This is a genomic window from Streptomyces sp. NPDC127108 (genome assembly GCF_042677545.1).
GTDB lineage: Bacteria > Actinomycetota > Actinomycetes > Streptomycetales > Streptomycetaceae > Streptomyces.
In genome coordinates this window covers 1-56,324 of the sequence record NZ_JBHXTE010000007.1, presented here as the reverse complement: position 1 = coordinate 56,324, position 56,324 = coordinate 1, and the positions used below count along the sequence as shown (strand labels likewise).

At 71.8% G+C, this 56,324-nt stretch carries 51 protein-coding genes (1 of these 51 running past the window's edge); 30 read left to right on the top strand and 21 right to left on the bottom strand.

Translation table 11 applies throughout. The annotated features are described in order from the left end of the window. Together ACFVHO_RS07820 and ACFVHO_RS07815 are read left to right on the top strand one after the other, a co-directional pair. A protein-coding gene (locus tag ACFVHO_RS07820) for a helix-turn-helix domain-containing protein (protein ID WP_385711303.1) crosses the window boundary here: on the top strand, positions 1-769 show its 3' portion. The gene continues 230 nt to the left of window position 1, outside the view; only the last 769 of its 999 coding nucleotides appear in the window; its start codon lies beyond the left edge, outside the window; it ends in the stop codon at positions 767-769. A 232-nt stretch (positions 770-1,001) separates the two neighbouring features. Further along, the gene (locus ACFVHO_RS07815) at positions 1,002-1,499 is read left to right on the top strand and encodes a hypothetical protein (RefSeq protein ID WP_385711301.1); all 498 of its coding nucleotides are present in this window, start codon (positions 1,002-1,004) and stop codon (positions 1,497-1,499) included. Between the two features lie 43 nt (positions 1,500-1,542). On the opposite strand, the gene ACFVHO_RS07810 is transcribed toward ACFVHO_RS07815, so the two are convergent. The 7 genes from ACFVHO_RS07810 to ACFVHO_RS07780 all read right to left on the bottom strand — a co-directional run bounded on the left by ACFVHO_RS07810 (position 1,543) and on the right by ACFVHO_RS07780 (position 11,139). Then, positions 1,543-3,765 carry a discoidin domain-containing protein gene (locus ACFVHO_RS07810; protein ID WP_385711300.1) on the bottom strand — a complete coding sequence of 741 codons (2,223 nt, stop codon included), beginning with the start codon at positions 3,763-3,765 and terminating at the stop codon, positions 1,543-1,545. 47 nt (positions 3,766-3,812) lie between these two features. Continuing rightward, on the bottom strand, positions 3,813-5,426 hold the full coding sequence (locus ACFVHO_RS07805) for a glycoside hydrolase family 13 protein (RefSeq protein ID WP_385711298.1): 1,614 nt from the start codon (positions 5,424-5,426) through the stop codon (positions 3,813-3,815). Positions 5,427-5,549: 123 nt separating this feature from the next. After that, positions 5,550-6,425, bottom strand: coding sequence for a carbohydrate ABC transporter permease (locus tag ACFVHO_RS07800; protein WP_385711296.1), 876 nt, complete (start codon positions 6,423-6,425; stop codon positions 5,550-5,552). Between the two features lie 11 nt (positions 6,426-6,436). Next, positions 6,437-7,393, bottom strand: coding sequence for a carbohydrate ABC transporter permease (locus ACFVHO_RS07795; RefSeq protein WP_385711294.1), 957 nt, complete (start codon positions 7,391-7,393; stop codon positions 6,437-6,439). 9 nt (positions 7,394-7,402) lie between these two features. Continuing rightward, positions 7,403-8,839, bottom strand: coding sequence for an extracellular solute-binding protein (locus tag ACFVHO_RS07790; RefSeq protein WP_385711292.1), 1,437 nt, complete (start codon positions 8,837-8,839; stop codon positions 7,403-7,405). Positions 8,840-9,033: 194 nt separating this feature from the next. Beyond that, complete coding sequence (locus ACFVHO_RS07785) at positions 9,034-10,068, bottom strand: LacI family DNA-binding transcriptional regulator (protein WP_385711290.1); 1,035 nt, start codon at positions 10,066-10,068, stop codon at positions 9,034-9,036. Positions 10,069-10,122: 54 nt separating this feature from the next. Beyond that, entirely contained in the window at positions 10,123-11,139 is a 1,017-nt protein-coding gene (locus ACFVHO_RS07780) for a peptidyl-alpha-hydroxyglycine alpha-amidating lyase family protein (protein ID WP_385711288.1), read from the bottom strand. Positions 11,140-11,322: 183 nt separating this feature from the next. On the opposite strand from ACFVHO_RS07780, the gene ACFVHO_RS07775 reads away from it, so the two are divergent. The 4 genes from ACFVHO_RS07775 (at position 11,323) to ACFVHO_RS07760 (ending at position 14,162) form a co-directional block, all read left to right on the top strand. After that, positions 11,323-11,688 (top strand): cupin domain-containing protein, encoded by a 366-nt coding sequence (locus tag ACFVHO_RS07775; RefSeq protein WP_385711286.1) that lies wholly within the window; start codon positions 11,323-11,325, stop codon positions 11,686-11,688. A gap of 145 nt (positions 11,689-11,833) precedes the next feature. After that, positions 11,834-12,514 carry an ABC transporter permease gene (locus ACFVHO_RS07770; protein WP_385711285.1) on the top strand — a complete coding sequence of 227 codons (681 nt, stop codon included), beginning with the start codon at positions 11,834-11,836 and terminating at the stop codon, positions 12,512-12,514. Next, a complete protein-coding gene (locus ACFVHO_RS07765) occupies positions 12,511-13,188 on the top strand; it encodes an ABC transporter permease (protein WP_385711283.1) in 678 nt (225 codons plus the stop codon). Before ACFVHO_RS07770 ends, ACFVHO_RS07765 begins: the two co-directional genes overlap by 4 nt. Positions 13,189-13,241: 53 nt before the next feature. Then, positions 13,242-14,162, top strand: coding sequence for an ABC transporter substrate-binding protein (locus ACFVHO_RS07760; protein ID WP_385711542.1), 921 nt, complete (start codon positions 13,242-13,244; stop codon positions 14,160-14,162). A gap of 6 nt (positions 14,163-14,168) precedes the next feature. On the opposite strand, the gene ACFVHO_RS07755 is transcribed toward ACFVHO_RS07760, so the two are convergent. The 4 genes from ACFVHO_RS07755 to ACFVHO_RS07740 are packed head-to-tail and all read right to left on the bottom strand — an operon-like array spanning position 14,169 to position 18,317. After that, complete coding sequence (locus ACFVHO_RS07755; RefSeq protein ID WP_385711281.1) at positions 14,169-15,332, bottom strand: ABC transporter ATP-binding protein; 1,164 nt, start codon at positions 15,330-15,332, stop codon at positions 14,169-14,171. 50 nt (positions 15,333-15,382) lie between these two features. Then, a complete protein-coding gene (locus tag ACFVHO_RS07750) occupies positions 15,383-16,039 on the bottom strand; it encodes a lactate utilization protein C (RefSeq protein ID WP_385711279.1) in 657 nt (218 codons plus the stop codon). Continuing rightward, complete coding sequence (locus ACFVHO_RS07745; protein ID WP_385711278.1) at positions 16,036-17,565, bottom strand: lactate utilization protein B; 1,530 nt, start codon at positions 17,563-17,565, stop codon at positions 16,036-16,038. Before ACFVHO_RS07745 ends, ACFVHO_RS07750 begins: the two co-directional genes overlap by 4 nt. Further along, positions 17,562-18,317: a (Fe-S)-binding protein gene (locus ACFVHO_RS07740; RefSeq protein ID WP_385711541.1), complete on the bottom strand. Its 756-nt coding sequence runs from the start codon at positions 18,315-18,317 to the stop codon at positions 17,562-17,564. The genes ACFVHO_RS07745 and ACFVHO_RS07740 overlap by 4 nt, the downstream gene beginning before the upstream one ends. Positions 18,318-18,522: 205 nt before the next feature. On the opposite strand from ACFVHO_RS07740, the gene ACFVHO_RS07735 reads away from it, so the two are divergent. The 3 genes from ACFVHO_RS07735 to ACFVHO_RS07725 all read left to right on the top strand — a co-directional run bounded on the left by ACFVHO_RS07735 (position 18,523) and on the right by ACFVHO_RS07725 (position 21,578). Continuing rightward, positions 18,523-19,824 (top strand): alpha/beta fold hydrolase, encoded by a 1,302-nt coding sequence (locus tag ACFVHO_RS07735; protein WP_385711276.1) that lies wholly within the window; start codon positions 18,523-18,525, stop codon positions 19,822-19,824. Positions 19,825-19,917: 93 nt separating this feature from the next. Next, complete coding sequence (locus ACFVHO_RS07730; protein ID WP_385711274.1) at positions 19,918-20,676, top strand: PIG-L deacetylase family protein; 759 nt, start codon at positions 19,918-19,920, stop codon at positions 20,674-20,676. 65 nt (positions 20,677-20,741) lie between these two features. Next, positions 20,742-21,578, top strand: coding sequence for an enoyl-CoA hydratase/isomerase family protein (locus ACFVHO_RS07725; RefSeq protein ID WP_385711272.1), 837 nt, complete (start codon positions 20,742-20,744; stop codon positions 21,576-21,578). Here the strand turns inward: ACFVHO_RS07725 and ACFVHO_RS07720 are convergent. The 4 genes from ACFVHO_RS07720 to ACFVHO_RS07705 all read right to left on the bottom strand — a co-directional run bounded on the left by ACFVHO_RS07720 (position 21,499) and on the right by ACFVHO_RS07705 (position 26,316). Beyond that, the gene (locus tag ACFVHO_RS07720; RefSeq protein WP_385711270.1) at positions 21,499-22,941 is read right to left on the bottom strand and encodes a cytochrome P450; all 1,443 of its coding nucleotides are present in this window, start codon (positions 22,939-22,941) and stop codon (positions 21,499-21,501) included. The genes ACFVHO_RS07725 and ACFVHO_RS07720 overlap by 80 nt on opposite strands. Then, positions 22,938-23,984, bottom strand: a complete 1,047-nt coding sequence (locus ACFVHO_RS07715; protein WP_385711268.1) for a terpene synthase family protein — start codon at positions 23,982-23,984, stop codon at positions 22,938-22,940. The genes ACFVHO_RS07720 and ACFVHO_RS07715 overlap by 4 nt, the downstream gene beginning before the upstream one ends. Before the next feature lie 55 nt (positions 23,985-24,039). Further along, the gene (gene uppS / locus ACFVHO_RS07710; RefSeq protein WP_385711266.1) at positions 24,040-24,813 is read right to left on the bottom strand and encodes a polyprenyl diphosphate synthase; all 774 of its coding nucleotides are present in this window, start codon (positions 24,811-24,813) and stop codon (positions 24,040-24,042) included. Positions 24,814-25,350: 537 nt separating this feature from the next. Beyond that, complete coding sequence (locus tag ACFVHO_RS07705; RefSeq protein ID WP_385711264.1) at positions 25,351-26,316, bottom strand: SDR family oxidoreductase; 966 nt, start codon at positions 26,314-26,316, stop codon at positions 25,351-25,353. 144 nt (positions 26,317-26,460) lie between these two features. Here ACFVHO_RS07705 and ACFVHO_RS07700 point away from each other — a divergent pair, with 144 nt between their 5' ends. From ACFVHO_RS07700 to ACFVHO_RS07660, 9 genes are all read left to right on the top strand, one after another. Beyond that, positions 26,461-27,177: a helix-turn-helix domain-containing protein gene (locus ACFVHO_RS07700; RefSeq protein ID WP_385711263.1), complete on the top strand. Its 717-nt coding sequence runs from the start codon at positions 26,461-26,463 to the stop codon at positions 27,175-27,177. Positions 27,178-27,270: 93 nt separating this feature from the next. Continuing rightward, positions 27,271-28,248, top strand: coding sequence for an NADPH:quinone oxidoreductase family protein (locus ACFVHO_RS07695; RefSeq protein ID WP_385711261.1), 978 nt, complete (start codon positions 27,271-27,273; stop codon positions 28,246-28,248). Then, positions 28,245-29,426 carry an acyl-CoA dehydrogenase family protein gene (locus ACFVHO_RS07690; RefSeq protein WP_385711259.1) on the top strand — a complete coding sequence of 394 codons (1,182 nt, stop codon included), beginning with the start codon at positions 28,245-28,247 and terminating at the stop codon, positions 29,424-29,426. The genes ACFVHO_RS07695 and ACFVHO_RS07690 overlap by 4 nt, the downstream gene beginning before the upstream one ends. Next, positions 29,423-30,529, top strand: a complete 1,107-nt coding sequence (locus tag ACFVHO_RS07685) for an acyl-CoA dehydrogenase family protein (protein ID WP_385711257.1) — start codon at positions 29,423-29,425, stop codon at positions 30,527-30,529. Before ACFVHO_RS07690 ends, ACFVHO_RS07685 begins: the two co-directional genes overlap by 4 nt. 111 nt (positions 30,530-30,640) lie before the next feature. Then, complete coding sequence (locus ACFVHO_RS07680; protein ID WP_385711255.1) at positions 30,641-32,245, top strand: ABC transporter substrate-binding protein; 1,605 nt, start codon at positions 30,641-30,643, stop codon at positions 32,243-32,245. A 101-nt stretch (positions 32,246-32,346) separates the two neighbouring features. Then, positions 32,347-33,312 carry an ABC transporter permease gene (locus tag ACFVHO_RS07675; protein ID WP_385711539.1) on the top strand — a complete coding sequence of 322 codons (966 nt, stop codon included), beginning with the start codon at positions 32,347-32,349 and terminating at the stop codon, positions 33,310-33,312. Continuing rightward, complete coding sequence (locus tag ACFVHO_RS07670; protein WP_385711253.1) at positions 33,305-34,243, top strand: ABC transporter permease; 939 nt, start codon at positions 33,305-33,307, stop codon at positions 34,241-34,243. The genes ACFVHO_RS07675 and ACFVHO_RS07670 overlap by 8 nt, the downstream gene beginning before the upstream one ends. A gap of 266 nt (positions 34,244-34,509) precedes the next feature. Next, complete coding sequence (locus ACFVHO_RS07665; protein WP_385711537.1) at positions 34,510-35,433, top strand: ABC transporter ATP-binding protein; 924 nt, start codon at positions 34,510-34,512, stop codon at positions 35,431-35,433. After that, positions 35,426-36,085, top strand: coding sequence for an ABC transporter ATP-binding protein (locus ACFVHO_RS07660; RefSeq protein ID WP_385711251.1), 660 nt, complete (start codon positions 35,426-35,428; stop codon positions 36,083-36,085). The genes ACFVHO_RS07665 and ACFVHO_RS07660 overlap by 8 nt, the downstream gene beginning before the upstream one ends. 63 nt (positions 36,086-36,148) lie before the next feature. Here the strand turns inward: ACFVHO_RS07660 and ACFVHO_RS07655 are convergent, their stop codons facing one another. Then, the gene (locus ACFVHO_RS07655; protein ID WP_385711249.1) at positions 36,149-36,691 is read right to left on the bottom strand and encodes a GNAT family N-acetyltransferase; all 543 of its coding nucleotides are present in this window, start codon (positions 36,689-36,691) and stop codon (positions 36,149-36,151) included. A 44-nt stretch (positions 36,692-36,735) separates the two neighbouring features. Beyond that, positions 36,736-37,629 (bottom strand): hypothetical protein, encoded by an 894-nt coding sequence (locus ACFVHO_RS07650; protein WP_385711247.1) that lies wholly within the window; start codon positions 37,627-37,629, stop codon positions 36,736-36,738. Between the two features lie 112 nt (positions 37,630-37,741). Here ACFVHO_RS07650 and ACFVHO_RS07645 point away from each other — a divergent pair, with 112 nt between their 5' ends. Next, positions 37,742-38,395, top strand: coding sequence for a TetR/AcrR family transcriptional regulator (locus tag ACFVHO_RS07645; protein WP_385711246.1), 654 nt, complete (start codon positions 37,742-37,744; stop codon positions 38,393-38,395). An 80-nt stretch (positions 38,396-38,475) separates the two neighbouring features. Continuing rightward, a complete protein-coding gene (locus ACFVHO_RS07640) occupies positions 38,476-39,894 on the top strand; it encodes an amidase (protein WP_385711244.1) in 1,419 nt (472 codons plus the stop codon). 109 nt (positions 39,895-40,003) lie between these two features. On the opposite strand, the gene ACFVHO_RS07635 is transcribed toward ACFVHO_RS07640, so the two are convergent. Further along, complete coding sequence (locus tag ACFVHO_RS07635) at positions 40,004-40,819, bottom strand: DeoR/GlpR family DNA-binding transcription regulator (RefSeq protein WP_385711242.1); 816 nt, start codon at positions 40,817-40,819, stop codon at positions 40,004-40,006. A gap of 282 nt (positions 40,820-41,101) precedes the next feature. Here ACFVHO_RS07635 and ACFVHO_RS07630 point away from each other — a divergent pair, with 282 nt between their 5' ends. From ACFVHO_RS07630 to ACFVHO_RS07605, 6 genes are all read left to right on the top strand, one after another. Next, positions 41,102-42,406: an MFS transporter gene (locus tag ACFVHO_RS07630; protein ID WP_385711240.1), complete on the top strand. Its 1,305-nt coding sequence runs from the start codon at positions 41,102-41,104 to the stop codon at positions 42,404-42,406. Between the two features lie 5 nt (positions 42,407-42,411). Next, positions 42,412-43,977 (top strand): FGGY family carbohydrate kinase, encoded by a 1,566-nt coding sequence (locus ACFVHO_RS07625; RefSeq protein ID WP_385711535.1) that lies wholly within the window; start codon positions 42,412-42,414, stop codon positions 43,975-43,977. Then, positions 43,970-45,682 carry an FGGY-family carbohydrate kinase gene (locus tag ACFVHO_RS07620; protein WP_385711238.1) on the top strand — a complete coding sequence of 571 codons (1,713 nt, stop codon included), beginning with the start codon at positions 43,970-43,972 and terminating at the stop codon, positions 45,680-45,682. Before ACFVHO_RS07625 ends, ACFVHO_RS07620 begins: the two co-directional genes overlap by 8 nt. Next, the gene (locus ACFVHO_RS07615) at positions 45,679-46,293 is read left to right on the top strand and encodes a histidine phosphatase family protein (protein ID WP_385711236.1); all 615 of its coding nucleotides are present in this window, start codon (positions 45,679-45,681) and stop codon (positions 46,291-46,293) included. Before ACFVHO_RS07620 ends, ACFVHO_RS07615 begins: the two co-directional genes overlap by 4 nt. Positions 46,294-46,369: 76 nt before the next feature. Next, on the top strand, positions 46,370-47,434 hold the full coding sequence (locus tag ACFVHO_RS07610; protein WP_385711234.1) for a 2-hydroxyacid dehydrogenase: 1,065 nt from the start codon (positions 46,370-46,372) through the stop codon (positions 47,432-47,434). Positions 47,435-47,496: 62 nt separating this feature from the next. Further along, positions 47,497-47,955: a hypothetical protein gene (locus ACFVHO_RS07605; RefSeq protein ID WP_385711232.1), complete on the top strand. Its 459-nt coding sequence runs from the start codon at positions 47,497-47,499 to the stop codon at positions 47,953-47,955. A 61-nt stretch (positions 47,956-48,016) separates the two neighbouring features. Here ACFVHO_RS07605 and ACFVHO_RS07600 read toward each other — a convergent pair whose 3' ends face one another. Beyond that, the gene (locus ACFVHO_RS07600) at positions 48,017-49,402 is read right to left on the bottom strand and encodes a hypothetical protein (protein WP_385711230.1); all 1,386 of its coding nucleotides are present in this window, start codon (positions 49,400-49,402) and stop codon (positions 48,017-48,019) included. 426 nt (positions 49,403-49,828) lie between these two features. Here ACFVHO_RS07600 and ACFVHO_RS07595 point away from each other — a divergent pair, with 426 nt between their 5' ends. Next, a complete protein-coding gene (locus ACFVHO_RS07595; protein ID WP_385711228.1) occupies positions 49,829-50,977 on the top strand; it encodes a hypothetical protein in 1,149 nt (382 codons plus the stop codon). On the opposite strand, the gene ACFVHO_RS07590 is transcribed toward ACFVHO_RS07595, so the two are convergent. Further along, positions 50,949-51,674, bottom strand: coding sequence for a hypothetical protein (locus ACFVHO_RS07590; protein ID WP_385711226.1), 726 nt, complete (start codon positions 51,672-51,674; stop codon positions 50,949-50,951). The genes ACFVHO_RS07595 and ACFVHO_RS07590 overlap by 29 nt on opposite strands. A 399-nt stretch (positions 51,675-52,073) precedes the next feature. Between ACFVHO_RS07590 and ACFVHO_RS07585 the strand changes: the two genes are divergently transcribed. The 3 genes from ACFVHO_RS07585 to ACFVHO_RS07575 all read left to right on the top strand — a co-directional run bounded on the left by ACFVHO_RS07585 (position 52,074) and on the right by ACFVHO_RS07575 (position 55,051). Then, positions 52,074-52,982 (top strand): phosphatidylinositol-specific phospholipase C/glycerophosphodiester phosphodiesterase family protein, encoded by a 909-nt coding sequence (locus tag ACFVHO_RS07585; RefSeq protein WP_385711225.1) that lies wholly within the window; start codon positions 52,074-52,076, stop codon positions 52,980-52,982. A 133-nt stretch (positions 52,983-53,115) separates the two neighbouring features. Beyond that, a complete protein-coding gene (locus tag ACFVHO_RS07580; protein WP_190119224.1) occupies positions 53,116-53,310 on the top strand; it encodes a hypothetical protein in 195 nt (64 codons plus the stop codon). Positions 53,311-53,458: 148 nt separating this feature from the next. Next, positions 53,459-55,051 carry a hypothetical protein gene (locus tag ACFVHO_RS07575; protein WP_385711223.1) on the top strand — a complete coding sequence of 531 codons (1,593 nt, stop codon included), beginning with the start codon at positions 53,459-53,461 and terminating at the stop codon, positions 55,049-55,051. A 51-nt stretch (positions 55,052-55,102) separates the two neighbouring features. Here ACFVHO_RS07575 and ACFVHO_RS07570 read toward each other — a convergent pair whose 3' ends face one another. Further along, positions 55,103-56,212, bottom strand: coding sequence for a phosphodiester glycosidase family protein (locus ACFVHO_RS07570; RefSeq protein ID WP_385711533.1), 1,110 nt, complete (start codon positions 56,210-56,212; stop codon positions 55,103-55,105). Positions 56,213-56,324 lie beyond the last annotated feature (112 nt).

Sequence of the window (56,324 nt, the reverse complement as noted above, 5' to 3'; positions counted from 1 at the left end):
CGGAGGCCGCCGCCGACGGGTCCGGGGGCTGCGCCGCGAGGAGTTGGCCCAGCTCGCCGGGATCAGCGTCGACTACTACGTACGTCTCGAACAGGGCCGGGCCACCCAGCCCTCGCCCGAGGTCCTCGACGCGCTCGCCACGGCGCTCGGACTCGACACGGCGGAGCGCAAGCACCTCGACACCCTCGCCGGGGCCCGGCGCGGGCCCGCGCCCAGGGCCAGGGTCAGCCCGCTGCTCCAGCGCGTCCTCGACTCCCTCACCCACTTCCCGGTGTTCGCCACGAACCACCGCCTCGACGTGGTGGCCTGGAACGCCCTCGGCGCCGAACTCGTCGGCGGCCTCGGCGACCCGGACCGCCGGGACCCGAACAACGCCAGGTTCCTCTTCCTCGACCCCGCCTCCCACACCGTGCACCCCGAGTGGGAGGACCGCGCGGCCGAGGCCGTGGGCCAGCTCCGCGTCGCCGCCGGGCGCTACCCCGACGACACGGAACTCGCCGCCCTCATCTCCGAACTGTCCGAGCGGAGCGCCGACTTCCGCCGTATCTGGGGCACCGGCGAGGTCGTGATGTGCACGGCGGGCCGCAAGCGGCTGCGCCACGCGCGGGCCGGGCTCCTCACCCTCGACTTCGAGACCCTGCACGTCCCGGCCGAGCCCGGCGAGACGGGCCTCGTGGTGCATGTGTTCAGCGCGGACGAGGGCAGCGAGGAGGCGGCGGCGCTGGCCGGTCTCGCGCGGGATGTGGCGGGGCGCGGCGACGCGCGGTAGCCCCCGGGGCCTCCAGGGGAGGCGGTGATGTGCCGTCGGACGGGCTAATGCGCAGGTCAAAGACCGGCACGGTAGGGTCGCGCCGGTGATTCGATCTTTCCGGACGGCTGTGACCGTCGTTCTCGCGGTGTCGTTGACGGCCGTGGCCTGTAGGTGGGAAGGGCAGGACGGGGACGGACCGTCCTCGCGCCGGGCACAGTCCGCCCCGCTGCGGCAGCTCCCGGAGATCCCCGTGAGCGGAGACGTCGACGAGGAGTTGGACGTCGGCACGCACGAGGTCAAGAGGCGGCCCGTCGCGGAGGTCCGGCTCGGACGCGACCGGATCGTCGCCTACGTCGAACCCACGGCCTGCGGCCTCCTCGCCACCGGCTCGAAGGCGGGCGTCTCCGGCCTGACGACCGGATGGCCGGACGACGAGGCCGAGGACGAAGGCGGGGATGGAGCCGGGGCCGAGGGCGAGGGGGACGGCAGCCCGGAGCTGCCCGGCGGGCCCTACAGCCTGGGCTCCTTCTCGCACGGCGAGTACGGCGCTCCCTTCGCCCAGTTGTCGTGCGGGAAGCGAGCCATGGTCATCGAGTACGACCCCAAGGAACACCGCCGTGTCTCCGGCACCCGGGGAGCGGTCTCCGTGGTGCGGGCACGCGACGGGCGGACCGTGTACGTGGTGGTCGGCCCCCGGCACACCCGGGCCGGGATCGCCGAGGCGCTGGCGTCCCGGCGGACCCCGTAGCGGCCCCGCGGGGTCGCACCCGCGGGGCCGCGCTCGGCGGGGTTCAGCTCAAGTACGCCTCCACCTCACCGAACTGCGCGGCGGGCCACCCCGTGTTGGCGGTGACGTGCAGGCGCAGCTGCCGGACGTTCGGCGCCGACGCAGGGATGTCGATCGTGACCGTGTTGCCGGTCGCCGGGTCGAAGCGGTACGCCTTCGAGGCGACCAGGGTGCCGTAGCCGGAGCCGTCGGCGCTGCCCTGGACGGACAGGGTCTGGGTCCTCGCCTCCCAGGCCGCGGGCGGCGGCAGCTTCAGGACCAGCCTGCGCACCGGCTCCGCCTTGCCGAGGTCGACCGTGATGGCCTGCGGAAAGGCGTGGTTCGTGGACTCCCAGTACGTCGCCGCGTCACCGTCGACCGCCCTGCCGGGGGTGTGGACGTCGGTGGAGCCGGTCGCCGTGGCGGGGCGGGACCTGGCGAGGTTGCGCTTCGGGTCGGGGTCGGGGTTGCCGCCGCCGGGCTGCGGCCAGGTCGAGCAGTCGTCCCAGACGCTGTCCCAGCCGGAGTTGCCGCCGCCGTCGGTGAGCGTGAAGCTGCCCGAGCCGGACGGGTAGGGGCAGTTGTAGACGCCCGCCGCACCCACCGACGTGGCCTTGACGTCACTCATCCGCACCGCGCCCGGCGTCTCCGCCTGCACGACGACCGTGCCGACCCTGGTCACCGTCGACCTGGCGACGGTCACGTTCCGCACGGCCTTGCCGGTGCCGCCGCCGGAGACGAACTCGTAGGCGCTCCAGGGGCTGTCGGTGATCGTGGTGTCGGTGATGTCGACGGTCGCCTCGATGGCGCTGTCGTAGGCGTCGACGCGCAGCGCGCCCATGGGATGGTTCCAGTTGGGGTTCATCGCGCCCGTGCGCACCAGGCTGTTGCCGGACACCGTGATGGTCCCGGCGAGCGGGAAGAACGGTTCGAGGAACTTCTGGTTGGAGATGGCGATGCCGCTGCCGAGGGCGTTGGTGTCGAGGACCAGGTTGTCCTTGACGGTGATGTTCCGGCCGCCGTAGATCGCGATGCCGTTGGCGAGGTTGGGCTGCGAGACGGTGTTGCCGACGAACGCCGAGTCGCTGTTGGTGGTGTTGAGCGACCACATGGCGAGCGCGTCGTCCCCCGTGTTGCGCAGGAAATTGTCGCGGACCTGCACGCCGCGCGCGGTGCCGTTGAGGTTGAGGCCGTCGGCGGTCATGTCGAGGAAGCGGTTCTTCTCGACGACCAGGTTGTCGTTGTTGCCCATCAGCCACATGCCGACCTTGAGATGCTGCAACCACATCCCGGACACGGCCGAGTCCGGGCCGAGCGAGCCGTTCACGAAGTTGTCCGGGTTGCTGTCGACGCGCTCGGTGACCTCACCGATCACCGCGAAGTCGTGCAGGCCGACCTTGCCGGTCGGGGCGCTCGACTGGTCGATGAAGCGGGAGCTGCGGACGACGGAGTGCCAGGCGCCCGCGCCCCTGATCCGCACGTCGTCGACGTTGCCGAGGGACTGGGTGAGCTTGAACTCGCCCGGCGGGATCCACACCGTGCCGCCCCTCGCGGCGGCGATGGCCTCGCGGAAGGCCTGCGTGGAGTCGCCCTGGCCGGAGGGGTCGGCGCCCTTGTCGGTCACCGAGACCGCCCCGGAGGGCTTGGTGCCCGCGGCGGCGACCTGCTCGAAGTCGGCGACGTCCACGGTCACTTGGGTGCCGGTCGCCTCCAGGCGGACCTTGTCGCCCGCGCCCGCGTCCCGGCCGAACCGCAGCCGCGCGTTGTCCAGGAGGTGGTGGGTCTTGGACCCCTGGATCCAGGGCGTGTCGACATAGCTGTACTTCGACGTCACGGCGAGCGGCTTGTCGAGCTTGACGCCGTTGACGTACACCGCGAGGGACCCCGACTGGCCGTCGGGCACGCTGTACGCGACGTTCAGCGCGTTCGCCGCGCCCGGCAGGGTGAACTCGACGTGCTGGCCCGCCGAGAGCCGGACCGCCTGCCGCCCCGAGGACTCGGAGGCGACCGTGCCCTGCGTGTGGTCGGGGCCGATCCTGGTGCCGTTCGACGTGGCGCTCTCCGCCTCGACGGACGTGAAGGGGACGGTGGCGCCCGCGGCGGCCGCCTTGGCGCGCGAGCCGTCGTCCGCTGCCTGCGCGGCCGGAGCGAGCGCGGTGAGCAGGCCCGCCGCGAGAGCGAGCGTGGCGCCGAGCGGTACAGCTCTTCGGGCGGGGGAGCGCCCTAAGACCGAGCATGAGGTGCGCATGACATACCTCTCTCCGATGGGGTGGGGGGCGGCGGCCCCGCCACGGGTCAGACCCGCAGCCAGGCCGCCGTGTCCTGCGGGAGCCGCCCCTCGTCGTCCAGGGGGCCGCTGGCCAGCAGGAGGCTGGTGTGGGCGGGCGGTGCGCAGGGCGCGGCGGCGAAGTTCACCACGCAGACCAGGCCGTCGCCGCGCGCGAACGAGAGGACCCCGTCGGGGGCGGGCAGCCAGGTCAGCGGGCCGTCCCCGAAGCCGGGTTCGGCGCGCCGGATCCGCAGCGCCGCGCGGTACAGGGCGAGCATCGACGCCGGGTCGCCGGACTGCCGGTCGGCCGCGTACGCCGCCCAGTCGGCGGGCTGCGGAAGCCAGGGCTCCGCCACGGACCCGAAACCCGCGTGCGGCGCGCCCGCCACCCACGGCAGCGGCACCCGGCACCCGTCGCGGCCCGGATCGCCGCCGCCCGACCGGAAGTGCATCGGGTCCTGGATGCGCCCCGGCGGGATCTCGCACTCGGGCAGGCCGAGCTCCTCGCCCTGGTAGACGTACACCGAACCCGGCAGGGCGAGCGAAAGGAGCGCCGCGGCCCGTGCCCTGCGGGTGCCGAGGCCCAGGTCGGTCGGGGTGCCGAAGGCCTTCGTGGCGAAGTCGAAGCCGGTGTCCGCGCGGCCGTAGCGGGTCGCCGTGCGCGTCACGTCGTGGTTGCACAGCACCCAGGTCGCGGGCGCGCCGACCGGGGCGTGCTCGGCGAGGGTCTCCGCGATGGACGTCCGCAGGCGCGCCGCGTCCCAGGGGCAGCTCAGGAAGGACAGGTTGAACGCGGTGTGCAGCTCGTCGGGGCGCAGATAGCGGGCGAAGCGCTCGGAGTCCGGCAGCCACACCTCGCCCACGAAGACCGCCCCGTACTCGTCGGCGACGGCCCGCCAAGAGCGGTAGATGTCGTGCAGTTCGTCGCGGTCGAGGAACGGGTGCGGGTCCCGGCCCTCGACGAAGTCGGGCAGCGCGGGATCCTTGGCGGGCAGCGCCGCGGAGTCGATCCGTACGCCCGCCACGCCGCGCTCCAGCCAGAACCGCAGCACGTCCTCGTGTTCCTGACGGACCGCCGGATGCGCCCAGTTGAGGTCGGGCTGCTCGGGCGCGAACAGATGCAGGTACCACTCGCCGTCCGCGACGCGGGTCCAGGTGGAGGCGGTCGCGGCGAACTGCGAGGGCCAGTCGTTGGGCGGCAGTTCGCCGTGCGCGCCGCGGCCCGGGCGGAAGTGGAACAGCTCGCGCTCGGGGCTCCCGGGGCCCGCCGCGAGCGCCGCCCGGAACCAGACGTGCTGGTCGGAGACGTGGTTGGGGACGATGTCGACGATGGTCCGCAGGCCGAGCGCACGTGCCTCGGCGATCAGCTTCTCGGCCTCGGCGACCGTGCCGAACGCCGGGTCGATCACGCGGTAGTCGGCCACGTCGTAGCCGCCGTCGACCATCGGCGAGAGGTACCAGGGGTTGAACCACAGCGCGTCCACGCCGAGTTCGGCCAGGTACGGCAGCCTGGCGCGCACCCCCGCCAGGTCCCCGGTGCCGTCGCCGTCGCCGTCCGCGAAGCTGCGTACGTACACCTGGTAGATGACGGCGGAGCGCCACCAGTCGGCGTCGGGGGAGTTCGGTCGCGTGGCTGCCACGGTGACGGTCCTTTCGGGCAGGGGACCCCGCCGCCGGTCCGGGCGGGGCTGGGAGAAGGAGGGCCGGCGGCGGAGTGCTCGGTGCGCTCGGTGGGGGGGGCGGCGGGGAGGCGGCCGGGCGGGTCAGCCCTTGAGGCTGCCCGCGGTGAGGCCGCTCATGATGTGGCGCTGGCACACCAGGAAGATCACGAGGGTCGGCAGGGAGGCGATGACCAGGGCCGCGAGCAGCCAGTTCTCGGTGACGCTGGCGGCGAGCGAGTAGATCCCGACGTTGATCGTCTGCTTGCCCGGGTCGGGCAGTGTGAGCATGGGCCAGAGGAAGTCCTTCCAGACCCCGACCACCGCGAAGATGGACACGACGCCGAGGATCGGCCGGGAGATCGGGAGGACCACCGAGCGCAGGGTGCGCAGCGGTGAGGCCCCGTCGATGGCGGCGGCGTCGAGCAGCTCGCGCGGGATCGAGTCGAAGAACCGCTTGAGCAGGAAGATGTTGAAGGCGTTGGTGACGGACGGCAGCCAGATCACCCAGGGCGAGTTGACGAGGTTCCGCTCGACGATCGGCACGTCGAGGACGGTCAGGTACTGCGGTACGACGAGGACGGTCGCCGGGATCATCAGGGTGACCAGCATCGCTGCGAGGATCACGTTGCCGAGCACCGGCCGCAGCTTCGACAGCGAGTAGGCCGCCGCCACGTCGAAGACGAGCTGAAAGGCGAGCGCCCCGAGCGCGTAGTACAAGGTGTTGCCGAGGAGCTTCGCGAGGTCCATCACGCCCCAGGCGTCCGCGTAGTTGCCGGGGTGGGCGTCCTCGGGCACGAGGGTGGGCGGGGTGCGCGTGAACTCCTGCGGGGACTTCAGGCCGCTGGTCACCATCCAGTAGAGCGGCCCGATGAAGACCAGGGTGAAGACCACCAGGACCAGGGCGAAGGCCGTCCAGTAGAGGAACTTGCCGCGCGGACGGGCCAGTTGGGCGGGGGAGATCAGCGTGCGTGTCGTCATCGGGGTCTCCCTCACTCCTCGCTCGCGCGGCTCAGCCGGACGTACGCCGCCGAGAACACGGCCAGCAGGACGAGCAGCACCAGACCGAGCGCGGCCGCGCTGCCGTAGTTGTTGAAGGTGAACGCGTACTGGTAGATGAGCTGGACGACGGTCAGCGTCGCGCCCTCGGGGCCCGCGCCGCCGGTGAGCAGGAACGGCTCCACGAAGACCTGCATGGTGGCGATGATCTGCATGAGCAGCATCAGCGAGAGCACGAGGCGGGTCTGCGGGATCGTGACGTGCCAGATCTTGCGGAGGATCCCCGCGCCGTCCAGCTCGGCGGCCTCGTACAGCTCGCCCGGGATGCCCTGGAGCGCGGCCAGATAGATCAGGGTCGCGCCGCCCATGTTCATCCACGTCGCGGCGATGACCACGGACAGCATCGCGGTGTCGGTGGACTGCAGCCACTGCTGCTCCGGCAGGCCGACCGCGCCGAGCATCCGGTTGAACAGGCCGTATCCGGGGTCGTAGAAGTACTTGAAGAGCAGCACCGAGGCGACCGGCGGCAGCATCACCGGCAGATACACGAGCAGCCGCAGATAACCCCGGCCGTGCCGGAACTCATTGAGCACCAGGGCGACCACGAACGGCACCACGAAGCCGAGGAGCAGCGCGAGCCCGGTGAACAGGAGCGTGTTGCGCCAGGCCTGCCAGAACGCGGGATCGTTGAAGATGTACGTGAAGTTCGACCATCCCGCCCAGACGGTCTCGCCGTCCTCCCGCTTCTCGAAGGCCAGGAAGAACTCCCTGACCATCGGGTACCAGGAGAAGAACGAGAAGCAGAGCACGGCGCCGATGAGGAAGCCGTGGGCGGTGAGGTTGCGCTTCAACGCCTGCCGGAACGCGGCGCGTCGGTGCGGGGAGCGGATGGTGCCGGGGCTCGGGACGGGCGGCGGGGCCTTCTGTTCGGACAGGGTGGGGGCCGACACGGTGTCCCCCTACTGGTTCGCCAGGATCTGGTCGACCTGGCGCTCCGCGGTGTCGAGCAGCTTGCCCGTGTCGGCGTCCTCGTTGGTGAGGACGGCCGACATGGCGGTGTCCAGGACCTTGTAGATCTCCTGCGCCTTGGGCGGCTCGGGCTTGCCCTGGACGGGGTTCGCGGTGAACGCCTTGAAGTTCGCCACGGGCATGGTGGAGCTGGTGGCGCGGGCCTTGTCGTCGGCGGTCTTGGCCGCGCCGGTCCAGAAGTTGGGCTGCGGCAGGCCCACGGGCAGACCGTCCGCCTTGGTGCGGGCCCAGTCGAACTGGCCCTTGCCGGGGGTGAGGAACTTGAAGTTGATCCAGGCGACGGCGGCCTTGACCTTGTCGGCCGAGATGCCCTTCTTGATCATGTAGTCGTTGCCGCCGAACAGCGTCGCGCGCTGTCCGGGGATCGGTGCCATCCCGTAGTCCGCGTACTTCGCGCCGAGGTTCTGCACCATGTACGTGATGTCGTCGGGGGCGGCGAGGAACATGCCGAGCTTCCCCGACGCCATCTGCTTCTGCAGGTCGCCCCACTTCAGGAGCTGCGTCTTGCCCATGCTGTCGTCGTCCCAGCGCATGGCCTTGAGGTTGTCGAGGATCCGCTTGCCGGTGGCGTCGTTGAACGCTGCCTTGGTGCCGTCCGCGTCGACGATGCTGCCGCCGAGGCCGTAGGTCGTGGCGGTGAAGTGCCAGCCGCCGTTGTTGCCCGCGCTGTACTCGCCGAACCCGGCGACGCCGTCACCGAGCGCGGCGATCTTCTTGGCCGCAGCCCGCACCTGCGGCCAGGTGGTGGGCGGCTTGTCGGGGTCGAGGCCGGCCTTCTCGAAGAGCGGGCGGTTGATCAGCAGGCCCATCGTGTAGTTGCTGTAGGGCAGGCCGTAGAGCTTGCCGTCCTTCTTCAGCACGTTCAGGACGTCGGGGTCCATGTCGCCGAGCGCGGGCACCGACTTGTCGTTGACGTAGGCGCTGATGTCGGTGGCGCCGTCGTTGTCGAGGACCTGCTGGAGGTCGGTGAAGTACGTGTAGAACACGTCCGGCTGGGACTTGGCCTTCAGCATCGCCGTGAACCGGGGCGGCTCCAGGCACGGATCGGTCTGCTTGCCCTTGATCGTGACGTTCGGGTACGTGGCGTTGAATGCCTTCACGTCCTCCTTCCACTGCTTGAGCTCGGCCTTCTCCGCGGCCGGCGGCATGCAGTCGATGGTGAGCGTGACCTTGGTCCTCGGGTCCAGCGGGGCGGCCGCGTCGGCCGCGTTCGCGGCGTTGCCGCCGTCACCGCCGTCGTCGCTGCTGCTGGTGCCGCAGGCGGCGAGCGCGGTGAAGGCGAGCGTGGTGGCGAGTGCGACCGTGGTGGTGCGGCGGGTGCGGCGGGTGCGGCTCACGCGTGGTCGGCGTATCCCGGTGCTTCTCATCGGTGGACCCCTCTGGGGCAGCGCCACCGCCCGTGCGGGCAGGGCATGGCGGGAGCTGGGGAAGCCCACAGCGGAGAGCTGTGCGGCGGCGCTCACTCAAGCACCGCCGACACGAGGCCGCAATATCTCGCGCGAAAATTGAAAATATTCGACTGCCGCGCGTTGTCTCCCGTTGGCGTCCGAGCCGCGGCCGGTCACGCACCGCCCGTGCCGCTGCCGGCCGCCCTCGCCACCTGTGCCGTGGAGCCCCGCACCACCAGCTCCGGCTCGAAGAGCAGCTCCCCCGACGGGACCGCGCTGCCCGCGATCTGGAGAGTGAGCAGTTCGACCGCCGCACGCCCCATGGCCTCGATCGGCTGGCGGACCGTGGTGAGCGGCGGCTCGGTGCAGTTCATGAACGCCGAGTCGTCGAAGCCGACCACCGACACGTCGCGCGGCACCACCAGACCCCGGCGGCGGGCCGCCCGGACGGCGCCGAGCGCGAGCGGGTCGCTGGCGCAGACGATGCCGGTGACCCCGGAGTCGAGCAGCCGGGCCGCCGCGGCCTGGCCGCCCTCCAGCGAGAACATCGCCCGCGCCACCCGCTCCTCCGGCAGCCGCCCGCCCGCCGCCTCGGCCAGCGCGCGGGCCGCGGCCAGCTTGCGCTGCGAGGGCATGTGGTCGGCGGGGCCGAGCACCAGGCCGATGCGTTCGTGGCCGAGCGAGACCAGGTGGCGCCAGGCCTGCTCGACGGCCACGGCGTCGTCGCACGACACGGCGGGGAAGCCCAGGTGCTCGATGGCCGCGTTCACCAGGACCACCGGGATGTTGCGCGCGGCGAGCCGCTGGTAGTGGTCGTGCGGCGCGTCGGCCTGCGCGTACAGGCCGCCCGCGAAGACGACGCCCGACACCTGCTGCTGGAGCAGCAGTTCCACGTAGTCCGCCTCCGAGACGCCGCCCTTGGTCTGCGTGCACAGCACCGGGGTGAGCCCCTGCTGGGCGAGGGAGCCGCCGATGACCTCGGCGAACGCCGGGAAGATCGGGTTCTGCAGCTCCGGCAGGACGAGCCCCACCAGGCGGGCGCGCTCCCCGCGCAGCTGGGTCGGCCGTTCGTAGCCGAGCACGTCGAGCGCGGACAGGACCGCCTGCCGGGTGGCCTCCGAGACCCCCGGCTTGTTGTTCAGCACCCGGCTGACCGTGGCCTCGCTGACCCCGACCTTCTGCGCCACCTGAGCAAGTCGTCGCGTCATGAACGCAAGATTAGCGCAAGAATTGCAGTCTGTTTGCGTTCGGGCGACGGTCGTTCAGCCCCGTACCCGCCGCCACTTGCGCAGGCTCACCAGCTCCCGAGGCGGCGTCAGCTTGCTGCCGACCTCCACGTACGACACCTCCGCCGCATACACACTGCCCTCGGAGTCCACCGCGACGCTGTGCAGCCAGTTGAACTGGTCCGGGGCCTCGCCGGGCAGTTCGGCGCCGAACCGGGTGACGAGCCGCCCCGCGCGGTCATAGATCTGGATCTTGTGGCCGAGGCCCGGCACGCCCCGCTGCACCGGCGGCGGCCCCTGCTCGGCCACGTACACGTTCGTGTCGGCGCCCCGGCCCGCGCAGACGGCGACCGCCTTGTGGGCGTGCCAGGACGCGCGGAACCCGCCGTCGAGGGAGAACACCTGGACGCGGTGGTTCTCGCGGTCGCAGACGATCACCGCGTCGGGGCCGAACAGGGCGAGCCCGTGCGGCAGGCTGAACCGGCCCTCGTCGGTGCCCGGGCCGCCCCAGGACAGCAGGTGGTTGCCCGCCGCGTCGTAGCGGTGGACGCGCGAGTTGCCGTAGCCGTCGGACACGAAGACGTCGCCGGTCCGGGGCGATATCGCCACGTCGGTGGGGCGGTTGAAGGGCTCGCCGCTCTGGAAGGGCGCCGGGCGGCCGGTGCCGAGGGTCAGAAGCGTGTTGCCCTTGCGGTCGGTCTTGGTGACGCGGTTGCCGACGTCGTCCACGAACCACAGGTGGTCCTCGTGGTCGACGGTGACGGCATGGGCGCGCAGGAACCGGCAGCCCTTCCAGCGCGGCATCGTGTTGCCGTACGGGTCCTCGAACAACTCGGTCCCCGCGAACGGGGTGTCGTTGCCCCACATGTCGACGACGTTCCCGTCCCGGTCGAGGACGAGGACGGGCATGTTGCCGCGGTTGAAGACGTAGACCCGGTCCTCGGAGTCCACGGCGACGGACGTGGCCTCCTTGAGCCAGATCCCGTGCGGGATCCTGGCCCAGTACGGCACGGGTTCGTAGACGGTCTCAGCGGTCGCGGGTCCGACGGTCACGGGTCCTCCCAGGACGAGCGGTTCCGGATCAGTCGTGCGGGGCGGTCCCCCAGGTGGCGCCCCCAGGTTGACAGGCGGACGATGGAGTGTAAGGGCCGGTCGACGGTGACGGCGTCGGTCGGGGAGCCGCCGCGGCGACAACCGGCCCGAGAGTGTGGCCTGACCAGAGCGGAGGAAGTCATCATGATCGAGGTCAAGGCGGTCGAAAAGCCTGATGAGCGGCGTGACTTCCCGCACGGTCACCTCGAAGCCGTCCATCTCACCGGTCTGGATTTCGCCGTGGGCACCTTCGAGCCCGGCTGGCGCTGGTCCGAGTCCGTGGGGCCGATCGCGGGAACCGCGAGCTGCCTGATTCACCACAACGGCTATGTCGTCGAGGGGCGGATGCACGTGCGCATGGACGACGGCGGCGAGACCGAAGTCGGACCGGGCGATGTGTTCGTCTGTCCGCCGGGACACGATGCCTGGGTCGTGGGTGAGGAACCCGTCGTGGTGTTCGACTTCGCGGGAGGCATGGCGCAGGAGTACGCGAAGGCGGCGGACGAGTAGGAGCGGCCTGCCGCCGAGGTCGGTCGGCCTGCGGCGCTGAGCGACGTCGCCGTCGACGGACCGCTTGCCCTGCCCGCGCGGCACCCCGCCCCCGGACGGTCCACCAGGACATGCCGCCCCCGGCGCGGCCCGCTGGAATGGACAGGTGACCGCGCCCCCGGACGACTGCCTCGCGCGCAACGAGTGGATCTGCGGTGAGTATCTGAGCACCCGCCGCGAGATCCTGGTCGACGCCGTGCTCCAGCACCTGGAGCTCACCGCGGTCTCCGTCCTGATCGCCCTCGTCATCGCCCTGCCGCTGGCCGTCGTCTCCCGGCGCTGGGGCCTGGCCGCAGGACCGGTGCTCGCGCTCACCACGGTCCTCTACACGATCCCGTCCCTTGCGATGTTCTCGCTGCTCCTGCCGGTGTACGGCCTGTCCTCCACGCTGGTCGTCGCCGGGCTCGTCCTGTACTCGCTGACGCTGCTCGTCCGGAACATCCTCGCGGGCCTGCGCGCCGTACCGGAGGACACCCGCCAGGCCGCCCGCGGCATGGGCTACGGCCCGATCCGCCTGCTCCTGACCGTCGAACTGCCGCTCGCGCTGCCCGCCGCCATGGCCGGCCTGCGCATCGCCACCGTCTCGGCGGTCTCCCTCGTCACCGTCGGCGCGATCGTCGGCTTCGGCGGACTCGGCAACCTCATCTACTCCGGGATGAACACCTACTTCAAGGCCCAGGTCCTCACCGCCTCCGTGCTCTGCGTGGTCATCGCCGTCCTCGCCGACCTGCTGCTGCTCGGCGTACAGCGCCTCCTCACGCCCTGGACGAGGGCGGCCCGCGCATGAACACCCTCACCGACGCCTGGGACTGGCTCACCGACTCCGCGCACTGGGCGGGCGACGACGGCATCTGGCACCGGCTCACCCAGCACCTCGTCCTCACCGTCGTCTGCCTGCTGATCAGCTGCCTCATCGCCCTGCCCGTCGCCCTCGTCCTCGGCCACCTCGGCAGGGGCGGCGCGCTCGCCGTGAACATCTCCAACGTCGGGCGCGCCGTACCGACCTTCGCGGTCCTCGTCCTGCTCCTCCTCACCCCGCTCGGCAAGTGGGGCGAGGGCCCCACCGTCGTCGCCCTCGTCCTGTTCGCCGTGCCGCCGCTGCTCACCAACGCCTACGTCGGCATGCGCGGCGTCGACCGCAGCGTCGTCCAGGCCGCGCGCGGCATGGGCATGACAGGACGGCAGATGCTCTGGCGGGTCGAGGCGCCGCTCGCCCTTCCCCTGATCATGAGCGGCGTACGCATCGCCGCCGTCCAGCTCGTCGCCACCGCGACCATCGCCGCGCTCGCGGGCGGCGGCGGGCTCGGCCGCATCATCACGGCGGGCTTCAACCTGGCCAGCACGCCACAGGTGGTGGCGGGCGCGGTGCTCGTCGCCGTGTTCGCCCTCCTGGTCGAGGGCGTCTTCGAGGCCGTCGAGCGGCTGGCGCCCGGGTGGGCGCGGAAGACGGGGAAGGGGTGAGCGGGGTGACGCGCACGGTGTGGTGGAGGAACGGGCGCACCCGGTGCGGCGTGCTGGTCGCGGCCGCCGCGCTGCTCGCCGCCGGCTGCGACTCGGGCCCCTCCCTGGAGACCCAGGACAAGGTCACCGCGCCGCCCGGCGACAGCAAGCACCTCGTCGTCGGCTCCGCCGGATTCACGGAGAGCGACCTGCTCGCGCAGATGTACGCGCTGCTCCTCGACAAGGCCGGATACGACACGGAGATCCTGTCCGTCGCCAACCGCGAGCTGTACGAACCCGCCCTGGAGTCCGGCCAGATCGACGTCGTGCCCGAGTACGCGGCCACGTTCGCCGACTGGCTCAACGCCAAGGTCAACGGCGCCGACGCGAAACCCGTCGGCTCGCCCGACCTCGACACCACCATGAAGGCCCTGCGGAAGCTGGCCGTGCCGCGCGGCCTGACCGTCCTCGACCCGGGCAGGGCCGTGGACCAGAACGCGTTCGCCGTCACCGCGGCGTACGCGCGCCAGCACCGCCTCAAGTCCCTCAGCGACCTCGGCAAGTCCGGCCTGAGGGTCAGGCTCGCCGCGGGCGACGAATGCGTACAGCGCCCCTACTGCGAACCGGGCCTGAAGAAGGTCTACGGCATCGACATCACCGGCGTCGACCCCAAGGGCGTCGGCACCACCCAGGCCAAGAAGGCCGTCCAGAGCGGCCAGGACCAGATGGTCCTCACCACCACGACGGACGCCACACTCGACGAGTTCGGCCTGGTCCTCCTGGCCGACGACAAGCACCTCCAGAACGCCGACTACATCGTCCCGGTCGTCAACCGCTCCCGCGCGGGAAGCAAGGGCGTCTCCCGAGCCCTCGCCCGGCTCAACACGGTCCTGACGACGGCGGACCTGGCGGACCTCAACAGACAGGTGGACAGCTGGCGCCGCCTGCCGGAGGACGTGGCGAAGAAGTACCTGGAGAACAAGAAGCTGCTGTGAGCAGCCCTACGCGTCGGCGACCGAGTCGAACTCCACGTCCCCCCGCCCCACGCCGTGGGCATCCGCGTCCACTGAGCGCCGCAGCGCCTCGTGCAGCTTCGCCGGGGTGAGGACGCCGACGAAGCGGGCGCCGTCCACGACGGCGACCCAGCCCGCGTCGTGCTGGAGCATCACGCCGAACGCCTGCTTCAGGGGCGCGCCGACGGGCACCCAGGCGTTCATGCGGTGGGCCAGGTCGCCGACGGTGGCGTCGTCCCCGGCGAGGGCGACCTCGTCGACGCCGACCCAGCCGTGGAGGTCGCCGTCGGCGTTCAGGACCATCGCCCAGCGGGCGTCGTCCCTGCGGAGCCGGGTCGCGGCCTGCGCGGCGGGCTCCTCCAGGCGGGCGACGGGCGGCTGTTCCAGGTCGTCCACCTCGATCTCGGTGACGGAGAGCCGTTTGAGGCCCCGGTCGGCGCCCACGAACCGGGCCACGTAAGGCGTCGCGGGCGTGCCGAGCACGGCGCCGGGCGTGTCGAACTGCTCGATGCGGCCTTGCCCGTACACGGCGACCCGGTCCCCGAGCCGGACGGCCTCCTCGATGTCGTGCGTGACCATCAGGACGGTCTTGCGCACGGTCCGCTGGAGGTTCAGGAACTCGTTCTGCAACCGCTCGCGGACCACCGGGTCGACCGCGCCGAACGGCTCGTCCATCAGGAGCACCGGCGGGTCGGCGGCGAGCGCGCGGGCCACGCCGACGCGCTGGCGCTGGCCGCCGGAGAGCTGCTCGGGGTAGCGCGGTCCGTACGTCTTCGGGTCGAGGCCGACGAGGTCGAGGAGTTCGGCGGCGCGGGCCCGCGCCCTGGCCCGCTTCCAGCCCACGAGGGCGGGCACGGTGGCGGTGTTGTCGAGGACGGTGCGGTGCGGGAACAGGCCGACCTGCTGGATGACGTAGCCGATGCGGCGCCGCAGCCGTACGGGGTCGACGGCCGCGATGTCCTCGCCGTTGACGTAGATGCGGCCGGAGGTCGGCTCGATCAGCCGGTTCACCATCATCATCGTGGTGGTCTTGCCGCAGCCTGAAGGACCGACGAGCGTGACCAGCTCTCCCTCGGCGACCTCGAAGGAGAGGTCGTCCACGGCCGTCGTGCCGTCCGGGTAACGCTTGGTCACCTGCTCGAACCGGATCATTCCCTCACGCTAACCGTGCGTGTTCCACCCCGCACACGCTCGGCGACCGCTCAGGCGCACTCCTCGGGGCTCCCGGTCACCAGGACCACCTCCAGGGTGCGCGGCCCGTGCACGCCCTCGACGCGGTCGAGTTCGATGTCGCTGGTCGCGGACGGCCCGGAGATCCAGGTGAGGGGGCGCCCGGGGTCGAGCCGCCGCAGGGCCTGCGGGACGGAGGAGACGACCTGGTCGGGTACGCGGACGACGCAGATGTGGTGGTCGGGGATCAGGGTGATGCGGCGGCGCCCCTGGTCGGGGGAGCCGTCGAGGACGAGGGTGCCGGTCTCGGCGATCGCGACCGCGCAGCCGGTGACGACGGCGTCGGCCTGGTCGAGCCGGGCGGTGGTGCACGCGGCCCGGTCGTGGATGCGGACGGGGTCGGCGGCGGCCAGCCACCACGGCGGCAAAGCGGGCGGCACGAGGATGTTCCGGGCGCCGCTCGCTGCGAGCAGCCGCATCAGCAGCAGCGGCAGTTCCTCGCGGTCCGTGCGGTGGACGATCGCCCGGTAGTCGGCGAGGTTCTCGGCGAGCAGGTCGACGGTCTGCTCGGTGGTGCGCCCGCCGTGCTCGTGGGCGTAGTCCCGGTCGACGGCCGTGTCGTACGGCTCGTCGGGGACCGGCCCGAGCGCCCGGCCGATCCGCCCCAGGATGATGTCCTTGGCACTCATGCGCCCGCCTCCCCGTCCCCGGTACGTCCCTCGCCGGACGCCTCCGCGGCTCCCGCCGTACCCCTACGTCCCTGGGTGCGCTGCCACCAGTCGCGGAACGACTCCTCGGGCACCGTCGGCAGGTCCCGGGTCGCGCTCCACGCCCGGCCGGGCCCCGGCAGCGTCCGGGGGTGCAGGCGGCGGGTGCGGGCGGCGAGGCGCTGCCCGGCCCGCAGCAGTCCGGGCCGGGCGAACACCATGCCCGCCGCGCGCATCGCGGCCCGCTCGGCCGCGTGGCCGCGGGCGGGCCTCAGGGTCGTCTTCGCGCCGTGGCGGGTGAACTCGCCGCCCTGGACGACGCGTTCACGCAGGTGCACCAGGACTTCGGGGATGTCGATGGCGACCGGGCACACCTCGTAGCAGGCGCCGCAGAGGCTGGAGGCGTAGGGGAGCGAGGCGTCGATCTCGCTGGCGGTGCCGCGCAGTTGGGGGCTGAGGATGGCGCCGATGGGGCCCGGGTAGACCGAGCCGTACGCGTGTCCTCCGGCCCGTTCGTAGACGGGGCAGACGTTCAGGCAGGCCGAGCAGCGGATGCAGCGCAGGGCCTGGCGGCCGACGTCGTCGGCGAGGGTGTCGGTGCGGCCGTTGTCGAGGAGGACCAGGTGGAAGGCGGCCGGCCCGTCGCCGTCCGTGGTGCCGGTCCACATCGACGTGTACGGGTTCATGCGCTCGGCGGTCGAGGAGCGCGGCAGGGTCTGCAGGAACACCTCCAGGTCCCGCCACGTCGGCACGACCTTCTCGATGCCGACCACGGAGATCAGCGTCTCGGGCAGCGTCAGGCACATCCGCCCGTTGCCCTCGGACTCCACGACCACCATCGTGCCGGTCTCGGCGACCATGAAGTTCGCCCCCGACACACCGACCTTGGCGCGCAGGAACTTCTCGCGCAGGTGCAGCCGGGCGGCCTCGGCCAGCTCGGCGGGTGAGTCCGTCAGGCCGTCCGGGGCGGGGCGGCCCCACCGCGCCATCTCCCGCGCGAAGATGTCGCGGATCTCGCCGCGGTTGCGGTGGATGGCGGGCACGAGGATGTGCGAGGGGCGGTCCTCGCCGAGCTGCACGATGAGTTCGGCGAGGTCGGTCTCGTAGGCGCGGATGCCCGCGGCCTCCAGGGCTTCGTTGAGGCCGATCTCCTGCGTGGCCATCGACTTGACCTTGACCACCTCGCGCTCGCCGGTGGCCCGGACCAGATCGGTGACGATGCGGTTGGCCTCGTCCGCGTCGGCGGCCCAGTGCACGGTGCCGCCCGCCGCCGTCACGGTCTCCTCCAGGCGCAGCAGATGGTCGCCGAGGTGGCGCAGCGTGTGGTCCTTGATCTGCCGTCCGGCCTCGCGCAGCCGCGCCCAGTCGTCGAGTTCCGCGACGGCCTTCGCGCGTTTGTCGCGGATGGTGTGGGTGGCGTGGCGCAGATTGGCCCGCAGTGTCGTGTCGCCCACGGCCTCGCGCGCCGCCGCGGGGAAGGCCGGCATCCCGAGATACGTGCCGCTCATGACCAGGGCTCCTTCTCCGTGCTCGCCAGGATCTCGGCGAGGTGCACCGGCCGCATCGCCGTGCGCAGCCGCGCCATCGTGCCGCCGATGTGCATCAGGCAGGAGTTGTCCGCCGCGCACAGCACCTCCGCGCCCGTCGACTCGGCGGCCCGCACCTTGTCCGTGCCCATCGCCGCCGACACGTCGGAGTTCTTCACCGCGAACGTACCGCCGAAGCCGCAGCACTCCCGCGCGCCCGGCAGCTCCACGAGGTCGAGTCCCTCGACGGCCGCGAGCAGCCGCGTCGGCCGGTCGCCGAGGCCGAGGGAGCGCAGGCCGTGACAGGTCGGGTGGTACGTCACTGTGTGCGGGTAGTACGCGCCCACGTCGGTCACGCCGAGCACGTCCACCAGGAACTCGGTCAGCTCGTACGTCTTCGACACCACGGGCGCCAGGGTGCGGGCGAGCCCGTCGCCCCTGCCCTCGGCGCGCGCCCGCTCGCCCATGCGCGGATACAGCTCCCGCACCATCGACCCGCACGATCCGGACGGCGTCACGATGGCGTCGTACTCCCCGAAGACATCGGAGAAATGTCGGGCCAGCGGCTCGGCCTGGTGCCGGTACCCGGTGTTGTAGTGGGCCTGCCCGCAACAGGTCTGGGCCGCCGGGAAGTCCACGTCCACACCCAGTCTGGCCAGGAGTTTCACCACGGCGCGGCCCGTGCCGGGATACAGCGTGTCATTGACACACGTCAGGAAGAGGGCGACGCGCAACGCTGGGTCCTCCTTGTCGATCATCGGTGCTTTCCCCCAGCAGCGTAATCTGGCGGGGGCGCCTTGGGGAGAGGGGTGCCCTTGCCTTGGTCCTCCCCTTGACCCTCCGCGTGGGACGGGCTGAAGTGATCGCCTTAAGGGCTCGTCCTCAAACGCCGGACGGGCTGACATGGTTGCCGGAACGTTGAAATCTGAGGGAGTTGTGTTGAGTCAGTCGTACCGTCAGCCCGGAGTCGTGCTCACCGACCGGCGGTTCAGTGTGCCGCTGGACCACGATGTGCCCGGTGGTGAGCGGATCGAGTTGTTCGCCCGGGAGTGTGTCGCGGCGGGGCGCGAGGGCGCGGAGCTGCCGTGGCTGGTCTACCTCCAGGGCGGTCCCGGCTTCGGAGCCAACCGGTTCAGCGGCAAGCAGGCGTGGCTCGGCCGCGCCCTGCGCGACTACCGCGTGCTGCTGCTCGACCAGCGCGGCACCGGCAGCTCCACCCCCGCCAACCGGCAGACGCTGCCGCTGCGCGGCGGGCCGCGCGAACAGGCCGACTACCTGGCGCACTTCCGCGCCGACGCGATCGTGCGCGACTGCGAGGCGATCCGGACCGAGGTCACCGGCGGCGCGCCCTGGACGGTCCTCGGCCAGAGCTTCGGCGGCTTCTGCGCCACGCACTACCTGTCGGCCGCGCCCGAGGGCCTCGCGGCGGCCCTGATCACCGGCGGCCTGCCGACCCTCGACGGCCACGCCGACGACGTGTACCGCGCCGCGTACCCGCGCATGGAGCGCAAGTCCCTCGCGCACTACGCACGTTACCCCCAGGACGCCGAGCGGGCCCGCCGCGTCGCCGAGTACGTGGCCGAGCACGAGCCCGTCCTGCCCGGCGGCTACCGGTTCACCACCGAGGCCTTCCAGTCCCTCGGCATCCTGCTCGGCACCGGCGACGGCACCCACCGGCTGCACTACCTCCTGGAGGACGCCTTCGTGCGCACCCCGGCGGGCCACGCCCTGTCGGACGCCTTCCAGGAAGCCGTCCAGGGCATCCTGTCGTACGCCGGAGCACCGCTGTACGCCCTGCTGCACGAGGCCTGTTACGCCCAGGGCGGGCGGCCCACCGCCTGGTCCGCGGAGCGGGTGCGGGCCGATTTCCCGCGCTTCGAGGCGGGCAAGAGCCTCGCGGACGGCGCCCCGCCGCTGTTCACCGGCGAGGCGGTGCAGCGCTGGATGTTCGACTCCGACCCCGCCCTGCGCCCGCTGCGCGAGACGGCCGACCTCCTCGCCGACCGCGTCGACTGGCCCGCGCTGTACGACCGTTCACGCCTCGCTGAGAACGAGGTGCCGGTGGCCGCGGCCGTCTACCACGACGACATGTTCGTCGACACCGAGCACTCCCTGGACACCGCCCGCACGATCCGGGGGCTGCGCACCTGGGTCACGGACGAGTACGAGCACGACGGCCTGCGGGTGAGCGGGCCGCGGGTCCTCGACCGGCTCATCGGCCTGGTGCGCGGCGAACTCTGACCCGCGAAGGGCGCACTCCGATGTGGCGAGGGGCGCACTCTGACCTGGGGATGTGACCTCGTGGTGCTCGGCGCGCACGGTTAGGCTGCGGCCATGACCGACCAGCAGAACAGGGCCGCCGAGCCCACGCAGCTCGCCCCCATGCCCGAGGACTGGCAGCGGGCCCTCGCCGTCGTCGCCCACCCGGACGACCTGGAGTACGGCTGCGCCGGCGCGATCGCCGCGTGGACCGACGCCGGGCGCGAGGTGGTGTACGTGCTCGCGACGCGCGGCGAGGCCGGCATCGACACCCTCGCGCCCGCCGAGGCGGCGCCGTTGCGGGAGCGGGAGCAGCGGGCAAGCGCCGCCGTCGTCGGCGTGGACACCGTCGAGTTCCTCGACCACAAGGACGGGGTGATCGAGTACGGCACGGCGCTGCGCCGCGACATCGCCGCCGCCATCCGCAGGCACAGGCCCGAGCTCGTCATCACCCTCAACCACCGCGACACCTGGGGCGGCGTCGCCTGGAACACCCCCGACCACGTCGCCGTCGGCCGGGCCACCCTGGACGCCGCGTCCGACGCGGGCAACCGCTGGATCTTCCCCGAGCTGACCGAGCAGGGCCTCGAACCGTGGAACGGCGTGCGCTGGGTCGCCGTCGCCGGCACCAACGCGCCGACCCACGCGGTGGACGCGACACCGGGCCTGGAGCGGGCCGTCCAGTCCCTGCTCGAACACCGCGCGTACATCGAGGTCCTCACCGACGAGGACCCCGAGAAGTACTGCCGCACCTTCCTCAGCGGCGTCGCCGAGCAGCTCGCGCCCCGCTTCGGCGGGAAGCCCGCCGTGGCGTTCGAGGTCTTCAGCCGCTGAGCCGCCGCCCGTAGGCTGACGGTACGTCAGATACGTACCGTCGGCACGGGAAGAGGGTCGGACCGGTGATCGACACCGTCAGCACGGACATCCCGGAGGGCGCGGGGCGGCGGCTGCGCCTCGACGTCGAGGACGGCGTCGGCGTCCTCACCCTCTGCCGCCCCGCCCGGCTCAACGCCTGGAGCTGGGAGTCCACCCGTCAACTCGGCCTGTACGCCGACCGCATCCGCTTCGACGACTCGATCCGCGCGGTCCTGCTGCGGGCCGAGGGCCGGGCGTTCTGCGCGGGCATCGACATCACCGCGCCGGGCGGCGCCATCACCGGCCGCTCGGCCGCGGAGCGCACCGGCAACTACTACGAGGGCATCCGCTGGGCGCACGAGCGCTTCCGGGCCTTCGCGGGCCTGCCGCAGCCCGTCGTCGCCGCCGTGCAGGGCTACTGCCTGGGCTTCGGCTTCGAGCTCGCCCTCATGGCGGACATCCGGATCGCCGCCGACGACGCGGTGTTCGCGCTGCCCGAGGCCCAGCTCGGCGTCACCGTCGACGCGGGCGGGGATCTGCGCGTCGCCCGGGAGGCGGGCGCGGGCTGGGCCAAGTACCTGGCCCTCACCGGGCGCCGCATCGACGCCGCCACCGCGGCCCGCCTCCACCTCGCCCAACTCGTCGTGCCCGGCGCCGACCTGGAGTCGACCGCGCGGGACGTGGCCGCCGAGATCGCCGCGAACGCGCCCCTCGCCGTACGCGGCGTCAAACGGGACATCGACGCCTACGCGGACGCGGGCCTCGGCCGGGCGCTCGACCGCGTGGCGATGAACGCGGCGGTCACCTTGACGTCGGAGGACGTGCGGGAGGGGTTCGCGGCGAAGGCGGCGGGGCGGGCTGGGGAGTTCGACGGGAAGTGAGGGGCGCCCGGCCGCAACGAGCCTCGGTGCGAGATGTTGCCCGCATGTGCAGCTTGCGGGGCCTCAACGCCAACCCCAGGGCGGGGCGGACCTGTTGGCCGGGGAGGTGCTCCAGTCGCCACCGGGCGGCGATGGTCGCGAGGGCGAGCACGGACTCCGTCATGCCGAAGGTGTCGCCGATGCACTTGCGGGCGCCGACCGCGAAGGGGAGGAGGGCGTTGCGGGGTGGCTGGGGACGCTGTGGATCCCAACGGTCGGGGTCGAACGTCTCGGGGTTGTCGTAGAGGTCCGGCCGGTGCTGGATGAGGTACGGGCTGTAGACGACGTTGCTCCCGGCGGGCAGCAGGTACCCGCCCAGGCGGGTGTCGGCGGTGACCGTGCGCGTGAAGATCCAGCCCGGCGGGCGGAGCCGGAGGGTTTCGGTGATGACGCGGTGAGTCAGTTCCAGGCGTGGTAGGTCGGCGTGGGTGGCGCCGGCTCCGTCCAGGACGGCATCGACCTCGGCGTGCAGCCGCTGCTCGATCCTGGGGTGCCGGGCCAGCAGGTCCAGCGCCCAGGCCAGGAGGGCGGCCGTGGTCTCCGTGCCGGCGAGGAAGAAGGTGACGATCGTGTCGCTGATCTCCGTGTCGCTCATGCCGCTACGGTTGTCCTCGGGGTCACGGGCAGCGATCAGGGCCGACAGCAGGTCGTCGTGGTCGACGTGCTCCGTGCGGCGCCGGGCGATGATCTGGTCGAAGGCGGAGCGCAAGCGGGTGCGTGCGCGTTCGTGGGAGCGGTTGCCCGGGGTGGGGAGCCGGTCCAGCGGGGGGATCATGAGCATGCGCCGGTAGAAGCCGTCGAAGAAGGTCTTCACGTCGTCGAGGACCGGGCCGAGTTCGCCTGGAGGCAGCGCACCGGAGAACAGGGTGGTGGCCGTGATCTTGGACGTGATGGTCATCATCTCGGTGGGTACGTCCAGGACTTGCCCGGAACGCCAGGAAGCGGTCGCCTCCCCGATGCAGGCGCTCATGGCCTGCGCGTAGCCGGGGAGCCGTGCCGGATGGAAGGCGGGTTGGGCCAGCCTGCGCAGCCGCCGATGCGCGCTGTACGGACAACTGGCCAGACCGTGATCGCCCACGACTTCCCGTACCCGGTCGAAGATCGGGCCGCCCTTGTCGAAGACGCGGTCGTCGATCAGGGCATGGCGGGTCAGTTCCGGATCACAGATCACCACCAGAGGGAAGGGGCCGAGCTGGATGCGGACGAGTTCCCCGTGGGCGGGGAGGGAGTTGAGGAACCCCAGCGGATTTCGCGTCAGCGGAATCAGATGACCGACGAGGGGCAGTGCCCTGGGGGCGAGGGGGACCGAGCGCACGTTCGTCATGCCTGCCCCTTCCCGTTCGGGTAGGAGCAAGGCGCGACTCCTTGGGCATCGGCGCTCCGCAACCCGTAGCGGGGCGTCTCAAGCGACCAGGTGTAGACGGAGTCGACCCAGTGGAAGATGGCCCGGGCGTGCTTCCTGACCCTGACCGGCAGGGAGGTGTCCGCACAGATCGAGGCAGCGGTGTTGGCGTTCTCGTAGCGCAGTGCCGCGTTGAGAGCGAGCGCACAGGAGAAGGCCATGTCCACAGGAATTCCGTACTCCTGGCGGATGACACCGATGAGGCCGAACTTCTCTCCTGATTCGGCGGCCACATGGCAGCTGTGCAGGTCATTGTCGAGACCGACGAGGAGGCTTCCCTGTTTCATGAGCTGAAGCAGTGGTTCTGGAAGCTTTTCACCCGGCCCGATGAGGCCCGGTTGAAGTCGCTGGAGCCACATGCCGAGAACGATCCCTGCCGTGCGGGTCCTGTGCCTCAAGTACTGGTCCAGACTCGGGAGAGGCTCCCCGTTCTCCCACGCCTGTCGAGCCGTGTACTCGTGCAGAAATCCGAGCAGCAGTTCCGTGAAGCCGGGTATCAGGTCCGTTCCTCCCGCCGCGACCATGTCGTCGCGGAGACTGGCCAACGGCCTGAGAATGTGCGGCCCGTCAGCAGGTGAATGCCCGCTCTCCAGGGTCTCTCGCACCGGTTCCACCAGCCGGCCGACCGGTCGGTCACTGCCGAGGTCCACGGTGTTCAGCCAGAACAGGATCATCTGCAGCTTGGCCAGGGGGAGCAGAACACCCCAAGGGGCTTTCGGGGCGAAGAGCCCCACCAGATGCCCGGGAGTTGCCTCGGCCGTTATCTTGATGTGGTCCTCGCTCATCCCGAGGTCCATTGCCCAGGCGAGCACGGAGGTTTCCAGTTGGCGGGTCTGCGGGTGGGCGGGGTATGTCTCACGTCCCTTCACCAGGTGGGTGAGCAGCCAGGGCTTGAGTGAGTGGTAGGAGTCGACGATGTCGTCCGTCGCCTTGAGGGCGGGGAACACGAGGGGACTCTGAGACATGGTGCAATTCCTTCCTGCTCGACTTTCTCCACTTTCTCGACTTTCTCTACCTGCTCTACCTTCCGAAACGCCGCTGACGGTTGGCGTAGAAGGCCAGGGCGCGGTCGAGATCCGACCGGGTGAAGTCGGGCCACAGGACAGGGCAGAAATAGAGTTCGGAGAGCGCTGCCTGCCAGAGCATGAATCCGGACAGTCGTTGTTCACCGGAACTGCGGATGACCAGGTCCGGATCGGGCAACCCGCTGGTGGACAGGGCCTGGGCGAACGACCTCTCGGACACCGAGAAGGCGGTGGACTCGACCGCCTGGTGGGCGATGCGGCGCGCTGCGGCGAGGATGTCCTCCCTGCCGCTGTAACCGACCGCGAAGTTGATCTGAGGGCCCTGATTGTGACGGGTGCTGGTCTCCGCCTCACTCAGCGCCGTTGCCAGGGAAGGGGGGAGCAGCCGGGGATCCCCGAGGTGACGCATTCTCCAGTGCCCGGTCGCCGCCAGATGGTGGGTCAGTTCGGAGATGATGTCCAGGAGTTTATGGAGCTCGACCGAAGTGCGGTTGAGGTTGTCCGTCGAGAGCAGCCACCAGGTAGTGGTCTCTATGCCCACGGCCTCACACCAGTGAACGGCCCGGCGGACGTTGTCCGCGCCTTTTCGGTGACCCAGCTCTATGGGATGGCCATGGGCGCGTGCCCAACGACGATTTCCGTCCACAATGAAGGCGACGTGACGTGGGGGGTCGTCCACAGTGCGGGGGAGTGCTTCCCGTCCATCGGGGGGATCGGACAGATCTGTCGGTCCTGTGCTGTGGGGGTGGTCGCGGGGAAGAAGACTCATCGGGCATTTCCTTGTCGCCGGGGGCCAGAGTATGCACGGTCGATACGAATCCAGCGGACTCCATGAACAAGGCGAGGGGCGGGGTTTATGGATGTGCCGCGAGTGAGCAGGCCTGGGCGAGGGGTGAATTCACCCCGCCGGTACTGACGTTGCCGAAGTTCACTCAGAATTCTGGGGGTGGAGTCGGACTCGGGCAGAGAGTGCCCTCATCGTGCTCGCGGTGCCTTGCGCCATGGTCCACACCTTCCATTGGGCAAGATCTGGAGTCCGGCCCCGTCATCGGCTGTCCGCAAGAACGGCTGCCGGCGGTGGCCTCCCCGGGAAACTTTTCTCCGCTCCGCCGAGTTTGGAAAGGCGCGTCCAGAGGCGCTTGGCGTGCGTAAGCCCCAGTCGAGGGCCCTCCACGGCTCCCGCGGCGGCGCTCAAGGCGCCCCTTGCGGCGCAGCGTGCTCTCCGCTGCCGTGGCCGGGCCGCGCGCACGGGTGGCATGCTCGTTCGCGAGGCGGGCGGGAAGAAGGACTTGTCGCGTCGGTGGCGTCAGCGGGCCGGGGGGTGTGTGTCGCGGCCCAGTTGCTCCCGCAGCGGCACCACCGGCGGATTCACCAGAGACCGGCGCTGCCAGTTCGCGCCGTCGACCACCAGGGTGTGGCCGGTGATGAAGCGGGCGTAGGGGGAGGCAAGGAACGTCGCCGCCCAGCCGAGTTCGCGCGGGGCGCCCACGCGGAGGGCGGGTTGTCGGGTGGCCAGCGGCGACGCGGCGGCAGAAGTGTCCGTGCCGGTGAGGGCGGCACGGATGTCCCGCGTCATGTCCTCGTGGGGCATCAACCCCGGCACCAGGCCGTTGACCTGGATGCCGTACGGTCCCCACTCCACCGCCAGCGTCTCGACCAGGCTCCGCACCCCCGCCTTCGCCGCCGCGCTGTGCGCGAAGCCGGGGCCGCCCGTCCAGGCATAGGACGCGCCGATGTTGATGACGGAGCCGGGCGCGTCCGCCGCGAGGTGGCGGCGGGCGAACTCCCGCGTCATGAAGAACGTGCCGGTGAGCGTCGCGTCCAGGACCGCGCGCCAGGCGTTGGGGGACATCTCCTCCGCGGGCACGGGGAAGTTCGCCGCCGCGTTGTTCACCAGCACGCCGGGCAGGCCGTACGCGGCCTCGGCGGCCTCGAACGCGGCGGTGACCCGGTCCGGGTCGCGGATGTCGCACACCGCCGTCGCCACCCGTCCACCGAGCGCGGCCAGTTCCGCACGGGCCGCCGCGAGCCGGGGCGCGCTCCGGCTCGCGATCACCAAGTCCGCTCCGAGCCGGGCGAACTCGGCCGCGATGGCGAGGCCCAGGCCGCTGCCGCCGCCGGTGACCAGGACGACGGTGCCGTCGAAGGTGCCGGGCGGCAGGGCGCTCGCGCCGGGCGGGGGAGGGGCCGGGAGGCCACGAGGCGAGGGTGTCGGGGCGCCGTCGGTGGCTGTCTCGCCGGTGTCGTTCCGCCGGGTGCCGTCACTCGTCATGGACGCATCGATAGCGCGATGGCCCGCAAACCTCCAGAGGGCAGGACAGGGCAGGACAGGGCAGGACAGGGCGGGGCGGAGGGGAGCGGAGCAGGGCGATGGTGCTGGATTGACATATCGGCTTGCTGATTCTGCAATGAGGGCATGGGAAGCGCAAAGAAGTCCGACGCCACCGACCCGCACGACTCCGCCCCTGCCCCCGATCCGCACGGCTCCGACCTGGTCCCCGATCCGCACGGCTCCGGCCTCGTCCCCGACTCCGGTGACGACACCGACAAGGTCCTCACCGCCGTCGGCCCCCGCCTTCGCAAGATCCGCAAGGAGCGCGGTGCCACCCTCGCCGGGCTCTCCGAGGCCACCGGCATCTCCGTCAGCACCCTGTCCCGCCTGGAGTCGGGCGGTCGCAGGCCGAGCCTCGAACTGCTCCTGCCGATCGCCCGGGCGCACCAGGTGCCCCTCGACGAACTCGTCGGCGCCCCGCCGGTGGGCGACCCGCGGGTGCGGGCCAAGCCGATCGTGCGGCACGGGCGGACGATGGTGCCGCTGACCCGACAGCCCGGCGGGCTCCAGGCGTACAAGGTCATCGAGCCCGCGCGCTCCGTCCAGGCCGACCCGCGGACCCACGAGGGCTACGAGTGGCTGTACGTGCTCTCGGGGCGGCTGCGCCTCGTGCTCGCCGAGCACGACGTGGTGCTCGGGCCCGGCGAGGCGGCGGAGTTCGACACGCGGGTGCCGCACTGGTTCGGGTCCACCGGGGAGGGCCCGGTGGAGTTCCTGAGCCTCTTCGGGCCGCAGGGGGAGCGCATGCACGTACGGGCGCGGCCCGCCGCGAAGGGAGGCAAGGGCGGCAACGAGGAGTAGCCGCCGGTGCGGGCCGCCGCGCTGTTCCCTTGAGGGCAAGCGACCGCTTAGTATGCGTCTGGAGCACGGTCGACTACAGCGTGGAGGCCCCGCATGCGCGCATGGCACGTACACCGCAACGGCGAGCCGGGCGAGGTGATGCGGCTCGAAGAGGCGGAGCGGCCCGTGCCCGGCGACGGGCAGGTGCTCCTGAAGGTCCGCGCCGCGAACATCAACTTCCCGGACGCGCTGCTGTGCCGGGGGCAGTACCAGATCACCCCGCCGCTGCCGTTCACGCCGGGCGTGGAGATCTGCGGCGAGACCGAGGACGGGCGGCGCGTCATCGCCAACCCGGCGCTGCCGCACGGCGGCCTCGCCGAGTACGCCGTCGCGGACGCCGCCGCCCTGCTGCCCGCGCCGGACGCCCTCGACGACGCGGAGGCCGCCGCGCTGCACATCGGCTACCAGACCGGCTGGTTCGGCCTGCACCGGCGCGCGCACCTCAAGGAGGGCGAGACGCTGCTCGTGCACGCGGCCGCGGGCGGTGTCGGCAGCGCCGCCGTGCAGCTCGGCAAGGCGGCGGGCGCCCGCGTCATCGGCGTCGTCGGCGGCCCGGACAAGGCCGAGGTCGCGCGCGGGCTCGGCTGTGACCTGGTGATCGACCGGCGCGCGGACGACATCGTGGGCGCCGTGAAGGAGGCCACCGGCGGCCGTGGCGCCGACGTCGTGTACGACCCGGTCGGCGGCGACGCCTACGCCAAGTCCGCCAAGTGCGTGGCCTTCGAGGGCCGGATCCTCGTCGTCGGCTTCGCGAGCGGCGCCATCCCGACGCCCGCCCTCAACCACGCCCTGGTGAAGAACTACTCGATCGTCGGACTGCACTGGGGCCTGTACAACACCAAGGACCCGCGTGCCGTCCTGGACTGCCACGAGCGCCTCACCGAGCTGGCCGCGAAGGGCGCCGTCAAACCGCTGGTGAGCGAGCGCGTGCCCCTCGGCCGGGCCGCGGCGGCCGTCCAGCGCGTCGCCGACGGCACCACCACCGGCCGTGTGACCGTGCTGCCCGCCCTCCCCGAGGAGGCCACCGCATGACCGACGCAGCCGAACTCCGCCGCCGCACCCAGGACCTGCTCGCCGCGCACCCCCCGGCGACCACGGACCGCACCGACTTCCTGAAGGCCCGCTTCGACGCCGGACTCGCCTGGGTGCACTACCCCGAAGGCCTCGGCGGCCTGGGCGCCCCGCGCACCCTGCAGGCCGTGGTGGACGCCGAGTTGGAGGCCGCGGGCGCGCCCGACAACGACCCGCGCCGCATCGGCATCGGCCTCGGCATGGCCGCGCCCACCATCCTCGGCTTCGGCACGGACGAGCAGAAGCGCCGCTTCCTGCGGCCGCTGTGGGTCGGCGAGGAGGTGTGGTGCCAGCTGTTCAGCGAACCCGGCGCCGGATCCGACCTCGCGGCGCTCGGCACCCGCGCCGTCCGCGACGGCGAGAGCTGGAACGTGGACGGGCAGAAGGTGTGGACGTCCAGCGCGCATGTCGCCCGCTGGGGCATCCTCATCGCCCGCACCGACCCGGACGTGCCCAAGCACCGGGGCATCACGTACTTCATCTGCGACATGACCGACCCCGGCGTCGAGGTCCGGCCGCTGCGCCAGATCACCGGCGAGGCCGAGTTCAACGAGGTCTTCCTCACCGGCGTCCGCATCCCCGACAGCCGCCGCCTCGGCGCGGTCGGCGACGGCTGGAAGGTCGCGCAGACCACCCTCATGAACGAGCGCGTCTCCATCGGCGGCATGCGCATCCCCCGCGAGGGCGGCATGATCGGCCCCGTCGCCGCGGCCTGGCGCGAACGCCCCGAACTGCGCACCCACGACCTGCACCAGCGCCTGCTCACCCTCTGGGTGGAGGCGGAGGTCGCCCGGCTCACCGGCGACCGCCTTCGCCAGCAGCTCGTCGCGGGCCAGCCGGGCCCCGAGGGCTCCGGCATGAAGCTCGGCTTCGCCCGCCTCAACCAGGAGATCAGCGCCCTGGAGGTGGAACTCCTCGGCGACGAGGGCCTGTTGTACGACGACTGGACGATGCGCCGGCCCGACCAGGTCGACTTCACCGGGCGCGAGGCGGGCTACCGCTACCTGCGCTCCAAGGGCAACAGCATCGAGGGCGGGACCAGCGAGGTCCTGCTCAACATCGTCGCCGAGCGCGTTCTCGGCCTGCCGTCGGAACCCCGCACCGACAAGGACGTCGCCTGGAAGGACTTGGCCCGATGAGTGATCTGCTCTACACCGAGGAAGAGGAGGCGCTGCGCTCCGCCGTGCGCTCCCTGCTCGCCGACCGCTGCGCCGCGGCCGACGTGCTCGCCCGCACCGAGTCGGAGCAGCCGCACGACCGCGAGCTGTGGAAGACCCTCGCCGACAGCATGGGCCTCGCCGGTCTCCTGGTGCCCGAGGACCGCGGCGGGCAGGGCGCCACGCACCGCGAAGCGGCCGTGGTCCTGGAGGAGTTGGGGCGCGCGGTGGCACCCGTGCCGTATCTGACGAGCGCCGTCATCGCCACCGAGACGCTCCTCGCCTGCACCGGCGACGCGGCGGCGGAGCTCCTCGCCGCGCTCGCGTCCGGCCGCACCGTGGGCGCGCTCGCCGTGCCGTTCGCCACCGCGCCGGGCGTCGCCCGCACCCCGGTCCGGCACGAGGAGGGCGCCCTGCACGGAGAGGTGACCGGCGTCGCGGACGCGGCCGTCGCCGACATCCTGCTCGTCCCGGCCGACCGCGGCCTCTTCGCGGTCGACACCGGCCGGGGCGGCGTCACCGTCACCCCGCTGACCTCCCTCGACCGCACCCGCCCCGTCGCCACGGTCACCCTCGCCGGGGCCCCGGCCCGCCTGCTCGCCGAGGGCGCGGAAGCGGAGACGGCGGTACGCCTCGGTCTGCGCTCCGGGGCCGGACTGCTCGCCTCCGAGCAACTCGGCCTCGCCGAATGGTGCTTGACGGAAACCGTCGCCTACCTCAAGGAACGCCACCAGTTCAACCGGCCCGTCGGCTCCTTCCAGGCGCTCAAGCACCGCCTCGCCGAGCTCTGGCTGCGGGTGGTCAACACCCGCGCCGCGGCCCGGCACGCCGCCGACGCCCTCGCCACCGGCAGCGACGAGCCGAACCTCGCCGCGGCCCTCGCGCAGGCCTACGCGGCCCCCGTGGCGGTGCGCGCCGCCGAGGAGGCACTCCAGCTGCACGGCGGTATCGGCATGACGTGGGAGCACCCGGTCCATCTGTACCTGAAGCGGGCCAAGGCCGACTCGATCGCTCTGGGCACGGCCGGACAGCACCGGGCGGAATTGGCCGACCTGGTCGGCCTTCCCGCGCCCGCAACGCCCTGACCTGGTCGTAGTCCCCGGCACGTAGTGGACCCCGCCATTACCCGCCCATTACATAAGGCATAATTGCGAGCCGTTCGCAATAGCACTTGATCTTGTGTAGGGGTGTGGAGCATGAGGGCCGGATCGATACGTGGCACCGGTGCCGTCGCGGCGGCGGCCGCACTGGCGGTCGCCGCCACGGCCTGCTCGGCGCCGGACGACGGCAAGGGCAGCGGCGGCGCCAAGACGTCGGCGGTCGTCGGCATCGCGTACGAGCCCGAGACCCTGAGCCCGCTCCTCGGCTACGGCAAGGACGGCAACTCCAAGATCTTCGACGGGCTGCTCACGCACGACGCGGACATGAAGCTGAGGCCCGCGCTCGCCGCGAAGCTGCCGAAGGTCAGCGCCGACGGCAAGACGTACACGTATCAGTTGCGCAAGGGCGTCAAGTTCAGCGACGGCAAGCCGTTCACGGCCAAGGACGTCGTCTTCACGTACGAGACCATCCTCGACAAGAAGACGAACAACGCCTCCAAGACCGAGCTGGACGCCCTCAAGAGCGTCGAGGCCAAGGGCGGCGCCGACGGGAACAGGGTCGTCTTCCACCTCAAGTACCCCTACGCGCCGTTCGCCGAGCGCACCGTCCTGCCCATCGCGCCGCAGCACATCGCGGGCAAGCAGGACGTGAACACCGGCGCCTTCACCACCAAGCCCGTCGGCACCGGACCGTACGAGCTGGTGACGTGGTCCAAGGGCGAGAAGCTCGTCTTCAAGGCCAACCCCGGCTACTGGGGCGGCGCGCCGAAGATCAAGAACTTCACCATGGCCATCGTCAAGGACGACGACCTGCGCGCCACCCGGCTGCGCACCGGCGACCTCGACGGCGCCATCCTGCCGCCCAACCTCGCCAAGACCTTCGAGTCCGACGGCGGCAAGCAGACGTACGCCGCCAAGACCTTCGACTACCGCGTCGTGACCCTGCCGACCGGCAACAAGGTCGCGGGCGACACCGCCGTGCGGCGCGCCCTCGACATCGGCGTGGACCGCAAGACGATGGTCGACCAGATCCTGGAGGGCGCGGGCAAGGAGGCCTACGGCCCGGTGCCGACGGACAGCCCCTGGTTCACCAAGGGCACCGAGCGGAAGTTCGACGTCGACGCGGCCAAGAAGATCCTCGACGACGCCGGCTGGAAGCCCGGCAAGGACGGCGTCCGCGAGAAGGACGGCGTCCAGGCGAAGTTCCCGCTCTGGTACCTCACCGGCGACAAGCTCCGCCAGGACCACGCCCTCGCCTACGCCTCCGACGCCAAGAAGCTCGGCATCAAGGCCGAGGTGCAGTCCGGTACCTGGGAGGTCATCGAGCCGCGCATGGCCAAGGACGCGGTCCTCGCGGGCGGCGGCTCCCCGGCCGACCCGGACTTCGACCAGTACACGCTCCTGAACTCCGCGCTCGCCGGTGACGGCTTCAACAACATGGCGCACTACGACAACCCCAAGGTCGACAAGGCCCTGGAGGACGCCCGCAAGAGCGGCGACCACGCCGAGCGCCAGGCCGCGTACGACACGATCCAGCGCGAGCTGGTCAAGAACCCCGGCTACACCTTCCTCACCCACATCGACCACCTGTACGTGGTGAACAAGTCCTTCGGCGACCTCTCCACGCAGGTCGAGCCGCACGACCACGGCCTCGCGTCCGGCCCGTGGTGGAACGTCGAGGACTGGCAGCCGAACAAGTGACGTCGGCTCCCGGCAAGGCGGCAGACCCCGCCGCGTCCGCCGGGCCCGCCGAGGCGGACCCGGCGTCCGGGCGGGGACGGCGGGCGCTGCCCTGGGGACCGATGGCGCGGCTCGTGGGACGGCGGGCGGTGTTCGCCGTCCCCGTGCTGCTCGTCGTCACCTTCGGCGTCTTCTCCGTCGCCGCGGCCTCGCCCTTCGACCCCGTCAAGGCGTACGCGGGCACGGCCGGGCTCACCGCGTCCCAGGAGAACCTCGACCAGCTGCGCGCCAACCTCGGCGTCGACAAGCCGCTGGTCGAGCGCTGGTGGGACTGGCTGACCGCCGCGCTCCGGGGCGACCTCGGGGACTCCCACACGCTGCGCCAGCCCGTCGCCGACGCCATCGGCGAGCGCATCGGCTGGTCGGTGCTCCTCGCCGCGACCGCCTTCGTCCTCGCGATCCTGCTCGGCTCGGCCCTCGGCGTGCTCGCCGCGCGCCGCCCCGGCGGCTGGCTCGACCGCTGCGTGACCTCGCTCGCCTACACCCTGGAAGCCGCGCCGCCGTTCTGGCTCGGCCTGCTCGCCGTATGGCTGTTCGCCCTGAAGCTGGGCGCGCTGCCCGCGGGCGGACTCACCGACACCTCCAGCACGGTGGTGACGGCCGGACAGGTGACCCATCACCTCGTCCTGCCCGCCACCGTCCTCGCCGTCTCCCAACTTCCCTGGTTCGTCCTGTACGTACGCCAGGGCGTCGGCGACGCGCTCGGCGACGACCCCGTCCGCGGCGCCCGCGCGCGGGGCCTCGCCGAGCGGACCGTGCTCCTCAAGCACGCCTTCCGCTCCGGCATGCTGCCCGTCCTCACGCTCGTCGGCTCCCGCGTGCCCGAACTCATCACCGGCGCGCTCCTCGTCGAGACCGTCTTCAGCTGGCCCGGCATCGCCGCCGCGACCGTGCAGGCCGCCACCTCCGTGGACTTCCCCCTGCTCGCCGCGCTGACCGCGCTCGCCACCGTCGCGGTGCTGCTCGGCAACCTCCTCGCGGACCTGCTCTACGGGCTCGCCGACCCGAGGGTGGGATTCGATGGCTGACACCCGCAGTCCGCAGGCCGAGGTGTCGAAGGCCGACGCCGCCACCCAGGTCACCTGGCGCTCGGCGACCGGCCGCGCCGCCGCGGGCACCCGCAGGCCGTCCCGCTCCACGCGCGCGTGGCGGGTCTGGAGCTCCGCCGCGATCGTCACCGCCGTCGTGCTCGCCGTGCTGATCGTGCCGCCGCTCGTCGACCTCGACGAGCAGGCCGTGCACCTCGCCGACAAGCTCCTCCCGCCGTCCCTGGAGCACCCCTTCGGCACCGACGACGTGGGCCGCGACCTGCTCCTGCGGTGCGTGTACGGGCTGCGCGTCTCCCTGCTCGTCGGTGTCGTGGCCGCCGTGGTGGCCACCGTCATCGGCACCGCCGTCGGCGCCCTCGCGGCGGCCTCCGGCGGCTGGGTCGACCGGATCGTGATGCGCCTCGTGGACGTCTTCTCCTCGGTGCCGCACCTGCTGCTCGGCATCTTCATCGTGGCGATGTTCCGGCCCGGCGTCTGGCCCGTGGTGATCTCCGTGGCGCTCACGCACTGGCTGTCGACGGCCCGCATCGTGCGCGCCGAGGTCCTCTCGCTGCGCTCGCGCCCCTACATCGACGCCGCCGTCTCCGGCGGCGCGTCCCGCTGGCGCGTGACCGTGCGGCACCTGCTCCCGGGCGTCCTGCCCCAGGCCGGCCTCGCCGCCGTCCTCATGGTCCCGCACGCCATCTGGCACGAGTCCGCCCTGTCCTTCCTCGGCCTCGGCCTGCCCACCCACCAGGCCAGCCTCGGCACCCTCGTCCAGGGCGCCCGCAGCTCCCTCCTCGCCGGCGACTGGTGGCCCACCCTCTTCCCCGGCCTCTTCATCATCGTGCCGACCCTCGCCATCGCGGGCCTCGCGGGCGCCTGGCGCGACCGGATCAACCCGCGCCGCCGATCGGAGCTGATGCTGTGACTGGGTCGTCGAGCGGGACGGGGGCCGCGCACGGGGCGTCGGCGGAGGCCGAGGCGACTCGCCCTTCGGCCGGGAACGGTGGCGGGACCGGCCCGTCGCCCGGGAGCTGTGCGGGCGCCGGCCCGTCGGCTCAGGGAGAAGGCGCGACCGGGGCCCCGGCGACCGATGCCGTGCCGAAGCCCCGTGCCGACGCCCACACCGACGCGGACGCCGAGGCCGCACCCCCGCCCGTCCTCTCCGTCCGCGGCCTCTCCGTCCGCTTCCGCATGCGCGGCGGCGCCCACGTGGCCGCCGTCACCGATGCCCGCTTCGACCTCGCCGCGGGTGAGTGCCTCGCGCTCGTCGGGGAGAGCGGGTGCGGCAAGTCCGTGCTCGCCTCCGCGCTGCTCGGTCTGCTGCCCGAGAACGCCCAGACGGCCGGATCCGCGCTCCTCGGGGACGGCACCGACCTGCTCACCGCCGACGAGCGCACCCTCGCCCGCACCGTGCGCGGGCGGCGCGTCGGCCTCGTACCGCAGAGCCCCGCCGCGCATCTGACCCCCGTCCGCACCGTGCGCTCCCAACTGGAGGAGACCCTCCGGGAGCTGGCGGGCGTGCGGCGGCCCGCGCTGCGGAAGGCGGGCGAGGCCGCCGCCGCGCGTGCCGCGTTCCCGGTCGGCCACCTCGACCGCTACCCGCACGAACTGTCCGGCGGGCTCGCCCAGCGCGCCGCCACCGCCCTCGCGCTCATCGGCGACGCCCCGCTGCTCCTCGCGGACGAGCCCACCACCGGCCTCGACCGCGAGCTGGTCGACCGCACCGTCGACGAACTGCGGCGGCACGTCGGCGACGACCGCGCGCTGCTGATGATCACCCATGATCTGGCGGCGGCCGAGCGGATCGCCGACCGCGTGGCCGTGATGTATGCGAGCCGCATCGTCGAGATCGCCGACGCCGCCGACTTCTTCGGCGAGCCGGGGCCGCGCCACCCCTACGCGCGCGGGCTGCTCGACGCGCTGCCCGACCGGGAGTTCAGGCCCGTCCCCGGCATGCCGCCGGAGCTGTCCGCGCTCCCCGAGGGGTGCGCGTTCGCCGCGCGCTGCGAGCGGGCCGACGAGGCGTGCCGGGCCGTGCCCGCATTGCCGACGGCGCCTTCATCGGGCGCCGCCTGCCACCACCCGGTCGCCGCCCTGGAGGCGTCCCGTGCTTGAACTGCGCTCCCTGACCGCCGGATACGACCGGCGCGACCCCGTCGTCCGCGACGTGAGCCTGACCGTCGAGCCGGGCGAGTCCGTCGGCCTGCTCGGCCCCAGCGGCTGCGGCAAGTCGACGCTCGCGCGCGTCGCGGCACTCCTGCACCGGCCCGACCGGGGCCAGGTCGTCATCGACGGCGAGCCCGCCCGCGGCTGGCGCCATCGCGCGCCGCGGGCCCAGCGCACCGCGTTCGGCGTCGTCTTCCAGCAGCCCCGGCTCTCCGCCGACCCGCGCCTCACCCTCACCCAGCTCGTCGCCGAACCGCTGCGGGCCACCGGGCGCGCCGCCGAAGTGCCGGATCGCGTAAGGGAGTTGGCCCGTACCGTCGGCCTCGGCGAGGACCTGCTCGGCCGCCGTCCGCACGAGGTCAGCGACGGCCAGCTCCAGCGCGCCTGCCTGGCCCGCGCGCTGGTCCTGCGCCCGCGCTGGCTGATCTGCGACGAGATGACGGCGATGCTGGACGCGTCGACGACGGCGGCGCTGGTGGGCGTGGTGGAGGCCTACCGCGCGGACAGCGGAGCCGGGCTCCTCGCGGTCGGCCACGACAAGGTGCTCCTTGAGCGGTGGTGCGACCGGACGGTGCACTGGGGCGAGCTGACGCGGCCGTAGGCGGCGGGGCCGACCGGGTCCGCCTCGCGGTCCGGTGCGAGGCTGCCCTCCTCGTCGCCGCCGTCACCGAGTGGTTGCGCCGTACTGGTCCGACGACAACGCGAATACGCGAACTCGTCGACCGTTGCTGGGATTGACGGTCTCACGGACCGGACGCATCCCCAGTTTCGTCATGATCCGTTCGGAGGCGTCGTTGCCCACCTGGGCGATGCTGACGATCCGCTCAAGACCTCGCTCCTCGAATCCGAACCGCACGGCGGCCGCGGCGGCCTCGGTGGCCAGGCCCTGCCCCCAGTGGGAACGGCCGAGGCGCCAGCCGACCTCGACCGCCGGCAGGACCTCCGGCAGGAAGTGAGGCACCGAAAGGCCGGTGAACCCGGCCAGTTCACCGGTGGACCGTATCTCCACGGCGAACAGGCCGAAGCCCTGTGACTCCCACTCGCTCTCCCACGCCTGGATCCCGCCGCGGGTCTGCTGTTCGTCACGGACGCTGCCGTCCCGGATCCACCGCATGACCTCGGGGTCGGCGTTGACGGCGGCCATGGGCGCGACGTCCTCATCGCGCCAGCGGCGCAGGATCAAACGGGGAGTCTCAAGGGTGACCATCCAGCCATTGTGGATCTGCCGGTCGTCCGTGGTCCGCCCAGGGGTCAGCTCGTGAGCCGGCCGTCGGCCAGTGCGGCGGCGGAGAGCCCGCCGCGTGGTGCGGCCGCGTCGGCGGTCCCCAGGCACTGCCCACCGTCGAACAGCCCCAGTTCGTAGTGCGCGGTGTGCTCGTCGTGTCCGCTGACGGCGATCCCGATGTCGTAGGAGCGAGGGTGCAGGACTTCGCCCAGGTAGTTCACGTGGTAGCGCCAGGGGAGGTAGCGCGGGAGCTTCCTGGCGGCGTCGTCTCCCAGCAGGCGGTGTGCGTGGGACGCGATCGCCTCGTCGTACCAGCCCAGTTGGGCGATGTAGTTGACGTGCCGGTTGAGGTCGACGTCACCGACGCGGCTGTGGACGGTGGCGGTGGCCGGGTAGTACTGCCGCTCGCGGCGACGCGGCTCGGGTTTCGACGCGACCGCCGCGCTGGTGCCCGGCAGTCGCAGCTCGGCGAGGTCGGCGAGCAGTTCGTCCGGCAAGGCGATCGGCCCGGACTCGTCGGCGAGGACCACGGTGGCGTCGGCCGTGGCGACGAGGCGCTCGTCGACGAACATGCCTTGACCGTAGGTGTACGAGGACCGGCCGATCGCGCGGACACCGGTGCCGACCCGGACGACTCCGCCGACCCCGCCGAACGCCGTCTGCCGTTCGACGCGCTGGCCGACGAACAGGATCTGGTAGGGCTTGAACCCGCCGTCGGCCGTGAGCTTGCCGAACCGCGGGAAGCGCAGACCGACCCGGGGGTGCTCGAACAGACGCGACAGGGCCACCGTGCTGGTCGTGCCGTCCGGTGCGAGGTCGCCGAACCGTTGCACCACCTGCTGGTGGTGGGGAAAGGCGTCCTCGGTCAGTGGCGTGGCGTCGGACGGTCCGTCTCCAGCCCGCTCGTGGAGGTTGGTCACAGGGCTCATTGAACTTCATGCACGCGCCGCGTGCAACGGTGCGTGCAACACCGTTCTCGTAGTTCGGTGGAGCGCTCATGCCGCTGGACTCCGGCCCCAGTAAGCTGCCGTCATGCGTCAGCGGTGGAGTAGACAGACCATTTTGGATGCCGCCGTGGAGCTGCTTTCCGGCTCCGAGAGGGACGAGTCGTTCAGCATGCGCAAGCTGGCCGCCGAACTGGGTACCGACTCCTCCAGCCTGTACCGCCACTTCCGCAATCGCACCGAGCTGATGCTCGCGATCGTGGACCATGTGCTGGTCCAGGCCATGCACGGCTACCGGCGGCAGGGGCCCTGGCGTGCGCGGCTCGTCGATCTGATCCTGCGCTCGTGGGACGCGTACGCCGCGCTGCCGCAGTTGGCGAAGGACGCCAGCCACTATCCGGGCAGCGGGCCCGGCAGCCAACTGGTGATCGAGGAGACCCTGCAGGCCCTCAGCGACGCCGGAGTGCCCGAGGAACTCATCCCCGAGTGGAACGACCGGCTGCTGACCTTGTCCGTGTCCCTGATCTCCGCGCACGCGGCCAGGCAGTCCTCCGGTCCGGCCGAGCAGCAGCGCAGACGGGAGACATTCCAAGTGATCACACTGGGCGCCGACCCGGCGGACTTTCCCGCGCTGGCGCACTACGGTCGCCGCATCCACCCCGTCGGGTTCACCCGCGAGAGCTTCCTCGCCACGATGGATCTGGTCCTGGACGCGGTCCCCGCGCGCCCCGTCCCCGCGTAATCCGCTGGACCCGCGTGATCCGCCTCTGGAACTCTTCGGCGGGGGCCGGTCGGCCCCCGCGGTGACCAGGAGGGGTGGCTGTGGAACTCCACGAGTACGCGCGGTGCGACGCCGTCGGACTGCGCGAGCTGATGGCGGCCGGGAAGGTCACCGCGGCCGAGGTGGAGGCCGTCGCGCGGCAGGCCGTCGAGGCGGCGGACGCGGAGGTGAACGGCCTGGCGGCGCCGGTGTTCTCCCCGGCGCTCGACCACGCCCGGCAGGGGCCGCTCGCCGGGGTGCCGTTCCTGATCAAGGACGGCGGGCCGATGGCCGAGGGCGTGGAGTTCTTCGCCGGGAGCCGCAGCCTCTCCGGGGTGCGCGCCCGGCACGACCACGACCTGATGGGGCGGTTCCGGGCCGCGGGCCTGGTCACGCTGGGCCTGACGACGGCCCCGGAGCTGGGCCTCAGCTTCGCCACCGAGCCGCTGCGGACCGGGCCGACCCGCAACCCGTGGGATCCCGGCCGGGGCGTGGGCGGGTCCAGCGGCGGCGCCGCCGCGATGGTCGCCTCCGGTGCGGTGCCGCTCGCGCACGCCAACGACGCGGCGGGTTCCATCCGCGTCCCCGCGTCCTGCTGCGGCCTCGTGGGCCTGAAGCCGAGCCGGGGCCGCACCCCGTGCGGCCCCGACAGCGGAGACCCGGTCTTCGGCGCGGTGTCCGAGTTCGTGCTGACCCGCACGGTTCGTGACGCCGCGCACGTCCTGGACGCCGTCCAGGGCCCGGGGGTCGGCGACAAGTACACGGCGCCGCCGCCCCTGCGCCCCTACGCGGCCGAACTGCCCGCAGCCCCCGGCCGGTTGCGGGTCGCCGTCACCACCCGGGCCTGGTCCGGAGCGGACGTGGACACCGAGGTGGCCGCCGTGACGCTCCGCGTGGCCGGGCTCCTCGCGGAGCTGGGTCACGACGTCACCGAGGCGAGCCCCGCCCTTGACTGGGAGGACGTCGTGCGGGGCGCGGAGGCCGAGGTGTTCGCCGTCGCGGCGCCCTTCCTCACCGCTCCTCGGCGGCCCGACCCGGCCAGGATGGAGGCCGTGTCACGGCAGGTCCTGGAGGAGGGCGATCGCCTCGGCGCACTGGACCTGATGGCCATGCTCGACGCGCAGAACCGGGTGAGCCGGTCGGTCGGCGCGTTCTTCGCCGACCACGACCTGCTCGTCACCCCGACCCTCGGTCAACTGCCGCCGCCACACGGCGCGTTGTCGTCGGACGAGCCCGGCCACACCGGGGCGAGCTGGCTGCGCAAGCTGTTCGACGTCGGGCCGTTCACGGTGGTGTTCAACCTCGCCGGGCAGCCCGCCCTCAGCCTGCCCCTGGGACAGAGTCGGGACGGACTGCCGATCGGCGTGCAGTTCGTCGCCCCGCACGGCAGGGAGGACCTGCTGGTCCGCCTCGGCGCCCGGCTTGAGGAAGCCCTGCCCTGGAGCGATCGGACACCGCCCGCCTTCGTGGGCAGGCGCTGAGCCCTTGCCGTGCGAGGCGCCGCGTCCGACCGTGGCAGGCGCCGAGCCCCACCCTCAGCCCCGCCCCACCCTTGCCCCGCCCTCAACCTCGCCCGCCTTCGCCCCGCCCTCAGCCCCGCTCCACCACCAGCACCTCCGTCCCCCCTTCCCGCATCGCCCGCACCTCCTCCCGCGCGAGCCCGTCGTCCACGACCACCACGTCGAAGTCCGCGACCGGCGCGAGCGCGTACAGGCCGTCGCGGGTGAACTTGGTGTGGTCGGCGAGCAGCACACGACGCGTGGCCGCCGCCATCATCGCCCGCTTGACCTGCACCGTCTCCGGTGACGTGTGATAGCAGCGGCCGCGGGTCACCGCCGTCGTCGACATGAAGAGGACATCCGCGCGGAACGCCGCCACGCTGTCGGCTGTGTGCAGGCCCATGAACGCGTCGTACGCGGGGAAGTAGGCGCCGCCGAGCGCGATGAGGGAGACGCCGGGCTCCTTGGCGAGTGCCGTGATCGCGGGCAGCGAGTTCGTGAGGACCGTGAGCGGGGCGTGCTCGGTCAGTTCGCGGGTCAGGTGCAGGCACGTCGTGCTGTCGTCGAGGAGGACCGTCTGGCCGGGGACGAGGAGCCTGGCCGCGGCGCGCGCGAGCCGCTGCTTCGTCTGGGCCATCGTCGTCATGCGCTCGGCGACGCTGCCGTGGAACTGCGCCGACGGCAGCGCCGTCGCCCCGCCGCGCACCTTGCGCAGCCAGCCCTGCGACTGGAGGAAGTCCAGGTCGCGGTGGACGGTCATCAGGCTCACGTCGAAGTCGTCGGCCAGGTCCGCGGCCCGCACGAAGCCGCCCGCGACCACCAGGTCCCGGATCCGGCGCCGCCGCCGCTCACGGGCCTCGACGCGGTCGCCGGGGTCGCTGCCCTCAGGGTTCTCGGGTCCGGTCATGGCTCCGCCTCCCAAGGTCACCTCTGCTCCCAAGGCCACCTCGTGTGTGAAATCTCCGAGTGATGATCTCACGTATATCACTCGGATTGCGGGGCCCCGCCCCAGTACGGCGGCAGTGTGCGCAACCCTCCTCACGCGGTGTCCCGCCCGCCCCGCGTGAGGATTCGCGAACTGTTTGACGTGCCTTTTCGGCCAGTTGTTTGCTCTCTCCAGCCCAGTCGGGACCGGCCCCCTCAAGGGACGCCCGACCCTGTCAAGACCACGCCCTCAGGGGGAGCTTCGATGACGAACAGCCCCGTGCCGCGTTCGCTCTTCACACGCGCCGGTGTCCCGGGGCCCCTCTCCTGGGGCTATCTCGGCCTGCTCGTCTTCATGACGGGCGTCGGCGTCGAGGCCGGTTTCCTCGCGCCGTACCTGGAAGACCTCGGCATCCCGTCGTCGCAGGTCGCGATGGTGTTCACCGTGTACGGCGTGACGGGCGCCGTCGCCGGATGGCTGTCCGCCGCGCTGTCCGACCTGTGGGGTCCGCGCCGCGTGATGTGGCTCGGCCTCGGCGCCTTCGTGGTCACCCACGTCTTCTTCCTCGCGGTCGCCGTCCCCAGCGAGGCGTATCCGCTGCTCCTGCTCGGCTACGGCCTGCGCGGCCTCGCGTATCCGCTGTTCGCGTACGCGTTCCTCGTGTGGATCGCCGCGGTCGCGCCGCCGAAGCAGATGGGCAGCGCGATGGGCTGGTTCTGGTCGGCGTTCTCCGCGGGCCTGCCGACGCTCGGCTCGCTCACCGCGAGCCTGCTCATCCCGAGGGTGGGGGAGCGCGGCACCCTGTGGGTCGCGCTCGGCGTGGTGGCGGTCGGCGGGCTGATCGCGCTGCTCCTGGTGCGCGAGCCCACCGGGGCCGGGCGCCTCGCCCCGGCGGGGGAGAGCCCCCTGACCGGGCTGATCGGCAGCCTCACCATCCTCGTGCGGGAGCCGCGGGTCGGCGCCGGGGCCGTGGTGCGGATGCTCAACACGGCCTCGCAGTTCGGCTTTCTGGTGATGCTTCCGGCGTGGTTCCGGCACGAGGTCGGGCTCTCAGGCGCCCAGTGGCTCAGACTCCTTGCCATCATGTTCGCCACGAACATCGTCACGAACCTGCTGTTCGGCGTCGTCGGGGACAAGGTCGGCTGGCGGGCGACGGTCGCGTGGTGCGGCGGTGTCGGCTGCACGGTCTCGACGCTGCTCCTGTACTACGTCCCGGCGGCGGCCGGCGCGCAGTACGCGCTGTGCGTCCTGGTCGCCGTGCTGTACGGCGCCACCCTCTCCGGGTACGTGCCGCTGTCCGCCCTCATGACCGCCATCGCGCCCGCCCACAAGGGCCAGGCCATGGCGGCCCTGAACCTCGGGGCGGGCGCCTCCACGTTCGTCGGGCCGCTCGTCGTCAGCCTCTTCCGGGGGCCGCTCGGCGTGGGCGGCGTCGTCTGGATCTTCGCGGGGTTCCACGCGGTGAGCGCCGCCCTCACCCTCGTACTGAGGACCACGGCCGCGGAGAGCGGCCCCGTACCCAACGCCGTCGCGCACACCGTCGCCACCCCCGCCACGAAGGGTCTGTGACCACCATGTCGGTACTCGCCATCGACGTCGGCACCACCATGATCAAGTCGGTCGTCTTCGACGACCAGGGCGGCGAACTCGCCGTCTCCCGGCTCGCCACCGAGGTGCAGCGCCGCCACCCCGGCTGGGCCGAGCAGGACATGGACACCGTGTGGAACGCCGTCGTCTACACCGTCCGCACCGCCCTGTCCGCCCTCGCCGAGCGGCCCGGAGCGACCGACCCCGTCTGGCTGGTGACGTTCACCGCGCAGGGCGACGGGGCCTGGCTCGTGGACGCGGAGGGGCGACCCACCGGGCCCGCGGTCCTGTGGTCCGACGGGCGCGCGGGCGACATCCTCACGCGCTGGGAGCGCGAAGGCGTCCTGCGGGAGGCGTTCCGCCGCAACGGCTCGCTGACGTGCAGCGGCATGCCGAACGCCGTGTTCAGCTGGCTCGACGCCCACGACCCGGACCGCCTGGCCCGCTCCAGCGCCTCACTGACGGCGGCGGGCTGGCTGTTCCTCAAGCTCACCGGTGTCACCGCGATCGACGAGTCCGACGCGTCGGCGCCGTTCCTCGATCACGCGACCGGCGACTACGACCCGGGGATCGTGGACCTGTTCGGGCTCACCGACCACGCCCGGCTGCTGCCGAAGGTCCTCGGCGAGCACGAGCGCATCGCCGAGATCACCGGCGACGCGGCGGCCCAACTCGGCGTGCAGCCGGGCCTCCCGGTCGTGATGGCCCCGTACGACATCGCCTCCACCGCGCGCGGCGTCGGCGTCGTCAACCCCGGTCAGGCGTGCGGCATCCTCGGCACGACGCTGTGCACGGAGATCGTCCGCAAGGACGTCGACGCCACCGGGGAGCCGTCCGGCATCAACATCGCCTACCGCGGCCGCGAGCGCGTCCTGCGCGCCTTCCCGACCCTCAGCGGCGTCGAGGTCCTGTCCTGGGCCGCGCGCACCCTCCAGCTCGAAGGGCCGCCGGAACTGGGCGAGTTGGCGTTCTCCGCGCCGCCCGGAGCGAACGGTCTGATGTTCCTGCCGTATCTGTCCCCGGCCGGTGAGCGGGCGCCGTTCCTCGACCCGCGCGCCCGCGGCGCCTTCTGGGGCCTGTCCCTGGAGCACACCCCGGCCGACCTCGCCCGCGCCGTCTTCGACGGCCTCTCCCTCGTCGTCCGCGACTCGCTCGCCGCGTCCCGTACGACCGTCACGGAGCTGAGGCTGTGCGGCGGCGGCGCCAACAACGACGACTGGTGCCGCCTCATCGCGGACGCCACCGGAGTGCCCACGGCCCGCTCGGGCGACACCGAACTCGGCGCCAAGGGCGCCTTCCTCACCGGGCTCGTGCTCACCGGCGCCGAGTCCAGCATGCACAGCGCCGCCGCCAAGTACGTGCGGATGCGCACCAGTTGGGAGCCAGACCCGGAGCGCGCCCAGTTCTACACCGGGCTGTACGAGGAGTTCCTGCGGTGGCGGACGCTCGCGCGCGAGGCCGGGTGGACGGCGGCGACCCCCGGTTCCCGTACCACGTCACCCGGATCACCGCCCGGATCCCGCACCGCACCGCAAGGAGCCCCCCGTGCCTGACCCCGCCCCCCATCCGCCCCGCGGCCCCGCCGGGCTCCCGCCCGAAGCCGTCTGGCTCGGCCTCGACCTCGGCACCCAGAGCGCCCGCTGCGTCGCCGTCGACTCCGCGGGCACCGTCCTCGCCGCCGCGTCCCGGCCCCTGACCAGCCACCGCGACGGCGTCCGCCACGAGCAGGACCCCGAGGAGTGGTGGACGGCACTCACCGTCGCCTGCCGGGAGGCCACGGCCGCGCTCGACGAACCCGCCCGCGTGCGGGGCCTCGCCCTCGACGCCACCTCCGGCACCCTCCTGCTCGCCGACGGCCGGGGCGGCCCGCTCACGCCGGGCCTGATGTACGACGACGGGCGCGCCACCGACCAGGCGGCCCGCGTCAACGCGGTCGGCGGCGCCGTCTGGGGAGAGCTCGGCTACCGCTCCATGCAGGCGTCCTGGGCGCTGCCCAAGCTCCTGTGGCTCCTCGAACACACGCGGGCTGCAGCGTGCCCGGACGCCCGTGTCCTGCATCAGCCCGACCTCGTCACCTGGCGCCTGGCCGGACGTCAGGTCGCGAGCGACGCCAGCCACGCCCTGAAGACCGGCTACCACCTCGTCGACGAACGCTGGCCCGCCGAGGAGTTCGCCGCGCTCGGCGTGCCCGCCCGGGTGCTGCCCGACGTGGTGCGCCCCGGCAGCGTGCTCGGCACCGTGTGCGGGGCGGCCGCCGAAGCAACCGGCATCCCTGAAGGGACCGCGATCGTCGCCGGGATGACGGACGGCTGCGCCGCGCAGATCGGCGCGGGCGCGCTGGCGCCCGGCGCGTGGAACTCGGTGCTCGGCACGACGCTCGTCCTCAAGGGCACGAGCCCGCACCTCGTACGCGACCCGGGCGGGGTCGTCTACTGCCACCGCGGCCCCGGCGGCACCTGGCTGCCCGGCGGGGCGTCCAGCAGCGGAGCGGGCGTGCTCGCGCGGGAGTTCCCGGGGGCGGACCTCGCGCGGCTCACGGCGGCCGGGGCCGCCCTGGACGGGGACGCGGTCGCGTACCCCCTGGTGTCGACCGGCGGCGAACGCTTCCCGTTCCGGGCGGCGGACGCCACGCCCTTCGTCCTCGGCACACCGCGCGGCGAGGCCGGGCTCTTCCACGCCCACCTGCTCGGCGTGGCCTGCGTGGAGCGGCTGTGCCTCGACTACCTGGACCGCATCGGCGCGCCCGTCGACGGGCCGCTGACCTTCACGGGCGGCGGCGCGCGGAACGCCTACTGGAACCAACTGCGCGCCGACGTCCTCGGCCGGGCGGTGCGCGTGCCCGAACAGGCCGAAGGAGCCATCGGCATGGCCGTCCTCGCGGCGACGTCGAGCGGCGTGCCCGTGCGGGACGCGGCCGACGCGATGGTCCGCCCGGGCGCCGAGATCCGCCCGGACCCGGCACGGACGGCCCGCTGGACACCCGTCTACCTCGGTTTCGTCGACGCGCTCGCCGCCCGCGGCTGGCTCGCCCCGGAGGTCGCGGCCCACGCACGCGCGCGGGCACACCGGCCGCAGCCTGCGGCACGCGGGGCGGTGACGGAGGCAGAGCACCGAACCGAGCCGGAGGCGGACCACCGATCCGAGTCGGAGGCGGACCACCGATCCGCGCCGGACGCAGGACTCGGAGCGGTGACGGAGGCAGACCACCGAGCAGCGCCCCGCGCAGACCACCGACAAGCAAGAGGAACAGCGCAGTGACCCACGTCATTCTCGTACGCCACGGCGAGACCGTCTGGCACGACGGCAACCGCTACGCGGGCCGCACCGACGTCGCGCTCACCCCGCGCGGCCGGCTCCAGGCCGCCGAACTCGCCGCCTGGGCGGCCGGGCAGCGCATCGACGCGGTGTTCAGCTCGCCGCTGTCGCGGGCGCGCCTGACGGCGGCGCCCGCGGGGGAGGCGCTCGGGCTCACGCCGCGCGTCGACGAACGGCTCAGCGAGGTCGACTTCGGCCGAGGCGAGGGCCTCACCCGGGCGGAGATGCGCGACCGCTTCCCCGGCGAGCTGGACGCTTTCCTCGACGACCCCGTCGCCCACCACCTGCCCGACGGCGAGGACCCGCGCGAGGCCGCGGCGCGTGCGAGCGCGTGCCTCGCCGACGTCGCCGCGGCCTTCCCCGACGGCCGCGTCCTCGTCGTCGCCCACTCGACGCTGCTGCGCCTGACCCTCTGCGACCAGCTCGGCATCCCCCTGAGCGAGTACCGCCGGGTGTTCCCGCACATGGACAACGGCACCCTCACCGAACTGCGGTTGTGCGACGGGCAGTCGTCGCTCCTGCGCTTCAACGCGCCGGCGCACCCAGCGCACTGACGCGGGGGCACCCCTGCCCTTCCGTACACCCAGGTCCCGTAACACCCAGGTCCCGTACGCACAGAAAGAAGCCCCCATGAGCACCACCGACCCCACCGGCGTCACCGTCCTGGCCGCAGGCGACCACTTCGTCCTGCCGCGCCTGCTCGGCGAGGAGGTCCGCAGGGCCACCGGCGGCGCCGTGGCTGTCCGCGAGCTGACCCTGCCCTGGCCGCACACGCCCTTCGGCCCCGTCGGGGAGGTCATCGAGGCGTCCGGCACCGAGGACGAGCTGATCGAGGCGCTGGCCGGTGTCGAGGTGTGCGTGACGCAGATGGCGCCGCTGACCGAACGCGTCCTCGCGGCCTGCCCCGACCTCAAGCTGATGTGCGTCAGCAGGGGCGGCCCGGTCAACGCGAACCTGGAGGCGGCGACCCGGCATGGCGTCGCCGTCTGCTACGCGCCCGGCCGCAACGCCGTCGCCACCGCCGAGCACACCCTCACGCTGCTCCTCGCGGCGGCGCGCGGCGTCGGCGACACGCACACCGACCTGCGCCTGGGGGTGTGGCGCGGCGACTACTACGACTACGACAACTGCGGCATCGAGATCGAGGGCGCGACCGTCGGCCTGGTCGGGTACGGCGCGATCGGCAGCCGGGTCGCGCGGATCCTGGTGGCCATGGGCGCCGAGGTGCTCGTCCACGACCCGTACGTATCCGCGGAGGCGCTGGCCGGAGTCGCCGAACAGGTCACGCTCGACGAGCTGTTGACGCGCGCCCGCATCGTCTCACTGCACGCCCGCGTGACCGACGAGACCAAGGGCATGATCGGCGCCGAGCAGATCGCCCGCATGCCGCGCGGCTCGGTCCTCGTGAACTGCGCCCGCGGCGCGCTCCTCGACTACGACGCCGTGTGCGACGCCCTGGACAGCGGACAGCTCGCCGGAGCGGCCTTCGACGTCTACCCGCAGGAGCCCGTCCCGGCCGACTCCCGCCTCCTGTCCACGCCCGGCATCGTCATGACCCCGCACATCGCGGGCGCCAGCCAGGAGGTCGCCCACAAGGCGGCCCGCATCGTCGCGGCGGAAGTCGGCCGCTACCTGCGCGGCGAGCCGCTGGCTCACTGCGCCAACCCAGAGGTCACCGTCAGCCGACCGCGGTGAACGCAGGGGGCTGTGCTTTACGGTATCTCTGTCCCTGAGTGATTTCCCCGGAGGCAGACGGAATGGCCGAGTTGATCAGCCGTGAAGTAGTGAGGGTGCCCGTCGACTACTACGGCCTCGCGGTGGAGGACTGGGACGACAGTCAAGTCCCGGTGCCGTTCCCTGAAGACTGGGAACAGGGCCCCTTTCTGACAGCGCATCCTGGGCGGCTGTCCTTCACCAGCGCGGGTCACACCCACAGCGCGACCATGACGATCGAAGTCTGGGACCAACCAGTTCCCGCGCCGCCCGGAGACTGGGATGAATCCGAACTCACCGAGATGCGCTGCACGTCCGGGCAGCTCCAGGCGCGCGGCCTCACCAGCGGACCGTGGCCCGACCCGGTACGTCTGCCCGACAAGCCCGAGACCTGGGCTGTCCGTGTCGTGTGCGGAGGCCGGGCCGAGGTTGCCGAGCAATCTCGGGACCGAGCGGTCGACGGAGTCGAGCGGTACGTGCTCCAGCTCTGGCCCAAGGCCTGAACCAGCAGGGCCGACGGCGGTATCCACGTATCGTGTCCACGCGCCGGCCCCGCCGGCCCGCTCAGGACGTGATCTTCATCAAGAAGCCGTCGTCCGGCCCATCGATCAGCCGGTTCTTGTCGTAGTACTGAGCGAGCAGGTTGCCTGCAGCACCGTTGGACTTCTTCGACAGCGCCTGCACACTGAAGTTCCTCTTATGGAATCGCGGGTCATATTCCGATGCAGCCGAACCCTGATAGGTGGTCTTCATCGGGTATTCGTCGCACTCTTTCCTGCCACCTTGGGTGTAGTCGTCACCGAAGTACTTCTTGCAGTTGTAGCGAGACCGGTTGTAGTTCGCCTGCTTTCGGCGTTCGTCCTTGAAAAGGCGAGTCAACGGATCGTCTGGGCTCCCTCCCGCGAGTTTCTTGTGAAGGTAAGGCGGCTGAGTCTGGTCGGGGCGCGTCAGTGCCCGCTTGACATGCTTGGCTACAGCACTCTCTGGAGCACTTTCCCTGGTGCTGTATATGAGTGCAGTCGCCACACTGAATATCGCGGCACCCTTCGCGCGATGAGGAAGGTACTTGGCCTTGTCCCAGCGCGGCGGCAGCATGAACAGGTCACCGCCGACAGGGTGCACCTCTCCCCACCCTGGCGGAGGAGTCGCCTTGATCGTGGGCTGATAGACAGCGAAAATGCTGTCGTCTGAACCGCTGGCACCCTGTCCCGCCGCCGCATACACCGTGTGCTTAAACTTCCCACCGTTCAGGAGTTGTGCCCAAGTCCGTTTCACGGGCATGGACGTTCCGACGCCGCCGTGCTTGTAGCGCACCCGGGTCGGCCAACTCTTCGCGATCTTCGCGTTGGTGCTGATGTTCATCCCCGGAGCGTTATGTACGCCCGTCGCCACGAAGTTGGTGAAGTGGTACACGACGGTCATCGTGCGGCTGTTCTTCGGAATCGTCCCGATGGCCAGCACCGTGAACGAACTCGCACCAACCGGTCGGCCACCGCGCAGCCACGCCGTCTTGAACGTTTTGCCCGAGCACACCGCGAACCGCGACCGGATGTAGAAATCCTTGCCCGCCAGGCCGCTCGTGCACTGCCGCGGAGTCATCGTGTGCGCAGGCTCCGGCAACGAAACCGCTGCCGCCGACACACCACTCCTGCCCCTCGCTTCAGACCCGCCCTCCACCTTCGTCGCCGAGACTTTCCCGGCCCGTGCAAGCGCCTCGCGCGCTGGCCCGACCGTCTCCCGAGGCAACGTGCCGTGCGTCGGCCTCGCCTCCTGAGAAGCCCGCAGTCCCTTGACTGCACCCGGCTTCCGCAGTTCGTCGAGATCCGGCAGCCTGCTGCCCACCGGCCCGATCGTCGTAATGACCTCCTGCTCTGGATCCTCCGATCCCCGAGCGCTTTCCAGCGGCGCGACCACCGATGCCAGTAGCGCAGGTATCAGTACCGCCGACAAGCGCAGACGCGATCTGCGCGTCCCGATTCTCTGCACAAGCCCCCCTCAATACGTGACGCCGCGACCACCTCACTGGCACGGCCCAGTCACACGTATCAAGGGAGCCCATCTATCCCAGCAACGGCACAACACGACTGGCGCGATCGCGACCGAGAATGGCGCACAGCACACCAGCACCCGCAGCTCCGAACAGCCCGGTAAGCGCCACACCTGCATCATCGTCGACCAAAGAAGACACCGGATGCCGGATACCGGACGGGACCCCGTCGAGGAAATACGTTCCAGTTGTCGGATGAGGCAGTGCCAGCGAAGTGACTGCGGAGAGCGGTGCCAATGATCCAACGGGTACGCGCCCTTGCCGCAGCCACATGCCGCCATCACTCTGTGAAGCGCGGACAACGCGATCCGCGACTGGGGGAGGGGCGGATGACGGAGCAGCCCGGCGACCACTTACGCCGAACAGGGCCCGCATGGAAACTGCTGCAGGACAAGATCCTCGTGCACACCAGAGCCAGCACCAGAAACGGCTTCAACCTGGCACGCTCCGCCAGTGAACACGACGGGATCATCCTCTGCGGCGCGGACGCACTCCCGGCCATTTGCAGCTTCCACCGCCAGGCACCCGGCCAGCGACTCCAACTCGCCGACCCCGACAGCTACGGCGACTACGCAACCCCCGACACCCCCTTCCGGCTCGCAAGCCACAGCCTCAGCGGGCAACAGTCCCTGTTCGAAGAAGACCAAGCCGAAGAACTCCGCAACAGTCAGCAAGGACAGTTGTACAACGGGGCCACAGCCAGTCTCACCCCCACCCGCTACATCCGCGCCGGAGACCGCCAGACGGTAGCCGCAGCCGCCCAGGCCGCGTGGGGTCTCGACTCCCAGCGGACCATCCTCACGCTGCCACTCGACTACCAGTGGCTGCGCGAGCCCGGTGACCTCGACTACCTCATCGCCACCCTCGCCGACCTGCCCCACATCAAGGCAATCGCCCTCGGCGCGGCACGGAACCCACTGGCCACCAGAGGCACCGTCATCGCACTACGCAAACTGATCACCAGCCTTGAGCGAGTCGCCCTCATCCGCACCGACCTGGCCGGCCTGGACGCCTATGCCCACGGAGCCCTCTTCGTCTCCATCGGCATGCAAACACCGATGAGGCACATCCGCCCGCCCGGCAGCACAGGGCCACCCATGCCGAGGAAAAGCAACGTCACGACGATGGTGCTTCACCCGCAACTCATGGACTACTTCAGGGCCGACACGCTGCGAGATCTGTACGGCAGACTGCCAGGGCCCCGCTGCGACTGCACCGTCTGCACAGGGCGCAGCCTGCTCCGCTTCGACCACAACCTCAGCGATCAAGAGGAAGCCAACCGGCACAACAACGCGACCTGGCTTCCCTGGGCCGACCACCTGCAACGCACCGAACCAGGACCCGACCGGCGCTCCACCTGGCAGCATCTCTGTTACGACGCACACAACGCCCACCAAGAGCTCCGCGAACTCCTCTCCGGGCCCGGAGCCCTGGAAACTCCGCGCTGGCTCAGGGTGTGGGCAGGAGATCCCGACTAGCGCCGAGCAACTGTCCGTACACCTGCTCGGCGAACAGCCAGCCCGCGGCCGTGGGCGTGAAACGCAGCGACGACCGAGGCGCCACCATCAACTCCGGTGCCTCGCCGTCGGCCGCACGGACCACACCCAAGCCGTACACGCCGGCCTCGATCACCATCAGCTCCGAACCCGCAGCTGGACCATCCAGCCACACCGCCGACGGGGTGTACGGACCGAAACGGCCCGCCCGCTGCAGAGCAGGCCCGCCAGGCCGGTGCGTTCGCGTCACCGCCAGATCGACCTCCAGCGGAGCCACCAGACGACGCACCAGTTGCCCCTCACTTTGCTCCACGGTGTTCTTCGGACAACGCCGCAGCCGCATCTGCTCCCTCGCTGTCAACGACTCCACAGGCACCGGCAGCCCGGCAGGCAACTGCATCAACGTGTCCAGTACGGACATGTCCAGCAACGGCGCCACACCCTCACGGGCGCGACGCCCCACCTCCGCCGAGTTCAACCGCACAGCCAGCACGGCCTTCACGCCCCGCGCCTGCACCTCGGTCACCGTCGTCTCCGGCAGCAGCGAGCCGTCCGCCACCACCTCACACACCTGGCGCGCACGCGCACCAGCAGAAACCAACCCGGACATGGCAACCTCAGCTATCTCGACGACACGTGGCACAGAACCACGACCACCCACGAGCCCCGGCAGCTTCATGGAAATCCGCGACACACAAGCCCCAACCCCGCTAAGCCCAAGGGCGTCGTGATGCCCGTACTCGTGCTCATCGTGGTTGGGGCTGCCGCCTACTGGAAGGTGTCCCAAGGAGACGGTCTGGTGCTCTGCCCCTACCAATCTGCCCCTCACCGACAGTTCAGTTGGCGGGGGCGGCCGATGTCGCTGGTGTGGGGTCGCTTTGGTATCCAGCCGTTCCTTCAGCGTGCATGGGCAGATCACTTGATGGCTCGGACGTCGCGACTAGCCTGGTCCGGCCTGTCGTTGCGCCGTAGCGCCTTGAGGTTTTGGGCGGGGTAATAGCCCGGAGCCTCACGCACTGAGGCTCCGGCCACCGCCGGACCCACCCCCGTCCCCATTTGACCCCGGGAGAGAACCCTCATGGCCCCCTTCACCCGTCGCAGAGCCCTGGGCACCCTCGGTGCCGCCTTCGCGGTCGTCGTCGCCGCGCCCCAGCTCGCCCACGCCGCCGACCGGTCGCCGTCCGGCCGGTCCGGGCGGCTCCCCGCCGGGGAGGCCGCAGCCCGCCACCCGCGTCCCCGCCCCCTCGCGCAGGCCCACGCGCACAACGACTACGAGCACCCCCGCCCCCTCCTGGACGCCCTCGACCACCGCTTCACCAGCGTCGAGGCCGACATCTTCCTCGTCGGCGGCAAGCTCCTGGTCGCCCACGACCCGGAGGACCTGGACCCGACCCGCACTCTCGAATCGCTCTACCTCGACCCGCTGGCGGAGCGCGTCCGCGCGAACCACGGTTCGGTGTACCGGCGTTGGCACGGCGAGTTCCAGCTCCTCATCGACATCAAGACCGAGGGCGCGTCGACGTACCGCGAACTGGATCTGCACCTGCGCCGCTACCGGCACCTGTTCACCACGTACGCGTACGGCAAGGTCCGCCGCTCCGCCGTCACCGCCGTGATCTCCGGTGACCGCGCGGCCCGTGTGCCGATGGAGGCGCAGCGGGTCCGGCACGCCTTCTACGACGGCCGTCTCGCCGATCTCGGCACCGCGGCGCCCGCCTCGTTCATTCCGCTCATCAGCGACAACTGGTCGCTCAACTTCACCTGGCAGGGCGTCGGTCCGATCCCGCCCGCCGAGCGCCAGAAGCTGCGGGACATCGTCGCCAGGGCCCACGGGCGCGGGCAGCGCGTCCGCTTCTGGGCCACTCCCGACCTGGCGGGCCCACAGCGCGAGGCGGTCTGGAGCGAACTGCTCGCGGCCGGTGTGGACCACCTCAACACCGACGACCTCGCGGGGCTCCAGCAGTTCCTGGACGCGCGCGGAAGGTAAAGGTAACGGCCGCTCCTCCGCTTTCCCACGGAACCACCCGTCCGGCGGACACACATCTCACTCGGACAAACCCTCCGCTACGCCACACTTGCCGCCGAAAGTCGTGATTCCGGCGTGGCGGAGGAGGTCCGTGATGGCCGTTTCGATTTCCGTGGGGCTGCTGCTTCTGATCCTGGCGGTGGTCGTGCTGCGCCACGGCCGGATGAAGGTGTCGCACGCCGTCATCTGCGGCCTGCTCGGCTTCTACCTCGCGAGCACCAGCGTGGCGCCCACGATCCACAACGGCATGACGGCGACGGCGGACATCGTCAGCGGCATCCACCCCTGAGTCCATCTTTGAATCCGCCGCTGACGTCCGGGCCCGCCGGGTCCGGCGGTGCGCACCCTTCCCGCCTTCCTGGCGTGATCGTTTCGGTCCCGTGAACAACTCCCGTGCCTGCATGGACACTTCAAGGGGGCGGCCCTAGCTTCGGGCCATGCCACGCCTTACCCGAAGTAACCGCGGCCGGGCCCTCGCGCTGTGCCTCACCCTGACGGCGGCCGTCCTGCCGGTCCTCGCCGCCCCGGCACACGCCGACGAGATCCCCAACGCCCCCGGCCACCGGCTCGTCGCCCCGTACACCGGACAGCCCGTCCCGGCCCGCCCTGTCCCCGGCGACCCGCCGCCGCAGCACCCCCGCCTCGCCGCCAACGGCCGCAGCGGCATGCACGCCGACACGGCGGGCAGCGGCACCTACCCGTGGAACGGCCCGCTCGGCCACCAACCGCGGGTGACGAGCGAGAAGATGGCCGCGCTCGGCGGGGAGTGCGCGACCGTCACCTTCGACAAGGACGGGCGGATCGTCACCGTCTGCGGCACGTTCTCGGGCTTCCTGGTGAAGCTGCTCGACCCGGGGAGTCTGCGCACCCTCGCCGAGTACAAGCTGCCGCAGCGCCCCTCCACCATTGAGGCCATCACCCGGCTCGACTTCTCGAAGATCTTCAAGGACACGTCCGGCGGCGCCTACTCCTACCTCGACGACGAGGACCGGCTCGTCCTCGCGGACTCCCGCCAGCACATCGTGCGGCTCGCGCACGAACGGGCCCCCGACGGCACCTGGCGGTTCGTCGTCGAGAAGGACTGGGACCTGACCGCGCACGTCCCGCACGACTGTGTGTCGTGGACCAACCTGTACCCCAGCGGCACCTGCGACCCGGTCACCTCCGTCATGCCCGACTGGGACGGCCGGATCTGGTGGGTGACCCGGCAGGGCCGCGTCGGCACCGTCGACCCGGACAGCGGCGCGGTCCGCTCCGTGCGGCTCGCGGGCGAGGAGATCCAGAACTCGTTCTCCGTCGCCGAAGACGGCGTCTCGATCGTCTCCGACCACGCCCTGTACAGCTTCGAGGCCGCCGCCGACGGCACCCCGAAGGTCCTCTGGCGCCGCACCTACGACCGCGGCACGGGCACCAAACCCGGCTCGGTGAACCAGGGTTCGGGCACCACGCCCGACCTCTTCGGCTCCGACGAGGACTACGTGGCCATCACCGACAACGCCGACGACCGCATGCACGTCCTCGTCTACCGCCGCGACCCGGACGTGCCGGAGAACCGCCGTCTGGTCTGCCAGGTCCCCGTGTTCGGATCCGGCGCGTCGACCACCGACAACTCCCTGATCAGCCACGGCAACAGCCTCGTCGTGGAGAACAACTACGGCTACGAGAACATCACATCGCTCACCTTCGGCCGCAGCGTCGTCGGCGGCGTCAGCCGCGTCGACGTGCGCGCGGACGGCAGCGGCTGCGACACCGTGTGGGAGAGCCCCGTGCGCTCGCCCTCCACCGTCCCCAAGCTGTCCACCACGAACGGGCTGTTGTACTTCTACACGAAGGAACCGAACCGCCTCGGCATCGACGCCTGGTACCTGACCGCGGTCGACTTCCGCACCGGCGAGCCCCGCTGGAAGCGGCTCACCGGCACGGGTGTCGCGTACGACAACAACTGGGCGCCCGTGACGCTCGGCCCGGACGGGACCGCGTACGTCGGGGTGTTCAACGGCCTGGTGGCGGTGCGGGACGGGACTCCGTGACCGGGTGCGCCCCGCACCCGTGATCAGGCGGCCTGATCCACCAGGCAGGCCTCAGCCGCGGGAGAACACCGCGATGCCGTTGGGGACCGGGCGTTCCGCGCCGCCGCTCGGATGGTTGCGCACCGAGACGGCGGGTGCGCCCGGCTCCCGCGCGGCGAGCGTGCTGGAGCCGCCGCCGTCCAGGCTGAAGCCGTCGTCGGCGCCGAGGGCGCGCAAGGAGGCGGCGACCTCGGCGATCGTCAGACCGGCGCGGAACTCGGGGGCGCCGTCCAGGGCGACGAGATACAGGCGCCTGCCGTCGGCGGAGATGCCCGCGGAGGTGCGCACCGCCGCGACCCGGTCGTCGAGTCCGGGCAGTGGCGCGCCGTCGCGCAGGAGCGGGTAGCCGCCGAGGGCGAAGCTGTACGGGACGCGTGACGCCGCCGCGACCAGACGGTGGCGCACCCGCACCGGGTCGCCGGGCGACAGCTTGCGCAGCTCCTGCGCGCCCGCCTCGCGGCCGACGAGAACCGTGGTGCCCTCGGCGATGGGGCCGCGGCCCGGCGTGTCGGCCCGGCCCACGACCCGGCCGTGACGCACCGTCACCTCGTAGGTGTCGGTGCTGCAGGGCGCGCCCCGGTCGGTGTCGGTGCCGCAGGTGGCCCGCACGCGCGAGGTCTCGCCCCAGACGTTGGTGAACGCTCCGATGGAACCCTCCGCGAGCGCGTACTGGTTGAGGCCGCGCAGCGGCAGGCGGCCCGACGGGGTGTGGATCCGGCCGTCCAGGGTCATGCGGTCGAGCCGGGCCCTGCGGTCGATGCCCACGCCCAGGACGTCCTCGGTGGTGGTGCCGGGCGGCAGCGCGGGGCCGAAGCGCTGGCCGTTGGGGACCGCGGCCTTGAGGTCGCGGCCGGAGGCGATGGCGGGGCCGACGGGCGCGCCGGTCGCCTCCACCCCGGGGTGCTGGGTCTCCGTGATGTTGAAGAAGTCGCCGTTGACGCCCCCGACGGCCCCGGCGCCGTCCGCCATCGCGGACACCGGCTGCCGGGCGCCGACCGCGCCGGGGTGGAGCAGCCCGAGGCGGACCCGCGGATCCCGCAGGTCCACCTCCAGGACGTGGGCGTGGGCGGGGCCGCGCGGGGTCGGGATGTCGAAGTCCCGGTACTCCACCCCGGGCGCGATGCGCGTGCTCTTCGCCGTGTCGTCGCCGGAAACGCCGCTGGGCGGGGGCGCCCCCCGGGGGGGGGCCCCCCCCCCCCGGGGGCGTTACAAAAAGGGCGGGCCGACCCCCGGA

Coding starts and splice junctions, on each gene's coding strand:
- ACFVHO_RS07675 (WP_385711539.1), top strand. CDS start 32,347: ATGGCGCGGCTCGTGGGACGGCGGGCGGTGTTCGCCGTCCCCGTGCTG.
- ACFVHO_RS07810 (WP_385711300.1), bottom strand. CDS start 3,765: ATGCGCACCTCATGCTCGGTCTTAGGGCGCTCCCCCGCCCGAAGAGCT.
- ACFVHO_RS07610 (WP_385711234.1), top strand. CDS start 46,370: ATGAGCACCACCGACCCCACCGGCGTCACCGTCCTGGCCGCAGGCGAC.
- ACFVHO_RS07665 (WP_385711537.1), top strand. CDS start 34,510: ATGCGCGGCGGCGCCCACGTGGCCGCCGTCACCGATGCCCGCTTCGAC.
- ACFVHO_RS07595 (WP_385711228.1), top strand. CDS start 49,829: ATGACGGAGCAGCCCGGCGACCACTTACGCCGAACAGGGCCCGCATGG.
- ACFVHO_RS07670 (WP_385711253.1), top strand. CDS start 33,305: ATGGCTGACACCCGCAGTCCGCAGGCCGAGGTGTCGAAGGCCGACGCC.
- ACFVHO_RS07575 (WP_385711223.1), top strand. CDS start 53,459: ATGCCACGCCTTACCCGAAGTAACCGCGGCCGGGCCCTCGCGCTGTGC.
- ACFVHO_RS07715 (WP_385711268.1), bottom strand. CDS start 23,984: ATGTCTCAGAGTCCCCTCGTGTTCCCCGCCCTCAAGGCGACGGACGAC.
- ACFVHO_RS07605 (WP_385711232.1), top strand. CDS start 47,497: ATGGCCGAGTTGATCAGCCGTGAAGTAGTGAGGGTGCCCGTCGACTAC.
- ACFVHO_RS07750 (WP_385711279.1), bottom strand. CDS start 16,039: ATGAGTGCCAAGGACATCATCCTGGGGCGGATCGGCCGGGCGCTCGGG.
- ACFVHO_RS07680 (WP_385711255.1), top strand. CDS start 30,641: ATGAGGGCCGGATCGATACGTGGCACCGGTGCCGTCGCGGCGGCGGCC.
- ACFVHO_RS07585 (WP_385711225.1), top strand. CDS start 52,074: ATGGCCCCCTTCACCCGTCGCAGAGCCCTGGGCACCCTCGGTGCCGCC.
- ACFVHO_RS07695 (WP_385711261.1), top strand. CDS start 27,271: ATGCGCGCATGGCACGTACACCGCAACGGCGAGCCGGGCGAGGTGATG.
- ACFVHO_RS07800 (WP_385711296.1), bottom strand. CDS start 6,425: ATGACGACACGCACGCTGATCTCCCCCGCCCAACTGGCCCGTCCGCGC.
- ACFVHO_RS07645 (WP_385711246.1), top strand. CDS start 37,742: ATGCGTCAGCGGTGGAGTAGACAGACCATTTTGGATGCCGCCGTGGAG.
- ACFVHO_RS07730 (WP_385711274.1), top strand. CDS start 19,918: ATGACCGACCAGCAGAACAGGGCCGCCGAGCCCACGCAGCTCGCCCCC.
- ACFVHO_RS07625 (WP_385711535.1), top strand. CDS start 42,412: ATGTCGGTACTCGCCATCGACGTCGGCACCACCATGATCAAGTCGGTC.
- ACFVHO_RS07630 (WP_385711240.1), top strand. CDS start 41,102: ATGACGAACAGCCCCGTGCCGCGTTCGCTCTTCACACGCGCCGGTGTC.
- ACFVHO_RS07790 (WP_385711292.1), bottom strand. CDS start 8,839: ATGAGAAGCACCGGGATACGCCGACCACGCGTGAGCCGCACCCGCCGC.
- ACFVHO_RS07590 (WP_385711226.1), bottom strand. CDS start 51,674: ATGAAGCTGCCGGGGCTCGTGGGTGGTCGTGGTTCTGTGCCACGTGTC.
- ACFVHO_RS07635 (WP_385711242.1), bottom strand. CDS start 40,819: ATGACCGGACCCGAGAACCCTGAGGGCAGCGACCCCGGCGACCGCGTC.
- ACFVHO_RS07655 (WP_385711249.1), bottom strand. CDS start 36,691: ATGGTCACCCTTGAGACTCCCCGTTTGATCCTGCGCCGCTGGCGCGAT.
- uppS (WP_385711266.1), bottom strand. CDS start 24,813: ATGAGTCTTCTTCCCCGCGACCACCCCCACAGCACAGGACCGACAGAT.
- ACFVHO_RS07690 (WP_385711259.1), top strand. CDS start 28,245: ATGACCGACGCAGCCGAACTCCGCCGCCGCACCCAGGACCTGCTCGCC.
- ACFVHO_RS07755 (WP_385711281.1), bottom strand. CDS start 15,332: ATGATCCGGTTCGAGCAGGTGACCAAGCGTTACCCGGACGGCACGACG.
- ACFVHO_RS07685 (WP_385711257.1), top strand. CDS start 29,423: ATGAGTGATCTGCTCTACACCGAGGAAGAGGAGGCGCTGCGCTCCGCC.
- ACFVHO_RS07705 (WP_385711264.1), bottom strand. CDS start 26,316: ATGACGAGTGACGGCACCCGGCGGAACGACACCGGCGAGACAGCCACC.
- ACFVHO_RS07785 (WP_385711290.1), bottom strand. CDS start 10,068: ATGACGCGACGACTTGCTCAGGTGGCGCAGAAGGTCGGGGTCAGCGAG.
- ACFVHO_RS07775 (WP_385711286.1), top strand. CDS start 11,323: ATGATCGAGGTCAAGGCGGTCGAAAAGCCTGATGAGCGGCGTGACTTC.
- ACFVHO_RS07580 (WP_190119224.1), top strand. CDS start 53,116: ATGGCCGTTTCGATTTCCGTGGGGCTGCTGCTTCTGATCCTGGCGGTG.
- ACFVHO_RS07745 (WP_385711278.1), bottom strand. CDS start 17,565: ATGAGCGGCACGTATCTCGGGATGCCGGCCTTCCCCGCGGCGGCGCGC.
- ACFVHO_RS07700 (WP_385711263.1), top strand. CDS start 26,461: ATGGGAAGCGCAAAGAAGTCCGACGCCACCGACCCGCACGACTCCGCC.
- ACFVHO_RS07765 (WP_385711283.1), top strand. CDS start 12,511: ATGAACACCCTCACCGACGCCTGGGACTGGCTCACCGACTCCGCGCAC.
- ACFVHO_RS07720 (WP_385711270.1), bottom strand. CDS start 22,941: ATGACGAACGTGCGCTCGGTCCCCCTCGCCCCCAGGGCACTGCCCCTC.